The sequence below is a fragment of the Pantoea ananatis LMG 2665 genome, from assembly GCF_000710035.2.
GTDB lineage: Bacteria > Pseudomonadota > Gammaproteobacteria > Enterobacterales > Enterobacteriaceae > Pantoea > Pantoea ananatis.
On record NZ_JMJJ01000009.1, the window covers coordinates 173,015 to 230,685 of the forward strand.

Sequence of the window (57,671 nt, forward strand, 5' to 3'; positions counted from 1 at the left end):
TTTCGATCGAAGAAAAACCCTCGCAGCCTAAGTCACGATGGGCGGTAACTGGCCTGTATTTTTATGACAGTCAGGTGGTGGAGTTTGCCAAACAGGTTAAACCTTCCTCACGGGGTGAACTCGAAATCACCGCCATCAACCAGATGTATCTGGAACGGGGAGCGCTAGCCGTCGAACTTCTCGGTAGGGGATTTGCATGGCTAGATACGGGAACACATGACAGTTTGGTTGAGGCCAGTATGTTTGTGCAAACGGTCGAGAAAAGACAAGGGTTTAAAATTGCATGCCTTGAAGAGATCGCCTGGCGAAATGGCTGGTTAAGTGATGAGCAATTACGTGTTGCGGGCGAAGCGTTAGTTAAGACAGGTTACGGTCAATATTTGTTGGATCTTCTGCATGTCCGTCCTCGTCAGTATTAATCCACTCACCTGGGAGAGCCAGTTCTTCGGCTTTGACGCCGTGAGGCTGGAAACCGGGGGGGATCTGTCGCTCGAAAACGCGCTTCGGCACGCCTGCGCGCTGTTTCAAATCAAAGTGTCAGCGGAACAAACCGACATCATCGATGCGTTAAATCAGCATCAGTTTCACCTGGTGGAAGGTGAAGTGGATTTGTCGTTGACGATCAAACGCACCGAACGCCAGACTGGCATTCGTATTGCGCGGGAAGCACAAATCCCAGCATTACGCGAAGCCGCATCTCTGGCCTTCCGTCAAAGTCGTTTTCGCACGCCGTGGTTTGCGCCTGATGACAGTGCCCGCTTCTATGCGCAGTGGATCGAAAATGCGGTCCGCGGCACCTTCGATCATCAGTGCCTTGTCGCCAGTGATGAACGCGGCGCGCTTCAGGGCTTTGTCTCTTTACGTGAGGTCGAAGGCGATGCGCGTATTGGCCTGCTGGCGGTGGTGCCTGAGGCGCAGGGACAAAGTATCGGTCAGCGCCTGATGCTGGCTGCAGCGGACTGGGGCCGTGCGCGTCAGCTCGAACGTCTGCGGGTTGCCACGCAAATCAGTAATCTTACGGCGATGCGTCTTTATCTACGCAGTGGCGCGCGTCTTGAAAGCACGGCGTACTGGTTTTACAGGAGAGGTCATGATTCCCTTTAATGCGCCCCCGGTTGTGGGAAGCGAAATCGAGTATATGCAGTCTGCCATGAGCAGCGGCAAGCTGTGTGGCGACGGCGGTTATACTCGCCGCTGTCAGCAGTGGATGGAGCAACGCTTCGGTAGTGCGAAAGTGTTACTGACGCCTTCCTGTACCGCCTCGCTGGAGATGGCCGCGCTGCTGATCGATATCCAGCCGGGTGATGAAGTGATCATGCCGAGCTACACCTTTGTTTCAACCGCCAACGCCTTTGTATTACGTGGCGCGAAAATTGTGTTCGTGGATGTGCGCCCCGACACCATGAACATGGATGAAACGCTGATTGAAGCGGCGATAACCGATAAAACCCGCGCTATCGTGCCGGTCCACTATGCGGGCGTTGCCTGTGAGATGGATACGATTATGGCGCTGGCGGCACAGTATAAGCTGTTTGTTATTGAGGATGCTGCGCAGGGCGTGATGTCAGCGTACAAAGGCCGGGCATTAGGCACCATTGGTCATATCGGCTGTTTCAGCTTCCACGAAACCAAGAATTACACCGCAGGTGGAGAAGGCGGCGCGACGTTAATTAACGATGCCAGCCTGGTAGAACGCGCAGAAATTATTCGCGAAAAGGGCACCAATCGCAGTCAGTTTTTCCGGGGACAGGTAGATAAATATACCTGGCGCGATATGGGGTCCAGCTATCTGATGGCTGACCTGCAGGCGGCTTATCTCTGGGCGCAGCTGGAGTCCTCTGATCGAATTAATCAACAGCGCTTGCGCTTGTGGCAACGTTACTACGATGCCCTGAAGCCGCTGGCGGAAAACGGCAAGATTACATTGCCTTCCATCCCGGCTGATTGTCAGCACAACGCCCATATGTTTTATATAAAGCTGCGTGATGAGAAGCATCGTCAGGCCCTGATCAACTGGCTTAAAGAGGCCGAAATCCTGGCCGTTTTCCATTATATCCCTTTGCACAGTTCGCCCGCGGGCCAGCGTTTTTCACGTTTTGCCGGTGAGGACCGTTTTACTACAGCAGAGAGTGAGCGCTTATTACGTTTACCGCTGTTTTATAATCTGTCGGATAACAATCAGAGCACCGTGATCGGCTCGCTACTGAGCTTTTTTTCCTGATGTCATTAGCCAAAGCATCGTTGTGGACCGCCTCATCGACGATAGTAAAAATTGCGGTTGGGCTGCTGGTCGTCAAGTTACTGGCCATCAGCTTTGGTCCGGAAGGCGTGGGCCAGGCCGGTAACTTTCGCCAGCTCATCACCGTGCTGGGCGTGCTGGCCGGAGCGGGTATCTTTAACGGCGTCACCACGTATGTTGCACAATATCAACAGCAGCCCCGGCAACTCCGTGCGCTAATCGGCACCGCCTCGGCAATGGTGACGGGCTTCTCAGCGCTACTGGCGCTGGTCTTTTTATTGGCTGCGGCTCCCATCAGCACTGCGCTGTTTGGTCACGATCGCTATCAAAACGTGATACGTATCGTTGCCTTTCTTCAGTTTGGTATCGCGTGGGCAAACCTGCTTTTGGCGTTCATAAAAGGCTACCGTGATGCGCGCGGTAATGCGCTGGCCCTGATTTGCGGTAGCATAACGGGCGTGCTCGGTTACGTGCTGTGTTGGTGGCTGGGGGGCTATGCGGGCGCATTGACCGGGCTGGCTTTGGTACCCGCGTTACTCGTTTTTCCAGCGCTGGTGATACTGAAACGTCGTGTCCCGCTCCCCTTGAGCTGGCTGCGGCCCACCTGGCAGCCGGAAATGGCGCGTCATCTGGCAAAATACACGATTATGGCGCTGATCACCGCCGTCACCCTGCCGGTTGCCTGGGTGATGATGCGAAATCAACTGGCGGCCAGTAACGGCTGGGCGCAGGTAGGATTATGGCAGGGCGTAACCAGTATATCTGATGCTTATCTGCAGTTTATCACCGCGACCTTTAGCGTCTGGCTACTGCCGACACTGGCCCGGTTAGATAACAAAAAGGATATTGCGCGTGAGATCGGCCGGGCGTTACGCTTTGTGTTACCGGCGGTCGCGGCGGCCAGCCTGAGCGTGTGGATGATGCGTGATATCGCCATCAGCCTGTTGTTCTCCGCGGCATTTCACGACATGCGGGATTTGTTTGTCTGGCAACTCTGTGGCGATGTTTTCAAAGTCGGTGCCTACGTTTTCGGCTATCTGGTCATCGCGAAAGCCTCATTACGCTTTTATGTGCTGACCGAAATCAGTCAGTTTATTTTGCTGACGCTGTTCTCGCGCTGGCTTATCCCGTTACAGGGGGCCAGTGGGGCAGCGCAAGCCTATATGTTCACCTACGTTACCTATTTCGCGCTCTGCTGTGGCGCATTTATTCTTTACTGCCGAAAAAAATGACTTTAATTCACGTTTTGGGATCCAATATTCCCCATCACAATCTGACGGTGTTGCGTTTTTTTAACGACGTGATGAGCATCGACCAGCCTGTTACTGCACCGCGTCACTTTATGGTGGTGACATCGCAGCCTGAAAACCTCACCGGTTTTGGCGCTTTGCACATTGAAACCTTTAGCAGTAAGAAAGCGCTGGCTGAGGCGCTGTTGCAGCGGGCGAAAAATCGCGACCAACGCTTCTTTTGCCACGGGCAGTTTAACCCCTGGCTTTGGTTGGCGTTGCTGAGCGGCAGGTTACGCCGTTCTCAACTGTTCTGGCACGTCTGGGGAGCGGATTTGTATGAAGATTCACGCAGCCTGAAGTTTCGGCTGTTTTATTTCCTGCGCCGTGCTGCGCAGGGGCGCGTTGCACACCTGTTCGCCACCCAGGGCGATCTGTATCACTACCAGCAACGCCACAAGTCTGTACCGCAGTCTTTACTGTATTTCCCCACAAAGTTACCTGCAGTCGCCATTACGCCTCATCCAGACAAGACGTTTACCGTGCTGCTGGGTAATTCTGGTGACGCCAGTAACCGCCATATTGAGGGGCTTGCAGCGATCAAGGCTCAGTTTGGTGAAGATGTGCGCATTGACGTGCCGCTGGGTTATCCGCCTGACAATGATGAGTATATCGGACAGATTCAGAACGCCGCCGACAGACTCTTTCCGCAGGGGCAGGTAAGGTTACTGCGGGATAATCTTGCTTTTGACGACTATCTGGCGCTGTTGGCACGCTGCCATTTGGGCTATTTTATGTTCGAACGGCAGCAGGGCGTGGGAACGCTATGTTTGCTGATTCAGGCTAATGTGCCTTTCGTCCTGACGCGTAAAAATCCGTTCTGGCGGGATGTTACCGCGCAGCAGCTCCCTGTCTTGTTCAACGACGATGCGCTGACGCCTGATATCGTCGCAGAGGCGCGTCGGCAACTTGTGGGATGCGATAAACAGCGCATTGCTTTCCTGGCCCCTGGCTATCTGGAAGGCTGGCGAACAGCGTTGCGCCTTTGCGAAGGAGAGCCCTCATGAGTCTTATGGCATTTAGTGGTCTGCTGATCGTGTATGTGCTGTCACTGGTGACCATTGTGACCCTAAACATGCGCGAACTTAAACAGGAACGATTTAACTTCCACCTTTTTTTTACCTTATTGTTTTTACTGACCTTCTACTTCGGTTTTCCGCTAACCAGTATTCTGGTCTTTCGGTTTGATACGCAGGTGGTTTCGGCGGATTTTCTGCTGCAGGCGATGCTGTCGGCCACGGCGTTTTATGCTATTTACTTTGTCAGTTACAAGGTGCGCCTCAGGCCGGCATCCGCAGCGCCTGCCCGGCCCTGGCTACAAATGAACCGGGTCGAAACGCATCTGACCGGTGGGCTACTGGCGCTGGTGGCGGTTGCAACCGTAACGGTGTTCTTTATCCATAACGGATTTTTGTTATTCCGACTGACGGCCTATAACCAGATCTTTTCCAGTGAAGTGTCTGGCGTTGCACTGAAGCGGTTCTTTTATTTCTTCATCCCGGCGATGCTGATTCCCTATTTCTTGCATCCCACGCGCCGTAACTGGCTGCTGTTTCTCATCATCACGGTCAGCTTTGGCTTACTGACCTACGCGCTGGTGGGTGGCACGCGTGCCAATATCATTATCGCTTTTGCGTTATTTCTGTTTATCGGTATTACACGTGGCTGGATCACATTGTGGATGCTGGCCGCTGCGGGCGTGATGGCGATTGGGGGAATGTTCTGGCTGGCGCTGCGTCGCTACAATCTGGCTGTCATGGGCGACGAGGCTTTTTACACCTTTCTGTACCTGACGCGCGATACGTTTTCGCCATGGGAAAACCTGGCTTTGCTGCTGGAGAATTACCATAAGATAGACTTTCAGGGCTTAGCGCCCATGTGGCGCGATTTCTATGTGTTTATCCCAACCTGGCTGTGGCCCGATCGTCCTCTGTCAGTACTGAACAGCGCTAATTACTTTACCTGGGATGTACTGAACAACCATTCCGGACTGGCGATTTCGCCTACCTTAATCGGTTCGCTACTGGTGATGGGCGGCGTCTGGGCCATTCCGCCAGGCGCTGTGGCCGTTGGGCTGATCATCAAATCTTTCGACACGCTCTATAAGCGCGGACGCAATGAATCGAATCGTTATACCGGGGCGATTCTGCAAAGCTTTTGTTTCGGTGCCGTATTCAACATGATTGTGCTGGCGCGCGAGGGGCTGGATGCGTTTGGCTCACGTGTTGTGTTTTTCTGTATTATTTTTGCCGCCTGTCTGGGGATGGCGAAATTGCTTTTCTGGTTACTGGATCATGTCGGCCTGATTCGCAGCCGACGTGAGCGGGCGCTTCATAGCCCATCCTGATTAACCTCTGGGATCTAAGGGAAGAATTAAAAAGAGATGAGTACAGTTTCCGAAACGCCACGCTATGTGATTCGCGGCATCACGCTGTACGGCTTTGACAGCATGGCTTCATTTGTGGATTTCCTGATGCCGCATTCCGCTGTCCGGAGCGGCACGCTGGTGGCCATCAATGCGGAAAAAGTGCTGAATGCCGAGCAGGATGCAGCGCTGCGTGCTCAAATTCAGCAGGCTGAATTCAAATATCCGGATGGCATCAGCATTGTACGCTCTGTTCGCAAGAAATATCCGCAGGCCTCAGTACAGCGGATTGCAGGGGCCGATCTCTGGGAAGCCTTAATGGAACGTGCCGGACGCAACGGAACGCCGGTGTTTTTGATCGGCGGTCGGCAGGCAGTGTTGGACGAAACCTGCGATAAACTGCGTCGTCAGTGGAACGTGAATATTGTGGGTGCACAGGATGGCTATTTTGTCCCGGCGGAACGCGATGCACTGTTTGCCAGGGTTGCGGCCAGCGGAGCCAGGCTGGTAACGGTAGCGATGGGCTCTCCGCGTCAGGAACTTTTAATGGCCGAGTGTCAGAAGCACTGGCCTGAGGCGTTGTATATGGGCGTAGGCGGTACCTATGACGTGTTTACCGGTCATGTAAAGCGCGCGCCTGTAATCTGGCAGAAGCTTGGACTGGAATGGTTTTATCGCTTAATCAAACAGCCCAGTCGCCTACGCAGGCAGTTGAAGCTGGTGAAATATTTGCGTTATCACTGGCGTGGCGATCTGTAAGATCGCTGATTAACGCCAGGTTTTTCGCACGAGTAACGGCATAAATGCGTTAATTGTCGACGAAATGCACAAAGCGTAATCAAACGCGCTATTTTCTTTAAAAAGCACTAGACAGCGTGGGCGCTTATCTCTAGTATGCACATCCGCAACGGCGCTACGCGCCCGTAGCTCAGCTGGATAGAGCGCTGCCCTCCGGAGGCAGAGGTCTCAGGTTCGAATCCTGTCGGGCGCGCCATTTAGTTTGTGCGTAAGAGCTTCGGTGGTTTGAGTACCGCGTTAGTAACAAAGATTTAAATGCTGTGGGTTTGACTTGCAACATTCAGTACAGTGGTGGCTATAGCTCAGTTGGTAGAGCCCTGGATTGTGATTCCAGTTGTCGTGGGTTCGAGTCCCATTAGCCACCCCAGATTTTGCTGGGATACGCGAAGGTGGCGGAATTGGTAGACGCGCTAGCTTCAGGTGTTAGTGTCTTAACGGACGTGAGGGTTCAAGTCCCTCTCTTCGCACCAGGCAAAACAAAATAAAAAAATCGGCGAGTAGCGCAGCTTGGTAGCGCAACTGGTTTGGGACCAGTGGGTCGGAGGTTCGAATCCTCTCTCGCCGACCATATTTAAGAAACCTGTCTGCAAAGACAGTTTTTTTTCGCCTGAATAAAAGTGGATGAGAACCTCCGAAGGAGGGTTGCGCCGAGCGCAGCGAGACAACGTTGCGAACGCAACGGCCCGAAGGGCGCGTCCCGCAGGGGCGCGTAATCCTCTCTCGCCGACCATATTTAAGAAACCTGTCTGCAAAGACAGTTTTTTTTCGCCTGAATAAAAGTGGATGAGCACCGCCGAAGGCGGTTTGCGCCGAGCGTCAGTGAGACAACGTTGCGCAGGCAGTGTCGTCTTTCAGGGGCGAAAATCCGCTCAGACGGGCACGTCATTTCTCCCGGAAGTGAGTCAGAGCGGAGTCATAGTAATGGCTGTCGCAAAAATGAGACGCTTAAATTACTGTTTTAACACGGATTGACAAGTCTTTACCTTGTTTGTCGCCTGTATGCGACATCCATTGTCTGGTTTGTCGTAATAACACGACGCTCATCGCAAAGAGAAAGAACCCCAAAAAAAGCATTAAGATATAAGTGACTGATTTATAAAAATAATTAAAATAATAATAACAACTGGCATGGATTATGCAATAATTAACGCGTAGATGCTCATTCCACCTCTTATGTTTGCTTCGGCTACATAAACCTGGGAATGACGCAGAGCCAATTTTGGGTACCTGTTGTCTGCCTGCCTGTATCGCGAAAGTCTTACAGGGTTATCAGACACCACGTTGAGTCGGGTACCTCTCGGTTGTCTAACCGACCTGATCTTACACCTGCTTTTAGCAGGTGTTTTTTTTTGCCTGAAAGCGCAGACACAAAAAAACCGGGCGAGCCCGGTTTTTTACTTAACGCGATGCTGTGCTATCAGGCATCAGGGTTATTTTTCAGCGTCAGCAACAGGCCTTCACGACGCATTTTTGCCGCCTCTTCCGGACGGCGAAGGCGATCGTAAACGTCCGCCAGCCACGCGTAGTCAAAGGCGTCAGGGCGCTGAGCCAGTGCCTGCTGAAGTGCTTCCGCTGCCTGCTGCCATTCACCGTGGCGCATTAACAACTGCCCCAGGGTACTGTGCAACAGGGGCGTCGCGCCATGCTGTTTGATTTGCTGACGTAAGGCTTTTTCCAGTGCCTCTGGGTTGCCGCTCTTAATACGTGGCATCAGCAGCACCAGACGATCATCGTAATGACGTTTAAGCCCATCCAGCAAGATGTCCTGCGCGGTATCGTGGTCGTCACACTCAATCAAATGGTCAATCATCGCTACCTGCAATGATGTCTCATGGCGAGTTTTACGGCTCAGATTGCCCCACCAGCGCTTCAGTCCCTCGCTGCCCTGATCGGCCATCGCCTGGTTCATCAGGCCCAGCCAGGCCTGTTGCTGCAGCAGGGTGCGTTGCTCTTCTGTCCCGACCTCGGATTTTTCCATGGCGGGAAGAATATCCAGCAGTGCGCTCCAGGCGCTGGTGCGGACATATGCCTGCTCAGCCAGACGAAGTACTTCCGGATGACGAGGCGCGACTTCGAGCAGGCGATCGATGCTGTGGCGCGCTGCATGATCTTCATGACGCGCCAATTGAATGCGGGTACGGGTAATTTCGACCGGAATCACATCATTGCCAGCCAGCTCAGCCGCCCGTTCTAGGTGCTGGTTGGCCCGCATTTCATCTCCACGCTGTTGTGCGGCTTCTGCAGCTAGCAGGTAGTTAGCGACAGGCACATCAGCATGCTCTGCGTCTTTAGACAGCAGTTTTTCTACCTGTCTGAAATCCCCTTCCGCCAGTTTCATCAGGGCATTTTGCGTATGGCGCTGGGCACGACGACGCTTACGGCCAGTGAACCAGCCGCGGGTACGCGCGCCGGTGCGAAATAAACGGCGCAGTATCCATTCCACAGCCAGGATCACAAGCAGGCTAATAATCAGGATGATGGACAGGCCCGTCACGCTGGTTTCAACGTTCCAGTTGTCGGTCTGAATCAGCACGTAGCCCTGATGACCCGCAATCATCGGCCCCAGTACAATGCCGGCAATCAGCAGAACAAAGAGGATAAATACCTTAAGCATGATTAGCCTCCCTGCTGATTAGCGGCGGCAGAAGGCTGTGCCATCAGATTACGAACGCGGGTTTGCATCAGCTTTTCAAGCAGCGGCTGGCTCTCCAGGCTGTCGGGCAGATCCATATTGATGTTCTGCTGGCTTAATTCATCCAGCTGGGCCAGAAACGCTTTGGTTGAGGCATCATTGGTGTCATACCACGCGCGTACCCATGTTGAGACGGTTTCAAGCGACTGCTTGTAAATCTCTTCCTGGTGACGTGGTACGGCCTGAGCAGCGATGAGCAGGCGCGAGCGGATGTTCTCACGCAGATAAACATCCTGATTCGGTGCCAGCAGCGGCTGTGCGGTATTATCGCGACGGCGGATGGTAATAAAGTCATCCATAAAGTTATGCCAGCTCTTCACCAGATTCTGACGCCATTCACGAATGGAACTGGAAAGTTCACCGCTGTCGCTGTCCATAGGCGCATCATCGCTGTCGTTATCTGCCAGCCGCAGATTATCCACACCGTTTGATAACTGATTAAGTTTCAAAATGATGCCGTCATAATCCACCTGGGAGATGGCGGAGAGCGTACTGATATCCTGAGTTAACGCACGACGCACGTTCATGACGCTGGGATCGTTCATGTCTGCCAGGCTGGCATCTGCACTTTTCAGCAGCGCTGCAGCGGTGGTCACGTCCTGATCGCTCCACAATTTACGTCCGGCCAGCTTCACCAGGTAGTCAGCCTGGGCCACTAACCAACTGCGCACGTCATTACCTGAAATTGAAGCCATTTTTTCACGCAGCGTTTCCAGCTCTTTGGCCGATGCCGCCTGCTGTGACTGAGCGGTCTCTAATGCTTTTTCTGTCGCGCTCAACTGTTGGGCCAGCTGCTGTTTGTCGCTGTTTGCCTGTTTCTGCAGCGTGGACAGCTGATCACTCAGTTCCTGGTTGGTTTGTGCCTGCAGTTCGGCCTGGTGTTTATCGTTCAGGTATAACCCTGCGCCAATCGCCAGTGCGATGACAATCGCGACTGCTCCCAGCACCATGCCACCATTATTGCGATTGCGCGGTGATTTTTCCTGGGTAGAAGAGGGGCGATCAACCGCTGGTGTGGTTTCGTCAACCACGGCGGAGGTGTCTTTTTGTTCCGTCATATCTGGCACATCCCATTGTTAAGTTCAACATAACGCGCGCAACAGCGCATCGTTATCGGCACCATCGGCTACCTGAATAGTCTGCCAACCAAGATCGGCGGCCAGGGAAGCCAAACGTTCGCTGACGACGAGTAGTCGACAGCGGAGCAGCCATTCCTCACGATCGACCTCGGGGAACAGCGAATACAGCTGATGCAGCATCTCACCGCTGGTCACGACCAGCGTGTGAATATTACGATCGCGCCAGCGACGGCCTTCGATGGCGCCGTCATAGTGTTTTTGGCAACGTTGATAGCACTCTGCATAGGTGACCTGCGCGCCACGTGCCACCAGCGTTTCTGACAGCAGCTCGCGGCCCTGATTCCCTCGAAGGATAAGCGCATGCTTACCCGCTATTTGCTGCAATGTCGCCAGTTTTATCAACTCTTCGCTGGTTTCATGCGCGTGAGGGTAGGTCACCTGCAGGCCGCTGATCGTATGAAAAGCCAAAGCGGTACTGCGACCAATTGCATAATAGTCTACGTCAGCGGGCCATGCTTTGATGGCGTGCTGTGCAAAGTGAATAACCTGCTGCGAAAGGAGGAAAACGAGATCGCCGCGTTTCAACGTGGCAAGGGTGGCCGGTAACTGCAGGAGATCGTTACCCGGCGCGAATTCTATCAGCGGCAGGCTCCACGCCTGTTTACCCTGGGCGTGCAGGCGCGAGACCAGCTCCGCCGCTGCGGGTTCCGGGCGCGTCACCAGAATCGTCATACGGGAGGTTGCCCCTGATAAACGTCGCGCAGAATTTCACGTGCGCCACCGTTGAGCAACTCGTCTGCCAGCGAAATGCCCATTTGCTCTGCCTGATCGCGAGGCCCACGGCGTTCACCGCTCACCATGACGCTCCCATCGGGTGCACCCACCAGACCGCGAAGCCAGAGTTCGTCGCCTTCAAGTACGGCAAAGCTGCCAATCGGAACCTGGCAGCCACCTTCAAGTCGGGTATTCATGGCGCGTTCCGCTCTCACACAGACCGCCGTATCATCGTGATTCAATGCCTGTAACAGCGCAATTAACGTGCTGTCGTCTAACCGACATTCGATGCCAACTGCGCCCTGACCCACGGCGGGTAAGGAAATATCCGCAGGTAGCGGTTGGCGAATACGATCGGCCAGGCCAAGTCGATTCAACCCGGCGGCGGCAAGAATAATGGCGTCATATTCGCCAGCATCAAGCTTACTTAATCGTGTGCCCACGTTCCCGCGCAGCGAGCGAATCACCAGATCGGGACGTCGCGCGCTAATCTGGCACTGACGCCGCAGGCTTGACGTTCCAATGACAGCGCCCTGTGGAAGTTCATCAATTGACGCGTAGTGATTGGAGACAAACGCATCGCGCGGATCGTCCCGCTGGCAAATGGTGACCAGGCCCAGGCCTTCCGGAAATGCCACGGGCACATCTTTCATCGAATGTACGGCCAGATCGGCACGGTTTTCTAACATTGCCTGCTCGAGCTCTTTAACGAACAGCCCTTTCCCCCCCACTTTCGCGAGCGGTGTATCAAGAATGATATCGCCCTTTGTCACCATAGGTACCAGCTCCACGCGCAGGCCAGGATGGGCACTGATCAATCGTTGCTGTACATATTGTGCTTGCCACAGGGCAAGTGGGCTTTGTCGTGTAGCAATTCTGAAAATTTTGTTTAACATGCCGTTAACCATTTAGATCGTTCATCGAATATCCTATCATCGTTGAGGGAATGCTGTCAGTTTCAACGGATTGAAAAGAACCGCCTGCGGATTAAACCTGATATATCAGACAGTAATCTCAGGCCAGGCGCAGAGTGAGCGAAAAGTAGACGAAACCGTGCTAAAATGCAGGTAGCGTAACTTTCTTTACGGTCAATCCAGCGAGTGATAGATTGATCACGTTTCCAGCAATTATCTGCACGACATCTCTCTTATTAAGCGGCAGAGACTGGAAACAGGGTGCTTAAACTCCAGGACAACCAGGCGAAACGTCTTGTACCTCTATATTGAGACACTAAAACAGAGACTGGATGCAATTAACCAGCTGCGCGTTGATCGCGCACTCGCTGCCATGGGGCCCGCTTTTCAGCGAGTCTACAGTCTGCTTCCGATCTTACTACATTATCAACATCCGCTGATGCCGGGTTACCTCGAAGGTAGCGTTCCCCACGGCATCAACGTCTTCACGCCTGATGAAAACCAACTGCAGCTGCTTGCAGAGTTAACGGGCAAACAGGAACTCTCCCTGGTCGAAGCCCCTAAAGGTGAACTGCCTATCACTGGCATCTACTCAATGGGCAGCACCTCTTCCGTTGGGCAAAACAGCGTGTCCGATTTGGATATCTGGGTTTGCCATCAATCCTGGCTGGATAATGAAGAGCGCCTGAATCTGCAGCGTAAATGTGCGCTGCTGCAAAAATGGTGTGCCTCGCAGGCCATCGAAGTCAGCTTTTTCCTCATTGATGAAAACCGCTTCCGCCACAACGAAAGCGGCAATCTTGGTGGTGAAGACTGCGGTTCTACCCAACATATTTTGCTGCTGGATGAGTTCTACCGCACGGCGGTAAGAATGGCCGGTAAACGTATTCTGTGGAATATGGTGCCAGGCGAAGAAGAGCATCACTATGATGACTACGTGATGTCGCTGTATGCGAAAGGCGTGCTCACGCCAAACGAGTGGCTGGATTTGGGCGGCCTCAGCACGTTATCAGCAGAAGAGTATTTCGGTGCCAGCCTGTGGCAGCTGTATAAAAGTATCGATTCGCCCTATAAAGCGGTGTTGAAAACGCTGCTGCTGGAAGCTTATAGCTGGGAATACCCGGATACCAAACTGCTCGCGATGGATATCAAGCAGCGTCTGCACGACGGAGAAATCGTCTGCTTTGGCCTTGATCCTTACTGTATGATGCTGGAACGCGTTACACGCTATCTCACCAGTATTGACGATCAGCCCCGCCTTGATTTGGTTCGCCGCTGCTTCTATTTAAAAGTTTGCGAAAAACTCAGCAGTGACGATCACCCGCAGCGTAGCGGCTGGCGCCGTGAGATCCTGTCGCAGCTGGTTAAAGCCTGGGGCTGGGACGACGAAAAGATTGCTATTCTGGACAACCGTGCCGAATGGAAAATCGAGCGCGTGCGCGAAGCGCACAATGAGTTGCTGGATGCGATGATGCAAAGCTATCGCAACCTTATCCGCTTTGCTCGTCGCAACAATTTAAGCGTCAGCGCCAGCCCGCAGGATATCGGCGTGCTGACCCGTAAATTGTACGCCGCCTTTGAGGCCTTGCCGGGCAAGGTGACGCTGGTTAATCCGCAGATTTCTCCCGATCTGTCCGAATCCAATCTGACCTTCATTCACGTGCCGCCGGGCCGTGCCAACCGGCCAGGCTGGTATCTGTATAACCAGTCGCCGGACATGAGCTCAATCATCAGCCATCAGCCGCTGGAATATAACCGCTATCTTAACAAGCTGGTCGCCTGGGCCTGGTTCAACGGACTGCTGACCAGCAAAACGCGGCTGCACATTAAGGGCAATGAGCTATGCGATCTGGCGCGCCTGCAGGAACTGGTCGACGATGTCTCCAGCCATTTCCCGCTGCGTCTGCCTGCGCCCACGCCCAAGGCGCTCTACAGCCCGTGTGAAATCCGCCATCTGGCCATCATTGTTAACCTTGAGCACGATCCCACCTCGGCGTTTCGTAACCAGGTGGTGCATTTCGATTTCCGCAAACTCGATGTGTTCAGCTTTGGTCAGCAGCAGCAGTGTTTAATCGGCAGTATCGACCTGCTGTACCGTAACTCGTGGAATGAGGTGCGTACGCTGCACTTCAGTGGCGAACAGGCGATGATCGAAGGCCTGAAAACCATCCTGGGTAAAATGCATCAGGACGCTTCCCCGCCTGATACCGTTGAGGTGTTCTGCTACAGCCAGCATTTACGTGGATTGATTCGTACCCGCGTACAGCAGCTGGTGTCAGAGTGCATCGAACTGCGCCTTTCCAGTACGCGTCAGGAGCCAGGGCGGTTCAAAGCACTGCGTATGGCGGGCCAGACCTGGGGGTTGTTCTTTGAACGCATGGGCGTATCGGTTCAGAAGCTGGAAAACGCCGTTGAGTTTTATGGCGCCATTTCCAACAACAAGCTTCACGGCCTGTCGATTAAAGTCGAGTCTAATCAGACGCCACTGCCGCCTGTGGTTAACGGCTATGCCAGCGAAGGGATCATTCAGTTCTTTTTTGAAGATACTACCGACGATCGCGGTTTCAACATTTATATTCTGGATGAAAGTAACCGCGTCGAGGTCTATCACCATTGTGAAGGCAGCAAGGAAGAGCTGGTGCGGGACGTCAGCCGTTTTTACTCCTCGTCGCACGACCGTTTTACCTATGGCTCAAGTTTTATCAATTTTAACCTGCCGCAGTTCTATCAAATCGTGAACACAGGTGAACGTTATCAGGTCATTCCATTCAGAAATCAGGTCCTCACCGATCTCTGTGCCTCGCAGCCTGATAACGACAATAACGATTATCAGCCACGCTATCAGGTACATTGAGTTCGGTAAGCCCGCAATGATGCTATCTTCAGGGCTTGCCACAGCGCTCACGTGATTAGCTGGCATTTCCTGTTGCTTTTCCAACTTCAACTGCGATGATAAGCATCCAGGTCACAGGACATGAAGAGCATAAAGAATGAAGAAAGCGATAAGCCTGTTAGCAATGACAATGGCATTAACAAGCCTTGCAGGCTGTGGATTAAAAGGACCGCTCTACTTCCCGCCGCAGGACACGCCAAAACAAGCTGCGCCAACGTCAGCACCCACGCAAAAACAGAAAGCCGACGCGTCTAAAGCGGATGTAGGTGGTCTGGTGACGGGTGGTTCAAGCTCAAGCTCACAAATGAAATAACACTTATGGCGCATCCGGCGGAGCAAAAAATGCAGTTCTCCAAAATGCACGGTCTCGGCAATGATTTCATGGTTGTGGATGCCGTAACGCAAAATGTCTTTTTTTCGCCGGAATTGATCCGCCGGCTGTCCGATCGCCATCTCGGGATTGGCTTCGATCAGCTGCTGGTCGTTGAGCCGCCTTACGATCCCGATCTCGACTTTCACTACCGCATTTTTAATGCAGACGGGAGTGAAGTCGCGCAGTGTGGGAATGGCGCCCGCTGCTTCGCCCGTTTTGTTCAGTTAAAAGGGCTGACGAATAAAAGCGATATTCGCGTGAGCACCCAGGCTGGTCGCATGGTTCTGAGCGTGACACCAGACGATCTGGTACGTGTGAATATGGGCGAGCCAAATTTCGAACCCCAGCAGGTGCCTTTCCGCGCCAATAAAGCCGAAAACCTTTACCTGTTACGCGTGGCGGAACAAACGGTGATGTTTGGTGCCGTCTCCATGGGCAACCCTCACTGCGTAATCCAGGTGGAAAGCACGAAAACGGCCCAGGTTGAGCTTCTGGGACCGGTCCTGGAAAGCCATGAGCGTTTTCCGGAGCGCGTCAATGTGGGCTTTATGGAAATTATCAGCCCTGAACACATCCGGCTGCGTGTTTATGAACGCGGTGCAGGGGAAACCCAGGCGTGCGGTAGCGGTGCCTGTGCGGCGGTTGCCTGCGGTATCCAGCAGGGTATTTTAAGTCAGAAAGTACGCGTTGATTTACCAGGCGGCACGTTACATATCGCCTGGAAAGGCGTCGGACAGCCGCTCTACATGACCGGTCCGGCCACACATGTCTACGATGGGTTTATTCACTTATGAAAAATATCGAAGAGCAGGTGGAAAATACTGTCCTGCTGGACGATCAGGCCGTCAGTGATTATCTGCGTCAGAATCCTGATTTCTTTATGCGCAACGCCCGTCAGGTGGAACAGATGGCGGTACCGCACCCGGTTCGCGGCAGCGTATCGCTGGTGGAATGGCACATGGCGCGCCAGCGCAATCACATCCAGCGTCTGGAAGAAGAAATTACGCTGCTGATGGAGCAGGCGACCGCAAATCAACAGTTATTCTCACGTCTGCTTTCACTGCAAAGTCACCTGGCCGCCGCCAGCTCACTCCAGGATATGCTTAATCGCCTGCATCGCTGGGCGCGCGATCTCGGACTGGCGGGAGCCAATATCCGCTTGTTTAACGACAAGTGGCGACTGGGTGCGCCGTCTGACTTTGTGCAGCTTGGCCTGGCCCGTCAGGCTTTCGAACCGTTACGCATTCAGCGCTTCGGTAATGAGCAGCACTATCTGGGGAATATCAATGGCCCGGAGCTGCTGCTGCTGCTGCCTCAGGCAAAGGCCATTGGTTCAGTCGCCATGTCCCTGATGGGTGATGAGGGCGAGCTTGGCATCATTATCTTCAGTAGCCGTGACAGCCTGCACTATCAGTCGGGCATGGGCACCTTACTGCTTCAGCACCTTTCGCAGATGATACCTGCGCTGCTGGAACGCTGGGTGGAGCGCGCATGAGCAGCGTGTTGCAGGAGACCGTTGACGGCTTTCTGCGCCACCTGAAGGTTGAACGCCAGCTCAGCCCGCTTACCCTGAGCAGCTACGCGCGTCAGCTTGCCGCACTGGTGACAATTGCCGATGAGATGAAAATCAGCGCGTGGTCACAGCTCGATCCCGCCATGGTGCGGAGCATGGCGGCCCGCAGCCGTCGTGCAGGTCTGGCTGCAAGTAGTCTGGCATTACGTCTTTCCGCATTACGCAGTTTCCTTGACTGGCAGGTGAGCCGCGACATGCTGGCGGCTAATCCGGCGAAAGGGATCGCCACGCCGCGCAACGGTCGTCATCTACCGAAAAATATCGATGTTGATGACGTTAACCAGTTGCTGGAGATTGATCTCACCGATCCGCTGGCGATCCGCGATCGTACGATGCTGGAAGTGATGTACGGCGGAGGGTTACGTCTTTCCGAGCTGGTCAATATGGACTGCCGCCATGTCGATCTTGAGGCGGGAGAGGTTTGGGTTTTAGGTAAAGGCAGCAAGGAGCGGCGCGTGCCGATCGGTCGCACCGCCGTCAGCTGGATCCAGCAGTGGTTGCCGCTACGCACCGCGTTTAACCCTGGGGATGATGCGCTGTTTCTCTCCAGCCGTGGCTCTCGTATCTCTGCGCGCAACGTCCAGAAACGCTTTGCCGAGTGGGGAATTAAGCAGGGTATTTCCAGTCATATACATCCCCATAAGCTGCGCCACTCTTTTGCCACCCATTTGTTGGAGTCGAGTGGCGATCTGCGCGCGGTGCAGGAATTACTGGGCCATGCGAATCTGTCGACCACCCAAATTTACACCCATCTTGATTTCCAGCATCTGGCATCGGTGTACGATGCTGCGCATCCCCGCGCCAAACGAGGAAAGAGTGAATGAAGTTTTATCGCCCTCTGCGTGACATCAAAGCGATCACTTTCGATCTAGACGACACGCTCTACGACAACTATCCGGTGATCCGTAAAACCACGGAAGCCTCTCATGCTGCGCTGCAGGCTTTCCACCCGGCGCTGCGAGCCATAACGCCGGAAGACGTAGCCGCCTCGCGCAGTCAGTTACGTGCAAGCGAACCTGAGATCTACCATGATGTCTCTGAGTGGCGTCGGCGTTCAGTTGAACATGTCATGTGCCAGGCCGGTTTAACGCCATCCGAAGCCGCGGCGGGCGCGACGCAAGTTATGGATGTGTTCCATCAGTGGCGCAGCCAGGTCGATATGCCCGCTGAAACCCATGACACGCTGAACGCCCTGGCGAAGAAAGTGCCGCTGGTGGCGATCACCAATGGCAACGCGCAGCCTGAAAAACTCGGGCTGGCACACTACTTCCAGTTTTCACTCCGGGCGGGGCCAGACGGGCGCGCTAAGCCGTGGCTGGATATGTACCAGTTGGCCGCGCAACGTCTTAATATCGCCCCGGAACACATTCTGCACGTTGGCGACGATCTCACCACCGATGTGGCAGGCGCGATTCGTTTTGGCATGCAGGCCTGCTGGATTAACCTTCGTGAGGGTAATCTCATGCAGATCGAGGATGCCCGTCTGCTGCCACACGTTGAAATTTCCCAGTTGGCATCACTCACCTCGCTGTTATAATGGCTGTAAATTTATCCAGTCTTATGCTTCGCATTTTCTGACTTATTGGTGCTTATGGACGTTTCTGAACTGCTCGACGGTTTGAATGACAAACAGCGCGAGGCCGTTGCGGCGCCGCGCAGTAACCTGCTGGTGCTGGCGGGCGCGGGCAGCGGAAAAACACGCGTTCTGGTGCACCGCATCGCCTGGCTGCTGTCGGTAGAAAACTGCTCGCCGTACTCCATTATGGCCGTGACCTTTACCAACAAGGCGGCCGCAGAGATGCGCCACCGTATTGAGCAGCTCATTGGTACCAGCCAGGGGGGAATGTGGATAGGCACGTTCCACGGTCTGGCACACCGCCTGCTGCGCGCGCATCATCTTGACGCAGGTCTGCCGCAGGATTTCCAGATCCTCGACAGTGAAGACCAGCTGCGCCTGCTCAAGCGCCTGATTAAGGCGATGAACCTGGATGAGAAGCAGTGGCCGGCGCGCCAGGGCATGTGGTACATCAACGGCAAGAAAGATGAAGGTTTGCGGCCCAAGCATATTGAAAGCTACGGCAATCCGGTCGAACAAACCTGGCTGCGCATATACCAGGCCTACCAGGAAGCCTGCGATCGCGCCGGGCTGGTCGACTTTGCTGAACTGTTGCTGCGTGCTCACGAGCTGTGGTTAAACAAACCCCATATCCTGAATCATTACCGTGAGCGCTTCAGTAACATTCTGGTGGATGAGTTTCAGGATACCAACAATATTCAGTACGCCTGGATTCGCATGCTGGCGGGCGACAGCGGCAAAGTGATTATCGTGGGTGACGACGATCAGTCAATTTACGGCTGGCGCGGTGCGCAGGTCGAAAACATTCAGCGCTTTTTAAAGGATTTTCCCGGCGCGGATACCATTCGCCTGGAGCAAAACTACCGCTCGACCAACAACATTTTGAAGTCAGCGAATGCCCTGATCGCCAATAACAACGGCCGACTGGGGAAAGAACTGTGGACTGACGGCAGCGATGGTGAGCCCATTTCGGTTTACTGCGCCTTTAACGAGCTGGATGAATCCCGCTTTGTGGTCAACCGTATCAAGGCCTGGATGGAAAACGGCAATGCGCTGGCGGATTGCGCCATCCTGTATCGCAGCAATGCCCAATCGCGTGTGCTGGAAGAAGCCCTGCTACAGGCCAGCATGCCGTACCGTATCTATGGCGGTATGCGCTTTTTCGAACGTCAGGAAATCAAGGACGCGCTGGCTTATCTGCGACTGATGGCCAACCGCAACGATGACGCCGCCTTTGAGCGCGTGGTGAATACGCCAACGCGCGGTGTGGGCGACCGTACGCTGGATGTGGTGCGTCAGACGGCTCGGGAAAAGCAGATAACCTTATGGCAGGCAACGCGCGAGCTGCTTCAGTCGCGCGCCCTGGCCGGTCGTGCGGCCTCTGCGCTGCAACGCTTCTGTGAGTTAGTGGATTCGCTGGCAAGCGAAACCGTGGATATGCCGCTGCACGTGCAGACCGACAGAGTCATCAAGGATTCTGGCCTGTGGATCATGTACGAGCAGGAAAAGGGTGAAAAGGGCCAGGCCCGTATCGAAAACCTGGAAGAACTGGTGACGGCAACGCGCCAGTTCAGCTACCAGGATGAAGACGAAGATTTGATGCCGCTGCAGGCATTCCTTTCTCATGCGGCTCTCGAAGCCGGGGAAGGCCAGGCGGACAAATGGCAGGATGCGGTGCAGCTGATGACGTTGCACTCCGCGAAAGGCCTGGAGTTTAGCCAGGTGTTTATTGTCGGGATGGAAGAGGGCATGTTCCCGAGCCAGATGGCGCTGGATGAAGGCGGGCGACTGGAAGAAGAGCGTCGCCTGGCTTACGTCGGCGTCACGCGTGCCATGATGAAGCTGACCCTGACCTATGCGGAAACCCGCCGTCTTTACGGTAAAGAAGTCTACCATCGACCTTCACGTTTTATTGGCGAACTGCCTGAAGCCTGTATTGAAGAAGTCCGTTTACGCGCCAGTGTGACGCGACCGGTCAGTCATCAGCGCATGGGCACGCCGATCAGCAAAAACGACACGGGATTCGCCCTGGGGCAACGCGTTCGCCACGCCAAATTTGGTGAAGGCACTATTGTGAATCTCGAAGGCAGCGGAGAACACAGCCGCTTGCAGGTGGCGTTTCAGGGCCAGGGGATCAAGTGGCTGGTGGCCGCCTACGCTAAACTGGAAACCGTCTAGGCGCTGGTTGACGACTTTTTCGTCTCAGCGTAACATGCGCGCACTATTATCATGAGAGGACAATGCCTTGGACACGCCCAGTCGATGCTGGCTCATTAACCTGGTTTTCAGGAATAACATCTAAGGCTATCTCATTACGCTGGTAGCCTTAGCGGTTATCAGCGACCTCCCTTTTTAATCCGTCGCACGAGTCAGCACTGATTTATCCTTTATCCGTGTTCAGGTTCGCGGGTCTGCATTCAGACCGGCCGACAGCGTTGTCCCATAAAGTCTGCAATGGGGAGTCTTGCTATGCTGAGCGCATTTAAACTTGATAACAGTCGCCTGACGCGTCTGGAACTGGAAGATGAAAGCGATAAACTGACCACGTCAGTGTGGGTTGACCTGGTCGAGCCTGAAGAAGGCGAGCGCGACCGCGTGCAATCTGAACTGGGCCAGAGCCTGGCAACGCGCCCTGAACTGGAAGATATCGAAGCCTCGGCGCGTTTCTTCGAAGATGAAGACGGCCTGCACATTCACTCCTTCTTCTTTTTTGAAGATGCCGAAGATCACGCCGGTAACTCCACCGTTGCGTTTACCATCCGCGAAGGGCGTTTATATACGCTGCGCGAGCGCGAGCTTCCCGCTTTTCGTCTTTATCGAATGCGTGCCCGTAACCAGACATTGATCGATGGCAATGCCTATGAGCTGCTGCTTGATCTGTTCGAGACGAAAATCGAACAACTGGCAGATGAAATTGAGAACATTTACAGCGCACTGGAAAAGCTCAGCCGCGTCATCATGGAAGGCCAGCAGGGTGAGGAATACGACCAGGCACTCTCGCGTTTAGCCGAGCTGGAAGATATCGGCTGGAAGGTGCGCTTGTGTCTGATGGATACGCAGCGTGCGCTTAATTTTCTGGTCCGAAAAGCCCGTTTGCCGGGTAATCAGCTGGAGCAGGCGCGCGAGATCCTGCGCGATATCGAATCCCTGCTGCCCCACAATGAGTCGCTGTTTCAAAAGGTCAACTTCCTGATGCAGGCGGCGATGGGCTTTATCAACATAGAGCAGAACCGCATCATCAAGATCTTCTCGGTGGTATCCGTGGTTTTCCTGCCACCGACGCTGGTGGCATCCAGCTACGGCATGAACTTTGAGTTTATGCCTGAACTGAAGTGGAGCTTTGGCTATCCTGGCGCCATTTGCCTGATGATGCTTGCAGGCCTGGCACCTTATCTCTATTTCAAGCGTAAAAACTGGCTTTAATCATCAGCACGGGCTGTTAATACGGCCCATTTTGCTGGCCTGCCGCCTTAATTCTGCTACTCTAGCCGCTCAATTTTCATAATTGATTAATCATTCTATGGACGCTCTTTCGTTGCGCTGGCAATGGCTGCTGCTGTTAGTGTCATCTGTATTACTTGGCGCAATCTTCCAGTATTTTCACGTGCCGGCCGCCCTGTTGCTGGGACCCATGATCGTTGGCGTGGTCATGGGCCTGTCCGGTGCCACACTGCGTATTAACAAGCGGTTATTTCTGCTGTCGCAGGCGGTGCTGGGCTGCATGATTGCGCAAAGCCTGTCACCTTCTATCCTGACGCCGCTGCTGCAGGACTGGCCAGTCGTGTTAGCGGTCCTGCTGCTGACGCTGGCCGCCAGCGGGCTGTCGGGTTTTCTGCTGGTGCGTTTCAGCCAGCTTCCGGGCCCGACGGGCGCATGGGGATCTTCCCCTGGTGGTGCCTCTGCGATGGTCGCGATGGCGGGCGAATTTGGCGCGGACGTCCGGCTGGTTGCGTTCATGCAGTATCTGCGGGTGCTGTTTGTGGCGGGCGCGGCGGCCATGGTGGCGCGGATCGGGCTGGGCGACGGCGGTCATGCCGGCTCGCTGGTGTGGTTTCCGACGCTTAACAGCGGTTTCCTGGTGACAATGTGCCTGGTGGTTTGCAGCGCATGGCTTGGCCCATGGCTGCGTATCCCATCTGGCGCGTTACTGATACCTGCGCTGATCGGTGCAACCCTGCATTCAACCGGTACGGCGGTGCTTCAGATGCCAGAATGGCTGCTTGCCCTGGCGTACGCCATGATTGGCTGGAGCGTGGGGTTACGTTTCACCCGGCCGATCTTCAGACTGGCGTTAAGCACGCTGCCGCAGATGCTGCTGTCCATTTTTGGCCTGATGCTGCTGTGCGGTGGGCTGGCATGGATGTTAACCCGCGTGTTGCATATTGACCTGATGACGGCGTATCTCGCCACCAGCCCAGGCGGGCTGGACACGGTGGCGATTATCGCTGCCGGAAGCCGGGTAGATATGGCTTTTGTGATGGCGATGCAGACCCTGCGATTATTCACCATCTTACTGACCGGGCCGGCAATGGCGCGCTTTCTTTCACGCTTTGCGCATTCGGCTCCGCGCTGAAAACGCCACGGCATCCAGAATAAAGACCAGCAGAGCCAGCCAGATAAAACCAAAGGTTACCATTTTATCTGGCGTAACGGTTTCACCATAAAACAGCACCGCCAGCAAGAACATCAGCGTAGGGCCCAGATACTGAAAGAAGCCCACCGTTGACAGGCGCAGTCGGGTACAAGCCGCGGCGAAGAACATCAGCGGAATCGTGGTAACAATGCCTGCGGCGATCAGTAACAGGTTCAGGCTCATGGGGTTCGCGCTAAGGTGGCTGGTGCTGCTGTCAGCAAAGCCAAACAGATAGAGCGCGGCCAGCGGAAACAGCCACAGCGTCTCTATCAGCATGCCGCTCTGGGCATCGACCTGAATTTTCTTCCTCATCAGGCCATAAAACGCGAAGCTGAACGCCAGCCCTAAGGCAATCACCGGCACTGAGCCAAATTTCCACAGTTGCAGAAGCACGCCGCCAGCCGCCAGGGCGACCGCCAGCCACTGCAGGCGACGGAAACGTTCACGCAGGAAAATCATGCCAAACACAACGTTAATCAACGGGTTGATAAAATAGCCCAGGCTGGCTTCAAGCATATGCTGATTGTTCACCGCCCAGATAAACAGCAACCAGTTTCCCCCTACCGTTACCGCCGTAAGGGCCAGTAGCAGCACTTTTTTTGGCTGGCGCAGCACGCTTCTGACCTGTCCCCAACTGCGACTCAGGGTAATCAGTAACAACATGAACAGTGCTGACCAGATCACCCTGTGGGTCATGATTTCAGTCGCCGGTACGGCCTTCACTAATTTGAAGTAGGCGGGCGCAATGCCCCAAATAAAGTAAGCGCCAAGCGCAAAGCCGATGCCCTGACGGGTTTGCTGGGTATCCATAATTCATCCTGAAAATTTGTACTGTACCGGAGGTCACTGAAATACAGCGGCGTGACAGAGGGCCGCAATGGTAACGCAGTCCTCGTTATCTCTGTAGCCCGATCTGGCGATAATGCTGGGTCAGTCTTTCTCCTGCTCCAGCGCGCGCTGGCGAGAAAGGCAGATGGCCTGATGATTGTTATCTGCCCATGCAATTAATTGCTGCATGGGTTCGAGAAATGAACGGCCTAAATCCGTCAGGCTGTACTCAACGCGCGGCGGCACTTCCGGATAAAGTGTGCGCAGGATATAGCCATCCATTTCCAGCCGTTTCAGACTGCGTGACAGCACCTGACGGGCAACATCGCCAATATGACGGTGAAGTTCATTGAAACGTAAGGTCTGTTCGGCCAGCGCTTCGAGAATCAATAAACTCCATTTGTCGCCTATCCGGTCAAGCACATCCCGGATGGGGCAAGGTTGTTGATACGTAAAGGTTGCGGGTGAAGATTTGGGCATCGGGTCGGTTCCTGTGCATCGCTAAGCGTCACTTTCAGGTGATTAAGTCACTCTGGTGTGACTTCTTGTTATCCATTTTGCGCGAATGTAACATCCGTCACGACGTCAGTCTATTTTTGTGACCAGGTGTCTGAGCGAAACCCTGTATCGCATTCGACAGACGTCAGGCAATCCCTGTGTACTCAAAATCTGGTGCCTCGCGACCAGCGCTATGACGAACGATCAAGGAGAATAATGATGGTAGCTTTTCTGAAAACCCTGTTGCTGGCGGCAGGTATCCTGACCGCGGGTGCAGTTTACGCGGCACAACCTGGCGAAGGCCGGGATATCAAGGTGGAAGAGGCCAATCGTGCACTGGTGATCCATTTCTATGATCAATTTTTTAATCACCACAAGGTCGCTGAAGCGGCCCGGGTTATCGCGGATAATTACCGTCAGCACAATCCCGGCGTGCCAAACGGCAAGGCACCGCTTGTTAACTTTTTTACCGACTATTTCAGGAAAAACCCGCAGTCAAAAGCACGCATCGTCCGAAGTGCGACCGATGGCGATTTGGTCTGGCTGCATGTTCACTCCACCAACGGTGAACACGATCGTGGCCAGGCCGTTACGGATATTTTTCGCGTGAAAAACGGCAAAATTGTCGAGCACTGGGATGTGATTCAGGCTGTACCGGCGACGTCGGCGAACACCAATACTATGTTTTGATTCAGGCAGGATAACGCGTGGCAGTACTCAAACGCTGCCACGCGTTCAGTTCTGTGATCAACCTGTCAGATAGGTGGCTGTGGCGGTCGCGATGTAAACGCCCTGATCATTGTGTAACTCCACCCGCGCCACAGAGACTTTATTGCCGGCACGCAGTAAACGACTGGTGGCGATAAAACGCTCGCCGCGACCGGGACGCAGATAGTCTACCCGCATATCAATCGTTCCCATGCGAGACAGTCGCTGGCGGAGCATTTCCTCACTGATTGTTTCCTCACGCGTCAAGGCATGACTGACGCACACCATGCCTGCCGCCACGTCCAGTACGGCGGCGGTGACCCCACCGTGGAGAATCTGTTGAGCGGCATTGCCGACCAGCATGGTTTTGTTCACAAAACTGATTTCAGCGTAGTCGGCGTCAAGGTGATCCAGTTCCAGACCAAGTGCCTGGTTAAACGGCATATGATAAATAAAAATTTCACCGACCAGGCGGCGAGCGTCCTGCTGAGTCAATAGCACGGATGACATTGTGTTTAGTCCTGAACAGCTGACAAATGAACTGTAGATGTTAATGAGTTGTTTATTCTATGCTTCGCTCGACAGGGTTTCCAGTTTAGGAAATCAGCGCTGATGTTCGCTCACATTTGTGTGTAGAATGTCCTGCTTTTTACAACACCCATTCGCTTTTATGAATACGCAGTTTCCATTGGAGAATCCTATGCGTAAGCATCGCGCCTTGCTGGCGGCAATGTTACTTCCTGCTTTGGCGCAGGCGGACGAAGCCACGATCAAACACGTTCACGATGCACCCCAGGTTCGTGGCAGCATTATTGCCAACCTGCTGGAGCAGCATGACAACCCGTTTGTGCTTTATCCTTACGAAAATAACTATCTGCTTTACACGTACACTAGCGACATTAATAAAGAGGCGATTTCCTCTTATAACTGGGCGCAGAATGCCCGTAAGGACGAAGTGAAATTCCAGCTTAGTCTGGCATTTCCACTGTGGCGCGGCATCCTGGGTGACAACTCCGTGTTAGCCGCGTCCTATACTCAGCGCTCATGGTGGCAGCTATCCAATAAAAAAGAGTCGTCGCCCTTCCGCGAGACAAACTATGAGCCGCAGATTTTCCTGGGCTGGGCGACCGATTATTCGTTTGCCGGCTGGACGCTACGTGATGTTGAAGTGGGCGTGAATCATCAGTCCAATGGCCGTAGCGATCCCACGTCACGCAGCTGGAACCGTGTGTATACCCGCCTGATGGCGCAAAACGGTAATTTCCTCGCAGAGATCAAACCCTGGTTCCGTATTTCTGAGAGCGCCAGCACGGACGATAACCCGGATATTACAAAATACATGGGCTACTACCGGGCGAAAGTGGGCTATGCGATGGGTGACAGCATTTTCAGCGTGGAAGGCAACTATAACTGGAATAGCGGTTACGGCGGCGCTACGCTGGGCTGGAGTTATCCCATCACCCAGCACGTGCGTTTTTACACCCAGCTTTTTAGCGGCTATGGTGAATCTCTCATTGACTATAACCACCGTCAGACTCGTTTAGGCGTAGGTGTGACCCTTAACGATTTGTTCTAACCAACCATTAAGTCAGGAATACAGTGGCAACCTCGGCAGTTCTTAATCAGGAAGCGTTGGCGCAGCAGGTATTGCAGGATACCTTCGGCTACCAGCAGTTTCGTCCCGGTCAGCAGACAATCATAAATGAAGCGCTGAGCGGGCGGGATTGCCTGGTGGTGATGCCGACCGGCGGCGGTAAATCACTCTGCTATCAGATTCCGGCGCTGGTGCGCGAGGGGCTGACACTGGTGGTGTCGCCACTCATCTCTCTGATGAAAGATCAGGTGGATCAGCTCCTGGCAAACGGCGTGGCCGCGGCCTGCCTGAACTCGACCATGACGCGCGAGCAGCAGCAGGTTGTCATGGCCGATTGCCGCAACGGGCGCGTGAAGCTGCTCTATATCGCGCCAGAACGTCTGATGATGGACAACTTTCTTGACAGTCTGGCGCACTGGCAGCCCTGTATGCTGGCCGTTGATGAGGCGCACTGTATTTCCCAATGGGGACATGATTTCCGACCGGAATATGGCGCGCTGGGACAGATGCGCCAGCGCTTTCCCGATCTGCCCGTCATGGCGCTGACAGCGACCGCTGACGAAACGACCCGTCTTGATATCATTAACCTGCTGCATATGCAGGATCCGCTGATTCAAATCAGCAGTTTTGACCGCCCCAATATTCGTTACACGCTGGTGGAAAAATTTAAACCCACTGAGCAGTTGCTGCGTTACGTACAGGATCAGCGCGGTAAATGCGGCATTATTTACTGTAACAGCCGGGCAAAAGTTGAGGATACCGCCGCACGTCTGCAAAGCCGGGGGTTAAGCGTTGGGGCATATCATGCCGGAATTGACAGCGCCCAGCGCGCCCGCGTACAGGAAGCGTTTCAGCGCGACGATTTGCAAATCGTGGTGGCGACCGTGGCATTTGGGATGGGCATCAACAAGCCTAACGTGCGTTTTGTGGTGCACTTTGATATTCCACGCAACATTGAATCCTATTATCAGGAAACAGGACGTGCCGGACGTGACGGCCTGCCGGCAGAAGCCATGATGCTCTACGATCCTGCTGATATGGCCTGGCTGCGCAAATGCCTGGAAGAGAAGCAGCCTGGCCCGTTACAGGATATTGAACGTCACAAGCTGAATGCGATGAATGCTTTTGCCGAAGCGCAGACCTGCCGTCGTTTGGTGCTGCTGAACTACTTTGGTGAAGGACGTCAGCAGCCCTGCGGGAACTGCGATATTTGCCTCGATCCGCCAAAGCGTTATGACGGCCTGGTGGAGGCCCAAAAGGCACTCTCCAGTATTTATCGCGTCGGCCAGCGCTTTGGTATGGGCTACATTGTCGAAGTATTGCGCGGTGCCAATAATCATCGCATCCGCGAACAGGGACACGACAAGCTGCCCGTTTATGGGCTGGGTAAAGAAAACAGCCACGAGCATTGGGTCAGCGTCCTGCGTCAGCTGATTCATCTGGGGCTGGTGACGCAAAACATCGCCATGCATTCTGCGCTGCAGCTAACTGAAGCGGCCCGACCGGTATTGCGTGGTGAAGTTCCGCTGATGCTGGCGGTGCCAAGACTGATTACCGCCAGACCGAAAAGCAGCGGGTCGGCCAAAGTGTATGGCGGCAACTACGACCGCAAGCTGTTTGCCAAGCTGCGTAAACTGCGTAAAGCGATAGCCGACGAAGAGAATATTCCGCCCTACGTTGTGTTTAACGATGCAACCTTGCTGGAGATGGCAGAGCAGATGCCGGTGAGCGCCTCAGAAATGCTCAGCGTGAACGGCGTGGGGCACCGCAAACTGGAACGTTTCGGTAAGCCGTTTTTGCTGATGATTAAAGAACATCTCGATGAAGAGTAAAGAGGAGTTACCATGTTGATTTTGTTCGGCACGATTGCCCTGGTCCATCTTGTTGCCCTGATGAGTCCCGGCCCGGATTTCTTTTTTGTCTCGCAAACCGCCGCCAGCCGTTCGCGCAAAGAAGCGATGTTGGGCGTTCTGGGCATTACCCTGGCGGTCATGATCTGGGCCGCGGTAGCGTTGATGGGCCTGCATCTGATTTTGCAAAAGATGGCCTGGCTACACCAAATCATCATGGTCGGTGGCGGACTCTATCTACTATGGATGGGTTGGCAGTTAATTGGCTCAGCCCGTCAGCGCCACAAACAGCCCGTACAGCAGGAACCTGTCGTCGAACTGCCCAGGAAAGGCATGAGCTTTATTAAAGGCCTGCTGACCAACCTGTCGAATCCCAAAGCGGTTATCTACTTTGGTAGCGTCTTTTCCTTGTTTATCGGTAACGATGTGGGGGGGCTGGAACGCTGGGGGCTGTTCGTCCTGATAAGCGTTGAAACCTTCGCCTGGTTTTCTCTGGTCGCGGCTGTTTTTGCCCTGCCGTGGATGCGGGATAAGTATCAACGTGCTGCGAAGTGGGTAGACGGTGTTGCGGGCGTGCTGTTTGCCGGTTTTGGCATTCATCTGATCCTGTCGCGCTGATAGCCGGTTACCGGACACGTCAGTCGTTACGGCAAGCTGCCGACAGCGTCACTGTCGTGCGGCAGCCTCCGCCGGTTCAGGCGATACGTCTGGCGCTGGCCAGCAGTCCCCCAATCGCGATGAATAAGCCGCCGAAAATGCGGTTCATTAGCTTCATCTGCCTGGGCCCTTTGATCCATCCTGCAATGCGCGTGGCTAATGTGGCATAGCCAATCATGACGATGATATCCACCAGAACGGTTGTGACGCCCAGCACCAGATACTGCAGCATCAGCGGCTGGTGAGGCAGGATAAACTGGGGAAACAGCGCCGCCAGAAACACAATGCTTTTGGGATTCGTCAGGTTCACCATTACTGCCCGCTTGAACAGGCGACGACGCGGCATGGCTTTCGACATAGCGTTGAGGTCAATCGCGCCCGCAGTGCGCCACTGTTGGATGCCCAACCAGACCAGATAGCCTGCACCGGCCCACTTTAAAATCTCAAACGCCAGCAGCGACTGGGAAAAAAGCGCCCCAAGACCGATCCCCACCAGGGCGATATGCAGGGCAAGACCAACCTGCAGGCCTGAAATAGACGCGACCGCACCACGATAACCGTGGCTGATGCCCGTGCTCATGGTGTTAATGGCACCAGAGCCGGGTGAAAGGCTAAGAATTGTGGTGGTAAGAAGATAAGTCAGCCACCATTCGATGGTCATGGGTTGTACTCCCTGTCACGTCTGAAGTGTGACACAATACGCCAGAATGCTGCGCAGGGCTATGGACATCATGCGGCCGTTCAGACTCTTTTTTTCCGGCAATCAGGAGGGCGGATGAAGCAACACAGAGCAAGCTGGCTGCAACGCGAAAAGGCCTTCGCTGCCTTCGCGACCGGCCCACTGCTTGATTTCTGGCACAGCCGTGAAGAGTGTGAATTTACCGGTGTTGAAAATCTGACCTTACGTTACGTTCGGTTCATTTCACCGCAACACAAGCGCGTGATTGTAATCGTTCCCGGGCGCATTGAGAGCTACGTTAAATATCCCGAGCTGGCCTACGATCTGTTTCACTGTGGGTTCGATGTGATCGTGCTCGATCACCGTGGTCAGGGGCGATCCGATCGGCTGCTGGATGATTCGCATCTTGGACATGTGGTGGAGTTTTCCCACTATGTCGATGACCTTGAAACGCTCTATCTGAAAGAGATTGTGAGCCGTCATTATCAACAACGTTATGCGTTGGCGCATTCAATGGGGGGCGCAATTCTGGCCCTGTTCCTGGCGCGTCAGCCTGGCGCGTTTCACGCTGCGGCTCTGGTTGCGCCGATGTTTGGCATCGCGCTGCCGTTACCCTCTTTTCTGGCGCATAAGATCCTCGACTGGGCAGAGAAACGACCTGCCGTTCGCGATGGCTATGCATTAGGCACGGGGCGCTGGCGGGCTCATCCCTTTGGCATTAACCGTCTGACGCACAGTCATGAACGTTATCGTCGCAGCCTGCGTTTTTATGCGGACGACCCGGCGATTCGTGTTGGCGGTCCCACCTATCACTGGGTACGGGAAGGCATTCATGCCGGACGCAACATATTCAGTCAGGTTGATAAGATAACGACGCCGCTATTGCTGCTTCAGGCAAGCGAAGACAGCGTGGTGGATAACCGCTCACAAGATCTGTTTTGCGCCGCCATGGCGGCAGCCGGTCATCCCTGTGAGGGCGATAAGCCCCAGGTTATTAAAGGTGCACGCCACGAGATTCTGTTTGAAAAAGACAGCATGCGCGCCGAAGCATTGAATGGGATCGTCGATTTCTTTTTATCGCATCACTAGTTATCCGTTTACATTACCGGCTACGGCCAACCGACACAGATACCCGAGGTTTTCATGTACCACATTGTTGTGTCCGACCTGGACGGCACACTGCTCTCACCCGAACACCGCCTCACGCCTGATGCCCGAGAAACGTTGCAGCAGCTGGTGGCAAAAGGCATTCACTTTATTTTCGCCACGGGCCGCCATCACATTGATGTTGGACAAATGCGCGACAAGCTGGGGATTCCGGCGTATATGATTACGTCAAACGGTGCCCGTGTGCATAATCCAGCCGGCGAACTGATTTTTAGCCATAACCTGGATTGGGATATCGCCCAGGACCTGTTCGGCCTGCAGTACCATCATCCGGAAGTGCTGACCCATGTTTATCGTGACGATGAGTGGTTTGTCAGCCGTTGCAGTCCGGCAGAGAAAGATTACTTTCGCGAATCTGATTTTCATTATCAGGTTTATGAACCGGGCATATTGCCCACTGACGGCATCAGCAAAGTCTTTTTCACCTGCGAAGAGCCTGAACACCTTATTCCAATGGAGCTGGCGATTGAAGCGCGTTGGGGAGACAGGGTCAACGTCAGTTTTTCACTGCCCACCTGTCTGGAAGTGATGGCGGGCGGCGTCTCAAAAGGCCACGCGCTCGAATCTGTGGCAAAACAGTTAGGCTTTACGCTGAAAGACTGTATTGCCTTTGGTGATGGTATGAACGACGTCGAAATGCTGAGTATGGCGGGCAAGGGCTGCATTATGGCTAATGCGCATCAGCGCCTGAAAGATACCTTGCCAGAGCTGGAAGTGATTGGCAGCAATGTTGAGGATGCCGTGCCGGCGACGCTCAGAAAGTTGTATTTATCGTAGTGCGCCGGAGCAGAAGGCCGGTTAACCGGCCTTCTGACGGCTAGGCCAGTTTTTGCTTGTGTTTATGCTCGCTGACCATAGTGAGCAGCAACAAAATCACTGCCAGCACACAGCCCACAATCATGACTAAAAATCCGCCATCCCAGCCAAAATAGTCCACCGTGTAACCCACAATGGCGCTGGCTGCAACCGATCCTCCCAGATAACCGAACAGCCCGGTAAAGCCCGCGGCCGTCCCGGCGGCTTTTTTCGGCGCCAGCTCCAGCGCGTGGAGTCCTATCAGCATCACCGGCCCGTAGATCAGGAAGCCAATAATAATCATACAGGCCATGTCCACACCGGGATGACCCGGCGGATTTAACCAGTAAACCACCGTTGCGATGGTCACCAGCGTCATAAAGAACACGCCCGTCGCGCCACGGTTTCCGCGAAACACCTTATCGGACATCCAGCCGCACAGTAGCGTGCCAGGGATCCCCGCATACTCATAGAAGAAGTAAGCCCAGGACGACTTATCCAGCGTGAAGTGTTTCACCTCTTTGAGGTAAGTCGGTGACCAGTCCAGAATGCCGTAACGCAGCAGATAAACAAACACGTTTGCCAGGGCGATATACCAAAGTAATTTATTCGGCAGAACATACTTCATGAAGATTTGTTTCGCCGTGAACTCTTCTTCATGGCTTTCGTTGTAGTCAGCCGGATAATCGTTTTTGTAGGCTTCGATGGGCGGCAGACCGCAGGACTGCGGCGTATCCCGCATCAGGGCAAAGGCCAGGATGGCAATGACAATGGCGCCAAAGGCCGGCATATAAAGGGCCGCCTTCCAGTCGTTAAACCAGGCCATTCCCAGCAGAAACAGCAGGGGAGGAATGCCGCCGCCGACGTTATGGGCACAGTTCCACACCGAGACAATGCCGCCGCGTTCCTTTTGCGACCACCAGTGCACCATAGTGCGTCCGCAGGGTGGCCAGCCCATTCCCTGAAACCAGCCACAAATAAACAACAGCACAAACATCACCATGATGCTGGAGGTTGCCCAGGGAACAAACCCCATGAACAGCATCACGAAAGCGGCCAGGATCAATCCTGCGGGTAAAAAGACCCGTGGATTAGAGCGGTCGGACACCGAGCCCATAATAAACTTGGAAAAGCCGTAAGCGATGGAGATACCGGAAAGCGCAAACCCCAGATCGCCTCGTGAGAAACCCTGTTCAACCAGATAAGGCATGGCCAGGGCAAAATTCTTTCTGACGAGGTAGTAAGCCGCATAGCCAAAGAAAATACCGATAAAGATTTGCCAACGCAGGCGGCGGTAGAGTGGATCGATACGATCCTCTGCCACCTGAGGCTGGTGTGGTGCAGGTTTAAAAATACTTAACATTAGGGTGGCCCTCCGGGCGCATTATGGTTTTGATTCCCAGCAGGTTGGGTCGAAAGAAAAAAGGGTGCTCGCAATGCACCATTTCGCGCAGAGAATAGACAGAGGCGGACTGGGTTACTGTGATGAATGACAAATTTGTTACAGTTTTATTACAGTAAGGCGCGAAAATGCCAGGCAGATGCGCTTTTTCGCCCATTTTTAACCTCAGGCATGCTCTCCTGAGCGGATAAAAGTCGGGGTGAGGGATCGTTGCCTGATCGCCTGGTAAATAACCAGATGTCAACCAGATAATGCAGCTCTGATTCAGGACATTGTTTACACTGACGCTCTGTTTATTTCGGGGTTGTTACCGTGCTTTTATTGATTGTTACTACCATTCTGTGGGCATTCTCCTTTAGCCTGATCGGTGAATACCTTGCCGGGCAAGTGGACAGCTGGTTTTCAGTGCTGATGCGCCTGGCGCTGGCCGCCATTGTGTTTCTGCCGTTCCTGCGCTGGCGCGGCTATCGGCCTTCGACGCTCTTGCTCTATATGCTGGTAGGGATGTTGCAGCTGGGCATTATGTATTTGCTGAGTTTTGAAGCCTATCTGTATCTGAGCGTGTCAGAATTCCTGCTGTTCACCGTAATGACGCCGCTGTATGTCACCTTAATCTACGACCTGATAAGCCGAAGGCCCCTGCGCGTGGGCTACATTTTCAGTGCGCTGCTGGCCGTTGCTGGCGCGGCAATCATTCGTTATGACAAAGTCAGCGATAACTTCTGGTTTGGTCTGCTGCTGGTCCAGTTGGCGAATATCTGCTTCGCGGCGGGGATGGTGGGCTACAAACGTTTGCAGGAAACCCGTCCAATGCCGCAACATACGGCGTTTTCATGGTTTTATCTGGGCGCGGTTCTGATTGCGATCGTTGCCTGGGCAGCCTGGGGCAATCCCCATAAATTGCCTACCACGACGCTGCAATGGGGCATTCTGGTCTGGCTGGGCGTCGCGGCTTCGGGGCTGGGCTACTTTATGTGGAACTACGGCGCGACGCAGGTCGATGCTGGCACGTTGGGCATTATGAATAACATGCACGTTCCGGCCGGCTTATTGGTGAACCTGGCGATATGGCAGCAGAAGCCGCACTGGCCAAGCTTTATCGCAGGAGCCATCGTGATTATGGCGTCGCTGTGGGTCCATAAGCGATGGGTGGTAGGCAACAGCGCAAGATAGTCCGTGGCGGGCCTTGCCAGCGAGTAAACCGTTGCGGGAGAGGAATGCAGGGCATCTGGGCTGGAAACAGGCTGTGAACGCCCCTGAGCCTGACCGGAAGCAGACCGCATGACAGGCGGGCTGCTTCCGGTCAGAGCGTTTCTGATTAAGCGGGTTTACCTGTGGCGGGCCGATGAATCATCGTCAGCCCTTTAAGAAAATTACGCAGGATCTGGTCACCGCACTCGCGGTAGTTTTTATGGTCCGGTTTGCGGAAGATCGCGCCAATCTCAGCCTGAGAGACCGTAAAGTTGGCTTTTTTCAGCACGTCAGGAATGTCGGTAGTTTTTAAATCAAACGCGATGCGCAGCTTTTTCATAAAGATATTGTTGTTCATCTTGCGCTCGATGGAGGGCGCAGGCGCGTCTTCACTTTTTCCGCGGCGATGAAAAATTAAACCGTTAAGAAAATATCCCATCACCACATCGGGGCAGGGGCGAAACGCCGCATCCTCATCTTTCTTCAGCCAACTGGTGATGTCCGCCTGAGCCACTTCACATTCAGCCAGCGCAAAAATCGCCACCATTTTGGCATCGTTCAGATCGAGCATATAGCGCACGCTGCGCAGAATATCGTTGTTAGTCATGGTGAGATCTTCTCATGGTAAATCGACAGGCTGCGCATTATAGGGGATTTTGCCTGCTATCGCGCAGCTTTGTCACTCACGCAATAAAACCTTCGCAGGATGCGCGGCGTCCCTGACAAAGGGCAGATGCTCGCAGGCATGCTGACGGGCAAACCGCATAAATGCTTCCAGTACCGGCTGGCGCTGTTCGCCGTCGCGCACAGCGGCGTAAAGACGACTCCATAACCCTTCGCCCAGCGTTTTGGTGATCACCAGGCCCTGTTTTTCAAAACTTTCGACGACCCAGTGCGGCAGCGCAGCAATCCCCATGCGCGCCGAGACCATTTGAATCATCAGCAGCGTGTTATCGACATTCTTGAGCGCCGGACTGATCCCCGCAGGTTGCAGAAAGTGGCGCCAGATATCCAGGCGCTGGCGCTGTACCGGATAAATCATTAGCACTTCATCCGCCAGGTCTTCAGGTGAAATGTGTTCAACCTGCGCCAGAGGGTGATCTGGCGCCAGCACCAGGCGGACTTCGAAATCAAACATGGGTGAATAGAACAAGCCTGAGCGCGGCAGGATATCCGACGTCAATACAATATCCAGTTCGCCCTGCTGCAGCGCGGGCTGCGGATCAAAGGTTACGCCCGATTTAAAATCCATCATCACCTGGGGCCAGCTCTGACGAAACTTATCTAAAGCCGGTGTCAGCCACTGAATGCAACTGTGGCATTCGATCGCGACGCGCAGCGTGGTCTGATGCGGTTCGTGGCAGGCCTGAAGCGCCTGCTGAATTTGCGGCAGTATCTGCTCTGCCAGCTGCAATAAAATTTCGCCCTGCGGGGTAAAACGCAGTGGCTGACTTTTACGAACAAACAAACGAAATCCCAGCCGCTGTTCCAGATCGCTGAACTGATGTGATAACGCCGACTGTGTCTGATGAAGCTGAGCCGCAGCAGCAGCCAGCGAGCCCGTATTCTGCAGAGCCTGAAGCGTCCGGAGGTGTTTGAATTCGATCATGAGAGTCCTTCACATCGAAGCTGAATAATTTGCGCTTGAGCGACATACAGTACCCGCAGAATATAGCGGTGTAAACATCTGGACGGCTAAACATCATTGGCGACCCGCCAAAGCCGAAGACTTTCTGGAGAATAGTGAATGACTATCTTAAATCATACTCTCGGTTTTCCACGTATTGGTCTGCGTCGCGAGCTGAAAAAAGCACTTGAAAGCTACTGGGCTGGCAACAGCACGCAGGAAGAATTACAGGCGGTGGGTCGCGAACTGCGTGCGCGCCACTGGCAACAACAAAAAGCGGCCGGCGTCGATAAAGTGCCGGTGGGCGATTTTGCCTGGTACGATCATATTCTGACGACCAGCCTGATGCTGGGCAACGTGCCTGCTCGCCATCGAAATCAGGACGGATCGATTGATCTGGATACGCTGTTCCGCCTGGGCCGGGGGCGTGCACCGACGGGTGAGCCGGCCGCGGCGGCAGAAATGACAAAATGGTTCAACACGAACTATCACTACATCGTGCCGGAATTCACGCAAGGCCAGTCGTTTTCTTTAACCTGGACCCAACTGCTGGATGAAGTGGACGAGGCGCTGGCGCTGGGTCATAACGTTAAGCCTGTGTTGTCAGGACCGTTAACCTACCTCTGGCTGGGTAAGGTAAAAGGAGAACCCTTTAATCGTCTGTCACTACTGAACGATATTCTGCCCGTTTACCAGCGGGTCCTGACCGAACTGAACGCGCGCGGCGTTGAGTGGGTACAGATTGATGAACCCGTCCTGGCGCTGGAACTGCCACAGGAATGGCGCGAGGCCTTCAAAGCGGCTTACGCTGCGTTAAACGGGCAGGTCAACCTGCTGCTGACCACCTACTTCGACAGTATCGGCCAGAATCTGGATATTATCCGCACGTTGCCAGTGCAGGGCCTGCATGTGGATCTGGTGCAGGGGCAAGATGATATCCGGCAGGTGAACCAACAACTGCCTGCAGACTGGGTGTTATCTGTCGGCGTGATCAATGGCCGCAACGTCTGGCGTGCCGATCTCAGCCGTTGGTTTGAGCGCCTGCAGCCGCTGATCGCCTCACGTGAACACCTGTGGATTGGCACGTCATGCTCGTTGCTGCACAGCCCCATTGATCTGAGTGTGGAAACCCGTCTGGACGAGGAGGTGAAAAGCTGGTTTGCCTTTGCCTTGCAAAAATGTGATGAGCTGTCGCTACTGAGTACGGCGCTTCGCCGCAACGATCCCGCATCGCTGGAGGAATGGAGCGCACCGGTTCAGGCACGTGCGCACTCCCGCCGCGTTCACAACGCGGCTGTCGCACTGCGTCTGACAAATGTTCAGGCCAAAGACACTGAACGTGCCAGCCCTTATGCCGGGCGTGCCAGCACACAACGTCAGCGTTTCAACCTGCCCGCCTGGCCAACCACCACCATCGGTTCCTTCCCGCAGACCACTGAAATTCGTGGATTACGACTCGACTTCAAAAAAGGCGCGATTGATCGCGCGCATTACCGTACCGGTATCGCGGAACACATTAAGCAGGCGATAGCTGAGCAGGAGCGTTTGGGGCTGGACGTGCTGGTTCACGGCGAGGCGGAACGCAACGATATGGTGGAATACTTTGGCGAGAACCTGGACGGCTTCGTCTTCACACAAAATGGTTGGGTACAAAGCTACGGTTCACGTTGTGTTAAACCGCCGGTCATTATTGGTGATGTCAGCCGTCCTGAAGCCATTACCGTGGCGTGGGCAACCTATGCGCAGTCCCTGACTGACAAGCCGGTAAAAGGTATGTTGACCGGCCCGGTCACCATTCTCTGTTGGTCATTCCCGCGGGAGGATGTATCACGTGAAACGATCGCCAAACAGATTGCACTGGCGCTGCGGGATGAAGTTGCGGATCTGGAACACGCCGGCATTGGCATTATTCAGATTGATGAGCCCGCACTGCGTGAAGGATTGCCGCTGCATCAGTCCGACTGGGCAGATTATCTGCGCTGGGCCGTGGAGGCGTTTCGGTTAACCGCCGCTGTCGCGAAAGACGAGACGCAAATTCACACGCATATGTGTTACTGCGAGTTTAACGACATTATGGCATCCATTGCGGCACTGGATGCGGATGTGATTACCATCGAAACCTCACGTTCCGATATGGATTTGCTGGATGCATTCAACGCATTTGAGTATCCGAATGAAATCGGGCCCGGCGTGTACGATATTCACTCCCCCAATGTACCCGACGTCGAGTGGATAGAAAATCTGTTACGCAAGGCCGCACAGCGTATCCCTGAGGAACGTCTGTGGGTGAATCCGGACTGCGGCCTGAAAACCCGCGGCTGGCGCGAAACCCGACAGGCGCTGGCTAACATGGTCAAAGCGGCAAGAAACCTGCGGGGCGAAACCGCCTGATTTCCTGGTGTTGTGTCAATACGTTGTCAGTATGTTGGGGCGCCTGAGCGCCCCTTTTTTCAGTCACTTCGCGGGGGCAACACCGTATTGCTCAAACCAGGCTAACATGCGCGCCCAGCCATCGGTGGCCGATTCGGCGTGATAGCTTGGACGATAGTCGGCGTTAAAAGCATGTCCGGCCTCGGGATAAACAATGATCTCAGCTTTGGCATTGGCCGCGTGCAGTGCCTGGCGCATCTGCTCGACGCTCTCCAGCGGAATGCCGTCATCCTGACCTCCATACAACCCCAGCACGGGCGCGTTCAGGTCAACGGCGATATCGATAGGATGTTTTTGCTGCTTCATGGTTTTTTCACCCACCAGGCGACCATACCAGGCTACGGCGGCGCGCAGTTGCGGGTTGTGCGCGGCATAAAGCCAGCTGATGCGTCCGCCCCAGCAGAAACCGGTAATCCCCATGCGGCGAATATCTCCCCCGTTACGGGCAGCCCAGTTCGCCGCGTGATCGAGATCTGCCAGCACCTGGCTGTCGGGCACTTTACTGACCAGCTCTTTGAACAGGGTAGGGATGTCGTTGTAATCGTTGGGATCGCCTTCACGGAAGTACAGTTCTGGCGCGACGGCCAGATAGCCCTCCAGCGCCAGCCGACGGCAAATGTCGCGAATATGTTCGTGAACGCCAAAAATTTCCTGTACCACCAGCACGACCGGCAACGGACCTTCTGCTGACTGCGGCTTCGCATAAAAAGCCGGCAGGTTTTCACCCTGGCTCGGAATGGAGGTTTCCCCCGCATGGATGTTGGCGCTGTCGGTAATAATGGTGGTCGCTGCTGTGGGCTGAACTGCCGGAGCAAACGCGCCTGCAGCTGATTTTTGTGTCATATTATCTTCGGTTTTCATCGTTCTCTCCGTGCAAGCATAGGCGCAATCACGTAACTATAGCCTGGCCACCCATGACAGGCACCGGGCATTGAGTAACAGAGCTGTTAACCAATAAAATTACACTTCTCTTTAACATTCCCGCGATAGCTTCCACATCACCATATGTAGCAATACGCAAGGCGAGAGATGGATGTGTGATCTAAATCACCTTATTTTTCTTTGGGAATGTAACTTTCATTTTCTTAAGTGAATTTAGTCACATATTTACCTCGCCCGGTGACGTAAAGTGGCGTAAAAATTTTCCTTAACCCGGAGTCTGATATGACACAGTCTGACGTATTCCATCTTGGCCTGACTAAAGCTGACCTGCAGGGGGCAACGCTGGCCATTGTTCCTGGCGATCCAGAGCGCGTGAAAAAGATTGCCGGACTGATGGAAGATGCACAGCATCTTGCTTCCCATCGCGAGTTCACCACCTGGCTGGCGAAGCTGGATGGCAAACCGGTTGTTGTGTGTTCGACAGGTATTGGCGGACCTTCTACATCGATTGCCGTTGAGGAACTGGCACAGCTTGGCGTGCGTACGTTCCTGCGCGTGGGAACCACTGGGGCGATTCAGCCCCATATCAACGTCGGCGATGTTTTGGTCACCACAGCATCAGTGCGCCTGGACGGTGCCAGCCTGCATTTTGCCCCCATGGCGTTTCCGGCAGTAGCAGACTTTACTTGTACGACGGCATTAGTCGCGGCGGCGGAAGCCTGTGGCGCTAAAACCCATATCGGTATTACGGCCTCTTCTGACACCTTTTACCCGGGTCAGGAACGATACGATACCTTTTCAGGCCGTGTCGTAAAAAGCTTCCAGGGCTCTATGCAGGAGTGGCAGCAGATGGGCGTGTTGAACTACGAGATGGAGTCGGCGACCCTGTTAACCATGTGTGCCAGCCAGGGGCTGAGAGCCGGGATGGTAGCGGGCGTGATCGTCAACCGCACTCAAAAAGAGATTCCGGATGCCGTCACGATGAAGCAGACGGAAAGCGACGCGGTGAAAATCGTGGTGGAAGCCGCGCGCCGTTTAATGTAATTCCCCTGTTTTAACAGACAGGCCCGTGATCGGGCCTGTCTGTCCTGCCACTCACAAGCCTTTGCGTGGCCTCTTCCAACGCCAGCAAATATATCTGGACATTCATACAGTGCGAATTTACCTTTTCCTTCATTAGCCTGACCAGCGGGGAAAATATGGATCAGCACATCATTATCTACATCTGCCTGGCGCTTGCTGGCCTTGGTGTGGGCTGGATACTGGCGCAAATGCGGGTCGGCCATCAACTGGCCAGCTTTTCTACAGAACGTCGCCTGCTAAACGAGGGGCAACAGCGTCAGCAGCTGCATATCGACCAGCTCCAGCAACAGGTGCAGCAGCGTGAACAGGAGCTGAGACAGCTTCATGGCGCGTTAAGCGGGGCCAATGAGCGCCTGCAACAGCTCGACTACTGGCGCAACGAGAGCGAACAACTCACCCGTGAACTTCGTAATCAGCTCGAAGTGAACAGCGCGCAGGAAGCAGAGCTGCGCGAGGTCACGATTCGTCTGGAAGAAACCCGCTTTGCAGCAGAAGAAAAACAGCGACTGCTGACAAACAGCGAGCAGCGACTCAGCGCGCAGTTTGAAAATCTGGCCAACCGTATTTTTGAAAACAGTGGACGTCGGGTTGATGAGCAGAATCGTCAAAGTCTTAACAGCCTGATAGGGCCGCTCCGGGAGCAGCTTGACGGGTTTCGCCGCCAGGTGAATGAAAGCTTCGGTGCCGAAGCCCGTGAGCGCCACACGCTCACTCACGAGATTCGTCAGTTGCAGCAGTTGAATGCCCAGATGGCTCAGGAGGCGCTTAATCTCACGAAGGCGCTCAAAGGCGACAATAAAATTCAGGGCAACTGGGGCGAAGTGGTACTGAGCCGGGTGCTGGAAGCTTCTGGGCTGCGTGAGGGCTATGAGTACGACATTCAGGTCAGCATGCAGAATGAACAGCAAAGCCGGATGCAGCCGGATGTGATTGTTCGCCTGCCACAGGGAAAAGATGTGGTTATCGACGCTAAAATGACGCTGGTGGCCTACGAGCGTTATTTTAATGCCGATGACGATGTGGAACGCGAGCAGGCTATTCAGGAACATGTCAGCGCCATGCGCGGGCACATTCGCCTGCTGGGCCGCAAAGATTATCAACAATTGCCCGGTTTACGCTCGCTGGATTATGTGTTGATGTTTATTCCTGTTGAGCCGGCCTTCCTGTTGGCTATCGATCGTCAGCCCGAACTCATCAGTGAAGCCCTGCAGCAGAACATCATGCTGGTCAGCCCAACTACGCTGCTGGTGGCGCTGCGGACGATTAATAATCTCTGGCGCTATGAGCACCAGAGTCGTAATGCACAGCGCATTGCAGAGCGGGCCTCCAGACTGTATGACAAAATGCGGCTGTTTGTAGACGATATGAGCGGGATTGGTCACAGCCTTGATAAGGCGCAGAACAGCTATCGTGAGGCGATGAAGAAACTGGCAGAGGGGCGGGGCAACCTTATCGCCCAGGCTGAAGGTTTTCGCGATCTGGGTGTAGAAGTAAAACGCGCCATTAACCCGCACCTGGTTGAACAAGCCATGCCTGAGAATGAGCACGACAGTGAGCAAAATGACAAGGACAACGCAGACGAAAGTCATGAGCGGGTTCGGCACCTCCGCGAATAAGCAGGTCACCAGCGTGCCTGACCTCTATGACTCTGATACACTTCAGTGAGTATTGTTTGTGGAGCAGGTAAAACCGATGGCAGATGAATCACAGCAGGAAACTACCCATTTTGGCTTTCAGACGGTCGCCAAAAGCGAGAAAGCCGATAAAGTCGCGGACGTGTTTCACTCCGTAGCGGCAAAATATGACCTGATGAACGATTTAATGTCGTTTGGCGTCCATCGAGTCTGGAAGCGTTTTACCATTGACAGCAGCGGCGTGCGCCGTGGTCAGCGCGTGCTGGATCTGGCGGGTGGAACCGGCGATCTGACCGCGAAATTTTCGCGCCTGGTGGGTGAAACCGGTCAGGTTGTGCTGGCTGACATTAACAGCTCAATGCTGAAAATGGGCCGGGAAAAACTGCGTAATCTGGGCGTGGTAGGCAACGTCAGCTATGTGCAGGCCAACGCCGAAGCATTGCCGTTTCCTGATAACTATTTTGACTGCATCACTATTTCGTTCGGTCTGCGTAACGTGACTGAAAAAGAGAAGGCACTGGCCTCGATGTTCCGCGTGCTGAAGCCAGGTGGACGTTTACTGGTGCTGGAGTTCTCTAAACCTGTTATCGAACCCCTTAGCAAAGCTTACGATGCTTACTCGTTCCATATTTTGCCCCGTATTGGGCAACTGGTCGCCCAGGACGCAGAAAGCTATCGCTACCTTGCTGAGTCAATTCGCATGCATCCCGATCAGGAAACCCTGAAAGCGATGATGAATGACGTGGGATTCGAAAACACGACCTATTCCAACATGACGGGTGGGATTGTGGCGCTGCATCGTGGGTTTAAATTTTAACCATTATGGCGATGACCTTAACACCTGTAATGACCGCCGGTATTGAAACGGCGTTAAACCGCATACTGTATCGCGATCGTAGCCTGAAAAGCGCACGTCAGCGCCTGGTCGGCAAGGTACTGATGCTGCGTTTAAGTGAGCTATCCTGGCCGCTGGTGCTGGTGTTCAGTGAACAGCAGCTTGACGTGCTCAGTGACTGGCAGGACAGCAGTGACTGCACGGTCATTACCCAGCTTAAGTCTCTGCCAAAGTTACGCGATCGCCAGCAGCTGACGACCTTGATTCGTAGCGGTGAGCTGCAGGTTGAAGGTGACTTGCAGGTGGTTCAGCAGTTTTCTGCGCTGATGGATTTGGCCGAGCTGGATCCCGCTGAATACCTTGCTCCCTGGATCGGTGATATCGCCGCTCAGGGGATGAGCCAGGGCGCGCAGCGTGCATGGCGTTTTTTCAAAGCAGAAACGCAACGGCGTCAGGACTATCTTGGTCAGGCATTAACCGAAGAGTGGCGGGTTGCGCCGGGCGCCCTGGAATTTGCCTGGTTCTCTGAGGAGGTTAGCGCGATGGAACGTTCGCTTGAGGCGCTTGATGCGCGTCTGGCACAGCTGGAGGCGAAATGAGTTTTGGAGAGATCCGCCGGTTATATTTTATTATTAAGGTGTTTTTGACTTACGGCCTTGATGAACTGATTCCGCAGATGCGCCTGACTCTTCCGCTCAGGCTATGGCGGCGCTGCATTTTCTGGATCCCCAACCAGCACAAGCAAGAACTCCTTGGCGTGCGTTTGCGTATGGCGATGGAGCAGTTGGGCCCGGTCTGGATCAAGTTTGGTCAGATGCTGTCGACGCGCCGTGACCTGTTTCCCCCGGTGATTGCCGATGAGCTGGCTGTCCTGCAGGACCGCGTTGCCCCCTTTGATGGCGTTAAAGCGAAAGCGCAGATCGAAGCCTCAATGGGCGCCCCGATTGAATCCTGGTTTGATGACTTCAATATCATTCCACTGGCCTCAGCCTCTATCGCTCAGGTACATACCGCAACCCTGAAATCCAATGGCAAGAACGTCGTTATTAAGGTAATCCGCCCGGATATCCTGCCGGTCATCAAAGCGGACATGAAACTCATCTACCGCATTGCCCGCTGGGTGCCACGATTGCTGCCGGATGGCCGCCGTCTGCGCCCGGTTGAAGTGGTACGGGATTATGAGAAGACCCTGCTTGATGAATTAAACCTGTTGCGTGAAGCCGCCAATGCCATTCAGCTTCGCCGCAACTTTGAAAACAGCCGCATGCTGTATGTGCCAGAGGTCTATTCGGACTATTGCAGTGAATCCATGATGGTAATGGAGCGCATTTACGGCATTCCCATATCTGATGTGGTGACGCTGGAGCAGCACGGCGTCAACATGAAGCTGTTAGCAGAACGCGGTGTGCAGGTATTCTTTACCCAGGTTTTCCGCGACAGCTTCTTTCATGCCGACATGCATCCGGGCAATATCTTTGTCAGTTACGATCATCCTGAAGATCCTCAGTATATCGGCATTGACTGCGGCATTGTCGGTTCGCTGAATAAAGAAGATAAGCGCTATCTGGCCGAGAACTTTATTGCCTTCTTCAATCGCGATTACCGCAAAGTGGCGGAACTGCATGTCGATTCGGGCTGGGTGCCTGCCGATACCAACGTTGAAGACTTCGAGTTCGCTATCCGTACCGTATGCGAGCCCATTTTTGAGAAACCGCTGGCAGAAATCTCGTTTGGGCATGTGCTGCTGAACCTGTTTAACACGGCGCGTCGCTTCAATATGGAAGTCCAGCCGCAGCTGGTGCTGTTGCAAAAAACCTTGCTTTACGTTGAAGGCATCGGTCGTCAGCTCTATCCACAACTGGATCTTTGGAAAACGGCAAAACCCTTCCTTGAGGACTGGATTAAGGATCAAATCGGGATTCCGGCGATTATCCGTGCGGTAAAGGAAAAAGCCCCTTACTGGGCAGAAAAACTGCCAGAACTGCCAGAATTGTTTTACGACAGTATGCGGCAGCATAAGCAATTACGCCTCAGCGTGGATAAACTCGCGAACGATTTAAGTGTCCAACGTTCACGTCAGCAGCAGGCGCGTTACCTGTTTGGCGTAGGCGCGACGCTGTTGATTAGCGGAACGGCGGTGCTCCTCAGCAGGCCTGAGTGGGACCTGTTTCCAGCGGCATTAATGGCGGCGGGCTTTGTCAGTTGGTTAATCGGCTGGCGTAAGACAAACTGATTGTCACCTGCGCCAGAAACGCGGTAATGTCGCTGATTCGGACCCGAATAAACACGGGTTTCGTGGTGCATGACCCCGCAGTTTTTAACAATAAAATCGAGGCTATCTCATGGGCGGTATTAGTATTTGGCAGTTGTTAATTATTGCCGTGATTGTGGTTCTTCTGTTCGGTACCAACAAATTACGTAATCTGGGTTCGGATTTGGGTTCTTCTATCCGTGGGTTTAAGAAAGCCATGAGCGACGAAGACGATAAAAAGGATCAACCGAAAGAGCAGGATGCTGATTTCCATGCCAAAACGCTGGCGGATAAACAGCCAACGTCGGCTCAGAAAGATGACGTCAAGAACGACAAGCAGGTGTAAGCCGTGTTCGATATTGGTTTTGGTGAATTGGTATTGGTGTTCGTGATCGGGCTGATCGTTCTTGGCCCGCAACGTCTGCCCCTTGCGGTAAAAACGGTCATGGGTTGGATCAGAGCGATCCGCTCGCTGGCCGCCAATGTCCAGAGTGAGCTGGCGCAAGAACTCAAGCTTCAGGAGCTGCAAGACAGCCTGAAAAAGGTGGAAGAAGCCGGCCGGGGCACGCTGTCCCCCGAGCTGAAGGAATCCATGGAAGAGCTGCGGAAAACGGCTGATTCAATGAAACGCTCGGTCAAGCAGAGCATTGATATTGAAAGAGACGAAGACGAAGCCAATACCATCCATTCTCCTCACCCTACATCGACCACCGAAACGCTGCACCCCGTTACACCTGCCGCCAGCGAACATCAGGCGCAGGCACCTGTGCAGGCTCCGCTGGCGACGTCTGAACCTGCGGCTTCTCAACCGGCCGACAGCCGCGTTGAGCCCTCCCCGGTTCAGCCGCGACCTGCCTCAGGGCATGCCAGTGCACCGGCACAGTCGCCTGCTCATGCCGATGCACAAACTGCGGCTAAGCCCGTTAGCGCTGTGCCGTCGGCAGGTTCAGTTTCTACTCCTTCTGCAAGTGATGAGCGATAATGGCCGTTGAAGATACCCAACCCCTGATCAGCCATTTGATTGAGCTGCGTAAGCGTCTGCTGAACTGTATTGTTGCCGTGTTAGTCATCTTTCTGGCGCTGATTTACTTTGCCAATGATATCTACCATGCGGTGGCGTCGCCGCTCATTAATCAGATGCCCGCGGGCGCCAGCATGATCGCCACGGATGTCGCGTCACCGTTTTTTACCCCGATCAAGCTGACCATGATCGTATCGGTATTCCTTGCCGTTCCGGTTATCCTCTACCAGGTCTGGGCCTTTGTCGCGCCAGCCCTCTATCGCCACGAACGCAAGTTGGTCATGCCGTTGCTGTTCTCCAGTACGTTGCTGTTTTACGTGGGCGTCGCTTTTGCTTACTTCATCGTCTTTCCGCTGGCCTTTGGTTTTTTCGCCAAGACCGCGCCCCAGGGCGTCACTATTGCAACGGACATTACCAACTATCTTGATTTCGTGATGACGCTGTTCATGGCCTTTGGCGTGGCATTTGAAGTGCCGGTCGCGATTGTGCTGCTCTGCTGGACGGGCATTACCAACCCCGATGATTTGAAAAAGAAACGCCCCTATATTCTGGTTGGCGCGTTCGTTGTTGGGATGCTGCTCACACCACCAGACGTTTTTTCCCAAACTTTGCTCGCTATTCCGATGTACTGCCTGTTTGAAGTCGGCGTATTCTTCTCACGTTACTATGTGGGAAAAGGCCGCCAGGCAGAGGATGAGGAACATAACGCCGATTCCTGATGTCTGATTGGGCACAACCCGCAAGGCGGGAGAGGAAAGTCAAAAACCGCCGCCAGGCGGTTTTTGTTTAGGGTGTTATTGATAAAGAGTGGAAAAAATATGTTTGATATCGGTGTAAACCTGACCAGCACGCAGTTCGCCTCCGATCGGGAAAAGGTGATCTCACGCGCGCGCGAAGCGGGCGTCACCGGCATGTTGATTACCGGCACCAACGCACTTGAAAGTCAGCAGGCGCAGAAACTGGCTGAGGCCCATCAGGATTATTGTTGGTCAACCGCTGGCGTGCATCCCCATCATGCCAGCGAATGGTCAGCGGACGTTGCTAACACGCTGCGCCGTCTGGCAGAGAAAAAAGACGTAGTGGCAATAGGTGAATGCGGTCTGGATTTTAATCGTAACCTGTCCGCTCACCAGCAGCAGGAGTATGCTTTTGACGCTCAGTTGGCACTGGCGGCAGAGCTTAATATGCCGGTGTTTCTTCACTGCCGGGAAGCCCACGAGCGCTTTGCGGCAGTTCTTGAACCCTGGCTGCCCAAATTGCCTGCTGCAGTGATTCACTGCTTTACCGGCACGCGCGAGGAGCTAACCGCTTGCCTGGACATGGGGCTGTCGGTAGGGATTACGGGCTGGGTATGCGATGAGCGTCGAGGTATCGCGTTGCGTGGGATGCTGCCACTGATTCCGGCAGAGCGGTTATTACTGGAAACGGATGCACCTTACCTTCTGCCGCGTGATATGCGTCCCCGTCCCACGTCGAGACGAAATGAACCCTGCTTCTTGCCGCATATCCTGCAGCAGGTCGCAAACTGGCGCGGGGAGAATGTCGAGATGCTGGCACGTCAGGTGGATCATAATGCGCGTAAACTGTTCGGGCTGATTTAGGCTTTACGGAACTGCCGGTTATCCACGCTGCGTACGACCTGCTTGTTGAGCAGATTCAGCAACAGAATTGAGCGTGCTTCGCCATCCGGTTCAGAGAATATCGCACGCAAGCCCTCGAACGTGCCTTCGGTGATGATCACTTCATCACCGTTTTGCGGCGTTTCGGGATCGAGCAACGTCTGGGGGACGTCGGTTTGCAAGGCATCAATCACCAGGGCGGGCACGGTTGCCGGTGTTGTACCAAAGCGCACAAAATGGCTGACGCCACGCGTACTGCTTATGGTCGTGGTATGAATGGCTTCCGGATCAAATTCGATAAACAGATAGTTTGGAAACAGCGGCTCACTCACGGTCGTCCGCTTACCGCGCACGATCTTCTCCATCGCGATCATTGGACTCAGGCATTTTACCTCTTGCCGCTCAAGATGCTCTTTCGCACGCAATAGCTGCCCACGTTTGCAATAGAGTAAATACCAGGATTCCATAACTGCTCCCAATGAATGGACGCTAAGAATAGCAAACCTCCAGCCAGAGTTATAGCGCATTGGGGCCTGTAACGCGGCGTTGCCTGGAAAATAAACTAAGATTGTTCTGAATGATCAGTGCCACCGCATAAAGTGAGTAAACGTGAGTCATTCGCAACCCACGGGGCAATAACGATCGCCGTACCCAGCCTGACCGTTGTAAGTTACAGGCCAGGTAAAAGATGGGGCGCATAAAGCTCAACACATCCCTACAATCAGCCCTATAATGGCCCATTCACTCTGGCCGGAAAGTTGAAGCCGCATGAAATATCAGGATTTAAGAGACTTTATTGCGCTGCTTGAACAGCGTGGTGAACTGAAGCGTATATCGCACGAGATCGACCCCGAACTGGAAATGACGGAAATTGCTGACCGCACCTTACGTGCAGGCGGCCCGGCATTATTGTTTGAGAACCCTAAGGGTTACGACATGCCCGTTCTGTGCAACCTGTTTGGCACGCCAAAGCGCGTGGCGATGGGTATGGGGCAGGAAGAGGTCAGCGCACTGCGAGAAGTGGGCGAACTGCTGGCCTTTCTCAAAGAACCCGAGCCGCCAAAAGGCTTCCGTGACCTGTTCAGCAAAATGCCGCAGTTTAAGCAGGTGCTGAATATGCCCACCAAAAGGTTGCGCAATGCACCCTGTCAGGAAGAGGTCTTCAGCGGCGATGAGGTCGATCTAACGCGGATTCCGGTCATGAAATGCTGGCCAGGCGATGCAGCACCCTTAATTACCTGGGGGCTCACGGTAACCCGCGGTCCGCATAAAGAGCGACAAAACCTGGGCATTTATCGCCAGCAGGTGATTGGTAAAAACCGTCTTATCATGCGCTGGCTTTCTCATCGCGGCGGGGCACTTGATTATCTGGAGTGGACGAAAGCCCATCCTGGCGAGCGTTTCCCGGTATCTGTTGCGCTGGGTGCCGATCCGGCGACAATTCTTGGCGCGGTGACCCCGGTACCGGACACGCTGTCAGAATATGCGTTTGCGGGCCTGCTGCGGGGGAATAAAACCGAAGTGGTCAAATGTATTTCCAACGATCTGGAAGTGCCTGCCAGCGCGGAAATCGTGCTGGAAGGCTACATTGAACCCGGCGATATGGCCCCGGAAGGCCCCTATGGCGACCATACGGGCTACTATAATGAAGTCGATAGCTTCCCGGTTTTTACCGTAACGCATATTACTCAGCGGCATCAGCCTATTTATCACTCGACCTACACCGGACGTCCGCCAGATGAGCCAGCTGTCCTTGGCGTGGCGTTAAATGAAGTGCTGGTGCCGATTCTGATTAAGCAGTTCCCGGAAATCGTCGACTTTTATTTACCACCCGAAGGATGCTCCTACCGGCTGGCGGTCGTCACGATTAAAAAACAGTATGCCGGTCATGCCAAGCGCGTAATGTTTGGCGTTTGGTCGTTTCTTAGACAGTTCATGTACACCAAATTTGTTATTGTGTGTGACGACGATGTTAATGCCCGTGACTGGAACGACGTCATCTGGGCAATTACTACGCGTATGGACCCGGCGCGCGATACCGTATTGGTAGAAAACACGCCAATCGATTATCTTGATTTTGCGTCACCGGTGTCAGGACTGGGTTCTAAAATGGGCCTGGATGCGACGAATAAATGGCCGGGCGAGACACAACGAGAGTGGGGCACGCCGATTGTTAAAGATCCGGCAGTCACTGCGCGTATCGACGCTATCTGGGATGACCTCGGTATTTTTAAACAGCCATCACAGCGTTGATGGCGCGCAATAACCATAAAGACGACCCGACAGAGGGAACGCATGACAACGTTAAGCTGTAAAGTAACTTCAGTTGAAGCGATTACCGACACGGTGTATCGCGTTCGCCTGATTCCGGAAGCTGAATTTAGCTTTCGTGCAGGACAGTATCTTATGGTAGTGATGGATGAGCGCGATAAGCGTCCGTTTTCTGTAGCCTCTACGCCAATGGAAACTGAAATCATTGAGCTGCATATCGGCGCGTCGGAGCTTAACCTGTATGCGATGGCCGTGATGGATCGCATCCAGCAAGACGGGCAAATCGTTGTTGATATTCCCCACGGCGACGCATGGTTGCGCGAAGAGAGTGACAAACCGTTAATCCTGATTGCGGGCGGCACGGGCTTTTCCTATGCGCGCTCCATCTTACTGACGGCGCTTGCCCAACAGCCTGATCGAGACATTGCGATTTACTGGGGCGGCCGTGAGCTGAAACACCTGTACGATATGGATGAACTGGACGCGCTGGCCATTAAGCATCCTAATCTCAAAGTAATTCCGGTAGTAGAACAGCCTGAAGCAGGCTGGCAGGGTCGTTCTGGCACCGTATTAACGGCCGTCATGCAGGACTTTACTACGCTGAGTGAGCATGAGATTTATATCGCCGGGCGCTTTGAAATGGCAAAAATTGCGCGCGATCGCTTCTGTTCTGAGCGTGGCGCAGTGGAATCACAGATGTATGGCGATGCCTTTGCCTTTATCTGATTTCGCGCAGCAAGAAAAAACCCGCCCCTGACAGGCGGGTAAATCCCACAATAACGTCCCAACGTATCAAACGCGTTCGATAACGGTGGCGATGCCCTGACCCAGGCCAATACACATTGATGCCAGACCAAACTGCGCATCGCGGCGTTCCATAATATTCAGCAACGTCGTACTGATGCGTGCGCCTGAACAGCCCAGTGGATGACCCAGTGCGATAGCACCGCCATTTAAGTTGACCTTGTCATCCAGTTTGTCTGACAGGCCCAAATCCTTAATGCAGGGCAGAACCTGCGCTGCAAAAGCTTCGTTGAGCTCGAAGATGTCAATGTCGTTCACGCTCAGCCCAGCGCGTTTCAACGCCAGCTTGCTGGCGGGCACCGGACCGTAGCCCATGATTGAGGGATCGCAGCCCACCACCGCCATACTTTTAATACGGGCGCGGGGTTTCAGCCCCAGCTCCCGTGCGCGGCTTTCACTCATAATCAGCATGGCGGCGGCCCCATCTGACAGGGCTGAGGATGTGCCTGCGGTCACCGTCCCGGTCACGGGATCAAATGCAGGTCGCAGTGCCGCAAGGCCTTCCAGGCTGGTATCTTCACGGATCACTTCATCAAAGTCATAGCGTTTCAGCACGCCGTCGGCGTCGTGGCCGTGTATCGCAACAATTTCATTTGCGAAATCGCCGCGCTGTGTCGCCTGCCAGGCGCGCTGATGGGAGCGCAAAGCGAATGCATCCTGCTGCTCGCGGCTAATGTGGTGCATGCGCGCCAGCATCTCTGCGGTTAATCCCATCATCCCTGCCGCTTTCGCAACGGTACGCCCTAAGCCGGGATGAAAATCAACGCCATGGTTCATGGGTACATGTCCCATGTGCTCCACACCGCCGATCAAACAGGCATGTGCATCTCCCACCATAATGGCGCGTGCGGCATCGTGTAGGGCCTGCATTGAGGATCCACACAGACGGTTGACCGTTGTGGCGGGTACGACATGCGGGATTTCGGCCAGCAGCGCGGCGTTGCGGGCAATATTAAAGCCTTGCTCCAGCGTTTGCTGTACGCAGCCCCAGACGATGTCATCCAGGGTGGCAGCATTGACTGCCGGATGCCGACTTAGCAGTTCACGCATAACGTGCGCTGACAGGTCTTCTGCACGTACGTGACGAAAGGCACCGCCTTTCGAGCGGCTCATTGGCGTGCGCACTGCGTCAATAATGACTACATTTTCCATTTTTTATCACCTCAGGCGCTTCTGAACGCGGCTTCATCAATCGGTTTGACGGCGGGGTACCAGCTTTCATGTTGGCGCGCTTTTTCTGACAGCAGGGCAGGCAGCTCATACAGGCCGCCCAGAGCCGTATAGCGTTTCGCCTGATCCACGACATTACTGTTCCCCAGCGTGTCGAGATAACGGAAAGCCCCACCACGGAATGGCGGGAATCCCAGGCCGTACACCAGCGCCATGTCTGCCTCGGCAGGTGAAGCAATAATCTTCTCTTCCAGACAGCGGACAACTTCATTCAGCATTGGCAACATCATGCGGTTCAGGATTTCTTCATCACTGAAGATCCGCTTAGGCTGGCAGGCAGGTTCAAGCAGCGCATCGACCTCGGGATCAGAGACTTTTTTAGGTTTCCCTTTTTTGTCTTCTTCCCAACGCCAGAAGCCTTTACCGTTTTTCTGACCAAAGCGTTTTGCTTCAAACAGAATATCGATAGCATCGCGATAGTCCTTTTTCATACGCTGTGGGAAACCATCCGCCATCACGCTTTGCGCATGATGTGCGGTATCAATCCCTACGACATCCAGCAGCCAGGAAGGGCCCATCGGCCAGCCAAACTGTTTTTCCATCACTTTATCGATTTGGCGGAAATCCGCACCATCGCGCAACAACATGCTGAACGCGGCAAAGTAAGGGAACAGAACACGGTTTACGAAGAAGCCTGGGCAGTCATTCACCACGACAGGGGTTTTGCCCATCTTGCTGGCCCATGCCACGACTTTACCCAACGTCGCTTCACTGGTTTTCTCTCCGCGAACCACTTCTACCAGCGGCATACGGGGAACCGGATTAAAGAAGTGCATACCGCAAAAGTTTTCGGGACGCTGCAGTGCCTGCGCCAGCTGGCTGATGGGGATCGTAGAGGTATTCGAGGCCAGGATGGCATCACTGCGCATATGCTTTTCTGTTTCAGCCAGCACACTGGCTTTGATCTGTGGATTTTCGACCACGGCTTCGACCACGACATCGGCCTGATCAAATCCGGCATAATCCAGCGTGGGTTGAATGGTGGCAATGACGGCAGCCAGCCTATTCCCGTCTATCTTACCTCGCTCCAGCTGCTTGTTCAGAAGCTTACTGGCTTCGTTCATGCCCAGGGTCAGCGCCTGCGGATGAATATCCTTCATCTTGACCGGCACACCTTTCCACGCCGACTGATAGCTGATGCCGCCACCCATAATCCCGGCGCCCAGCACGGCAGCCTGCTTCGGCGCACCATTTTCGCTGCTGCGTTTTTTTGCCAGCCCTTTAATGTACTGATCGTTGAGGAAAATTCCGACGAGCGCGCGGGCCACATCCGATTGCGCCAACGGAACAAACGCCGCCGTTTCCAGTTTTAACGCATCGTCACGTCCTAATGCGGCTGCGGCCTCGATCGTCTTCACGGCGGTGAGCGGCGCAGGATAATGTTTTCCGGCCGTTTGCATGACCATGCCTTTAGCGATTGTAAAGCTCATTGCGGCCTCGACAGGGCTCAGCTTTAACGGGGCTAATTTAGGGGCGCGACGTGCCCGCCAACTGCCATCACTGGCTGCCGCTTTAAGCATCGTCAGCGCTGCATCGCGCAGTTTATCAGGGCTGACAACTGCATCGACCAGACCCAGCCTGAGCGCAGCCATACCATCAATATCTTTACCTGCCGCAATGATTTCCAGCGCGCTGTCAGCACCCAACAGGCGAGGCAGGCGAACGCTGCCGCCAAAACCCGGCATGATGCCCAGCTTGGTTTCAGGTAAGCCCAGGCGGGCGGTTGGCGTGGCAACCCGTAAGTCCGTCGCCAGAACACATTCACAGCCACCGCCCAGCGCGTAGCCATCGATCGCGGCGATGGTGGGAACGGGTAAATCTTCCAGACGATTAAAAATACTGTTTGCGAAGGTCAGCCACTGGCTCAGCTTTTCCGTTGGCGCGTCAAAAAGCGCAAGGAATTCGGTGATGTCAGCCCCAACGATAAAGGCGGGTTTAGCTGAGCTCAGAAGCACGCCGCGCAGATCGGCGTGTTGCTCCAGCACAGCAATCGCTTCGCCGAGGCTGGCAACGGTTTGTGTATCCAGCTTATTAACGGAGCCGGGGGCATCAAACACCAGCTCGACAATGCCGTCGTCCAACTGATTAAGAGTGAGGTTAGCGCCTTGGTAGAGCATGTACGTCTCCTGAAACCGCGAAAGGTGATCTGGTCATACCAGATGATCGTGAGTTTGGGAGCGATGTTAATTTTTTGCAAACAGCTCTTTGTTTATTTGCTAACAAGATCACAGCCGCCCTGAACCCGGCATCCGTATTTCGGCTGTGATAAACTGCGGCTTTTCCGGACACTGGAGAGGCGGCAATGGATTCATTAAAAAGCTTGTATCACGCGCATATTACGACCTTGCAACAACGTGCTCAGCAGGTATTGGCACGTCATAAACTGGATGCCATGCTGATCCATTCCGGCGAGTTGCTCACCGTGTTTCTGGACGATCATACTTATCCGTTTAAGGTTAACCCGCAATTTAAGGCATGGGTGCCCGTAACCCAGGTGCCAAACTGTTGGTTGTGGATTGACGGTGTGAACAAACCGAAGTTGTGGTTTTACTCTCCGGTGGACTACTGGCATAACGTTGAACCACTTCCGCACAGTTTCTGGACCGATGACGTTGAGATTATCGGCCTGGCAAACGCGAATGCCATCGGCGATCTTCTGCCAGCCCAACGTGAAAACGTCGCCTACATTGGCCCGGTGATCGAACGTGCGGCGCAATTAGGGATTAAGGCGGGAAATATTAATCCAAAAGGCGTGATCGATTTCCTGCATTACCATCGCAGCATAAAAACCGATTACGAGCTCAGCTGTATGCGTCAGGCGCAAAAAATTGCCGTGGCCGGGCATCGTGCGGCGAAAGAGGCCTTTTCTGCCGGCCTGAGTGAATTTGATATCAATCAGGCTTACCTGACGGCAACCGGACATCGCGATACCGATGTGCCCTATGGCAATATTATCGCCCTGAATGAGCATGCCGCCGTGTTGCACTACACCAAACTGGACCATCAGCCACCGGCTAAGCGTTACAGTTTTTTGATTGATGCCGGAGCGGAATATCAAGGCTATGCCGCCGATCTGACGCGCAGTTATGCCGCACAAAGCGGCACGCTGTATGCCAAAATGGTTGAAGCGATGAATACGGAAGAGCTGGCGTTGATTGCTACGCTGAAAGCGGGCGTGCGCTACACCGATTATCATCTGCAAATGCATCAACGTATTGCGAAATTGCTGACGAAGTTTGATTTGGTCCACGGGATAAGCGAAGAGGCGCTGGTAGCCGAGGATTTGACCGGCCCCTTTATGCCACACGGTTTAGGCCACCCGCTGGGCTTGCAGGTCCACGATGTCGCGGGCTTTATGCAGGATGAAACCGGTACGCACCTGGCCGCGCCAGAGCAATATCCTTATCTGCGCTGCACCCGGGTTATCCAGCCTGGGATGGTGTTAACCATTGAGCCAGGCTTCTATATTATTGATTCACTGCTGGCCCCGCTGCGAGAAGGCAAATTCAGCGCGCATTTTAACTGGCAGGCACTGGATGCGCTTAAGCCTTATGGCGGTATCCGCATTGAGGACAACGTGATTATCCATGCGAACCGCGTCGAAAACATGACGCGCGACCTGCATCTTGCCTGATGGAGGCGTTTGATATTCCTGCGCAGGCGCTCAGCGTCAGCGAGGAGACGATCAAAAAAAGCCGGTTTATTACGCTGCTGGCTCACACCTGTGGCGTGGACGCGGCGCGGGCTTTTGTCCAGCAGGTAAAGCAGGATCATCCCACTGCCCGGCATCATTGCTGGGCCTGGGTAGCGGGTGCGCCCAACGACTCACAGCAGTTGGGCTTTTCCGATGACGGTGAGCCTTCCGGGACGGCAGGTAAACCCATGCTCGCGCAGTTAATGGGTGCCGATATCGGAGAAATTACGGCAGTGGTCGTGCGCTACTACGGCGGCATTATGTTGGGGACGGGGGGCCTGGTTAAGGCTTATGGCGGCGGTGTCCAACAAGGGTTGAAACAGCTTGAGCGCCAGCGAAAAGTTCCGGTAAAACTGTTCACGTTACAGTGCGATTACGCCCAGTTGAGCGATATTGAGCGCCTGGTGCAGCGCTTTGAAGGGAGCATTTCTGAAAGTCAGTATCTTGACCGTATCACTATGACGCTGGCATTGCCTTATGGACATATTGATGGATTTAAGCAAAACCTGTCAGACTTCAGCCGGGGTGCGTTAACGCTTCTTCCGCTTACACCATGATGTTCTTCTCTTTAATTAAAGGAACGGCTTAATGCACTTTCGCGCCATTACCCGCATTGTCGGTCTGCTGGTGATCCTCTTCTCGGTAACGATGATTTTACCCGGCCTCGTTGCGCTGATTTATCGGGATGGCGCGGGCCGCGCCTTCAGCCAGACGTTTATGATGGCCTTGGTGATTGGTTCGTTATTGTGGTGGCCAAACCGCAAGAAGAAAACGGAACTCAAGCCGCGCGAAGGGTTTCTGATAGTCGTATTGTTCTGGACCGTGCTGGGCAGCGTCGGTGCCATGCCCTTTATCTTTGCTGAACAGCCGCACCTGTCCGTTACGGACGCGTTTTTTGAATCCTTTTCCGGATTAACTACCACGGGCGCGACCACGCTGGTGGGGCTGGACTCCTTGCCTAAAGCCATTTTGTTCTATCGTCAGATGCTGCAGTGGCTTGGCGGCATGGGGATCATTGTGCTGGCCGTGGCTATCCTGCCGATTCTGGGCGTCGGTGGCATGCAGTTGTATCGTGCTGAAATGCCTGGCCCATTGAAAGACAACAAAATGCGCCCGCGCATTGCGGAAACGGCCAAGACGCTCTGGCTCATCTATGTGTTGCTGACGATTGCCTGCGCGCTGGCCCTGTGGTTTGCCGGGATGCCTGCCTTTGATGCAATCGGCCACAGTTTTTCCACTATCGCCATTGGCGGTTTTTCAACGCATGATGCCAGTATCGGCTATTTCCAGAGTGGAACGATCAACACCATCGTGGCGGTGTTCCTGCTGATCTCCGGTTGTAACTACGGCCTACACTTCTCATTACTCAGCAACCGCAATCTGCGAGCCTACTGGCGCGATCCCGAGTTCCGGATGTTTATCGGGGTGCAGCTGACGCTGGTGCTGATTTGCACCATCGTCTTGTGGCTCCACAATGTGTATGACAGTGGCTGGCAAACGCTGAACCAGGCCTTTTTCCAGGTGGTATCCATGGCAACCACTGCGGGATTCACCACGGACAGTATTGCGCGCTGGCCGCTGTTTCTACCGGTGTTGCTGTTGTGTTCTGCATTTATTGGCGGCTGTGCGGGTTCTACGGGCGGCGGTTTAAAAGTGATTCGTATTCTGCTGCTGTGCAAACAGGGTAACCGTGAGCTTAAGCGGCTTGTCCATCCCAATGCGG

The 57,671-nt window shown here is 54.2% G+C and carries 54 protein-coding genes, 4 tRNA genes and 1 other RNA gene (2 of these 59 running past the window's edge); 44 read left to right on the top strand and 15 right to left on the bottom strand.

Translation table 11 applies throughout. From position 1 onward, the window contains the following. The 12 genes from rfbA to EL29_RS18800 form a co-directional block, all read left to right on the top strand. Positions 1-419 carry the end of a glucose-1-phosphate thymidylyltransferase RfbA gene (rfbA, locus tag EL29_RS18745; protein WP_013024057.1) on the top strand. The gene continues 463 nt to the left of window position 1, outside the view, so the window shows 419 of its 882 coding nt (coding positions 464-882); its start codon lies beyond the left edge, outside the window; the stop codon is at positions 417-419. Continuing rightward, a complete protein-coding gene (gene rffC, locus EL29_RS18750) occupies positions 397-1,104 on the top strand; it encodes a dTDP-4-amino-4,6-dideoxy-D-galactose acyltransferase (protein WP_014595003.1) in 708 nt (235 codons plus the stop codon). The genes rfbA and rffC overlap by 23 nt, the downstream gene beginning before the upstream one ends. Beyond that, positions 1,091-2,221 (top strand): dTDP-4-amino-4,6-dideoxygalactose transaminase, encoded by a 1,131-nt coding sequence (rffA, locus tag EL29_RS18755; RefSeq protein WP_014595004.1) that lies wholly within the window; start codon positions 1,091-1,093, stop codon positions 2,219-2,221. The genes rffC and rffA overlap by 14 nt, the downstream gene beginning before the upstream one ends. Further along, complete coding sequence (gene wzxE / locus EL29_RS18760; RefSeq protein ID WP_013024060.1) at positions 2,221-3,471, top strand: lipid III flippase WzxE; 1,251 nt, start codon at positions 2,221-2,223, stop codon at positions 3,469-3,471. The genes rffA and wzxE overlap by 1 nt, the downstream gene beginning before the upstream one ends. Further along, the gene (locus EL29_RS18765) at positions 3,468-4,535 is read left to right on the top strand and encodes a TDP-N-acetylfucosamine:lipid II N-acetylfucosaminyltransferase (protein ID WP_014595005.1); all 1,068 of its coding nucleotides are present in this window, start codon (positions 3,468-3,470) and stop codon (positions 4,533-4,535) included. Before wzxE ends, EL29_RS18765 begins: the two co-directional genes overlap by 4 nt. Next, the gene (wzyE, locus tag EL29_RS18770) at positions 4,532-5,875 is read left to right on the top strand and encodes an ECA oligosaccharide polymerase (protein WP_014595006.1); all 1,344 of its coding nucleotides are present in this window, start codon (positions 4,532-4,534) and stop codon (positions 5,873-5,875) included. Before EL29_RS18765 ends, wzyE begins: the two co-directional genes overlap by 4 nt. Positions 5,876-5,911: 36 nt before the next feature. Next, the gene (gene wecG / locus EL29_RS18775) at positions 5,912-6,652 is read left to right on the top strand and encodes a lipopolysaccharide N-acetylmannosaminouronosyltransferase (protein ID WP_013024063.1); all 741 of its coding nucleotides are present in this window, start codon (positions 5,912-5,914) and stop codon (positions 6,650-6,652) included. Between the two features lie 158 nt (positions 6,653-6,810). After that, positions 6,811-6,887 (top strand) — tRNA-Arg (locus tag EL29_RS18780). Between the two features lie 95 nt (positions 6,888-6,982). Then, positions 6,983-7,058 (top strand) — tRNA-His (locus EL29_RS18785). Between the two features lie 16 nt (positions 7,059-7,074). Further along, a tRNA-Leu gene (locus tag EL29_RS18790) sits at positions 7,075-7,161 on the top strand. 21 nt (positions 7,162-7,182) lie between these two features. Beyond that, a tRNA-Pro gene (locus tag EL29_RS18795) sits at positions 7,183-7,259 on the top strand. Positions 7,260-7,291: 32 nt separating this feature from the next. Then, positions 7,292-7,421: non-coding RNA, RtT sRNA (locus EL29_RS18800), on the top strand. A 687-nt stretch (positions 7,422-8,108) separates the two neighbouring features. Here EL29_RS18800 and hemY read toward each other — a convergent pair. Genes hemY through hemC form a run of 4 tightly spaced genes read right to left on the bottom strand, consistent with a single transcriptional unit; the run spans position 8,109 to position 12,132 of the window. Continuing rightward, positions 8,109-9,305 (bottom strand): protoheme IX biogenesis protein HemY, encoded by a 1,197-nt coding sequence (hemY, locus tag EL29_RS18805; RefSeq protein WP_014606992.1) that lies wholly within the window; start codon positions 9,303-9,305, stop codon positions 8,109-8,111. A gap of 2 nt (positions 9,306-9,307) precedes the next feature. Then, entirely contained in the window at positions 9,308-10,441 is a 1,134-nt protein-coding gene (hemX, locus tag EL29_RS18810; RefSeq protein WP_014595008.1) for a uroporphyrinogen-III C-methyltransferase, read from the bottom strand. Positions 10,442-10,465: 24 nt separating this feature from the next. Then, the gene (gene hemD / locus EL29_RS18815) at positions 10,466-11,194 is read right to left on the bottom strand and encodes a uroporphyrinogen-III synthase (protein WP_028716130.1); all 729 of its coding nucleotides are present in this window, start codon (positions 11,192-11,194) and stop codon (positions 10,466-10,468) included. After that, a complete protein-coding gene (hemC, locus tag EL29_RS18820; protein ID WP_024471032.1) occupies positions 11,191-12,132 on the bottom strand; it encodes a hydroxymethylbilane synthase in 942 nt (313 codons plus the stop codon). Before hemC ends, hemD begins: the two co-directional genes overlap by 4 nt. 313 nt (positions 12,133-12,445) lie before the next feature. Here hemC and EL29_RS18825 point away from each other — a divergent pair, with 313 nt between their 5' ends. The 10 genes from EL29_RS18825 (at position 12,446) to EL29_RS18865 (ending at position 23,138) form a co-directional block, all read left to right on the top strand. Next, positions 12,446-15,004, top strand: a complete 2,559-nt coding sequence (locus EL29_RS18825; protein ID WP_019106245.1) for a class I adenylate cyclase — start codon at positions 12,446-12,448, stop codon at positions 15,002-15,004. Positions 15,005-15,140: 136 nt separating this feature from the next. Beyond that, positions 15,141-15,356, top strand: a complete 216-nt coding sequence (gene lptM, locus EL29_RS18830; protein WP_013024069.1) for an LPS translocon maturation chaperone LptM — start codon at positions 15,141-15,143, stop codon at positions 15,354-15,356. A gap of 29 nt (positions 15,357-15,385) precedes the next feature. After that, a complete protein-coding gene (gene dapF, locus EL29_RS18835; protein ID WP_015701292.1) occupies positions 15,386-16,210 on the top strand; it encodes a diaminopimelate epimerase in 825 nt (274 codons plus the stop codon). After that, positions 16,207-16,911: a DUF484 domain-containing protein gene (locus EL29_RS18840; protein WP_013024071.1), complete on the top strand. Its 705-nt coding sequence runs from the start codon at positions 16,207-16,209 to the stop codon at positions 16,909-16,911. Before dapF ends, EL29_RS18840 begins: the two co-directional genes overlap by 4 nt. Beyond that, the gene (gene xerC / locus EL29_RS18845) at positions 16,908-17,813 is read left to right on the top strand and encodes a tyrosine recombinase XerC (RefSeq protein ID WP_014595012.1); all 906 of its coding nucleotides are present in this window, start codon (positions 16,908-16,910) and stop codon (positions 17,811-17,813) included. Before EL29_RS18840 ends, xerC begins: the two co-directional genes overlap by 4 nt. Continuing rightward, positions 17,810-18,526, top strand: a complete 717-nt coding sequence (gene yigB / locus EL29_RS18850) for a 5-amino-6-(5-phospho-D-ribitylamino)uracil phosphatase YigB (protein WP_014595013.1) — start codon at positions 17,810-17,812, stop codon at positions 18,524-18,526. The genes xerC and yigB overlap by 4 nt, the downstream gene beginning before the upstream one ends. A gap of 54 nt (positions 18,527-18,580) precedes the next feature. Beyond that, the gene (gene uvrD, locus EL29_RS18855) at positions 18,581-20,743 is read left to right on the top strand and encodes a DNA helicase II (RefSeq protein WP_019106246.1); all 2,163 of its coding nucleotides are present in this window, start codon (positions 18,581-18,583) and stop codon (positions 20,741-20,743) included. Positions 20,744-20,810: 67 nt separating this feature from the next. Continuing rightward, positions 20,811-20,867 (top strand): YsgD/CorL family protein, encoded by a 57-nt coding sequence (gene ysgD, locus EL29_RS23465; RefSeq protein WP_349887138.1) that lies wholly within the window; start codon positions 20,811-20,813, stop codon positions 20,865-20,867. A 167-nt stretch (positions 20,868-21,034) separates the two neighbouring features. Next, positions 21,035-21,988 carry a magnesium/cobalt transporter CorA gene (gene corA / locus EL29_RS18860; RefSeq protein WP_014606985.1) on the top strand — a complete coding sequence of 318 codons (954 nt, stop codon included), beginning with the start codon at positions 21,035-21,037 and terminating at the stop codon, positions 21,986-21,988. A gap of 97 nt (positions 21,989-22,085) precedes the next feature. Beyond that, complete coding sequence (locus EL29_RS18865; protein ID WP_014595015.1) at positions 22,086-23,138, top strand: AbrB family protein; 1,053 nt, start codon at positions 22,086-22,088, stop codon at positions 23,136-23,138. Here the strand turns inward: EL29_RS18865 and rarD are convergent. After that, a complete protein-coding gene (gene rarD / locus EL29_RS18870; RefSeq protein WP_014595016.1) occupies positions 23,109-24,008 on the bottom strand; it encodes an EamA family transporter RarD in 900 nt (299 codons plus the stop codon). The genes EL29_RS18865 and rarD overlap by 30 nt on opposite strands. A 120-nt stretch (positions 24,009-24,128) precedes the next feature. After that, on the bottom strand, positions 24,129-24,506 hold the full coding sequence (locus tag EL29_RS18875) for a winged helix-turn-helix transcriptional regulator (protein WP_013024078.1): 378 nt from the start codon (positions 24,504-24,506) through the stop codon (positions 24,129-24,131). A 234-nt stretch (positions 24,507-24,740) separates the two neighbouring features. Here EL29_RS18875 and EL29_RS18880 point away from each other — a divergent pair, with 234 nt between their 5' ends. Beyond that, positions 24,741-25,214 carry a nuclear transport factor 2 family protein gene (locus tag EL29_RS18880; RefSeq protein WP_014595017.1) on the top strand — a complete coding sequence of 158 codons (474 nt, stop codon included), beginning with the start codon at positions 24,741-24,743 and terminating at the stop codon, positions 25,212-25,214. A 57-nt stretch (positions 25,215-25,271) separates the two neighbouring features. Here the strand turns inward: EL29_RS18880 and EL29_RS18885 are convergent, their stop codons facing one another. Continuing rightward, a complete protein-coding gene (locus EL29_RS18885) occupies positions 25,272-25,742 on the bottom strand; it encodes a thioesterase family protein (protein ID WP_014595018.1) in 471 nt (156 codons plus the stop codon). A 190-nt stretch (positions 25,743-25,932) separates the two neighbouring features. Between EL29_RS18885 and pldA the strand changes: the two genes are divergently transcribed. From pldA to rhtC, 3 genes are read left to right on the top strand one after another with little or no spacing between them, the layout of a single operon-like run. Next, entirely contained in the window at positions 25,933-26,808 is an 876-nt protein-coding gene (gene pldA, locus EL29_RS18890) for a phospholipase A (protein ID WP_014606982.1), read from the top strand. A 23-nt stretch (positions 26,809-26,831) separates the two neighbouring features. Further along, positions 26,832-28,658, top strand: coding sequence for an ATP-dependent DNA helicase RecQ (gene recQ, locus EL29_RS18895; RefSeq protein ID WP_013024082.1), 1,827 nt, complete (start codon positions 26,832-26,834; stop codon positions 28,656-28,658). A gap of 12 nt (positions 28,659-28,670) precedes the next feature. Beyond that, positions 28,671-29,294 carry a threonine export protein RhtC gene (gene rhtC, locus EL29_RS18900; RefSeq protein ID WP_013024083.1) on the top strand — a complete coding sequence of 208 codons (624 nt, stop codon included), beginning with the start codon at positions 28,671-28,673 and terminating at the stop codon, positions 29,292-29,294. A 76-nt stretch (positions 29,295-29,370) separates the two neighbouring features. On the opposite strand, the gene rhtB is transcribed toward rhtC, so the two are convergent. Further along, positions 29,371-29,994 (bottom strand): homoserine/homoserine lactone efflux protein, encoded by a 624-nt coding sequence (gene rhtB / locus EL29_RS18905; RefSeq protein WP_013024084.1) that lies wholly within the window; start codon positions 29,992-29,994, stop codon positions 29,371-29,373. Positions 29,995-30,108: 114 nt separating this feature from the next. Between rhtB and pldB the strand changes: the two genes are divergently transcribed. Together pldB and yigL are read left to right on the top strand one after the other, a co-directional pair. Then, positions 30,109-31,101 (top strand): lysophospholipase L2, encoded by a 993-nt coding sequence (gene pldB, locus EL29_RS18910; protein ID WP_014595021.1) that lies wholly within the window; start codon positions 30,109-30,111, stop codon positions 31,099-31,101. Positions 31,102-31,155: 54 nt separating this feature from the next. Beyond that, positions 31,156-31,956: a sugar/pyridoxal phosphate phosphatase YigL gene (yigL, locus tag EL29_RS18915; RefSeq protein ID WP_013024086.1), complete on the top strand. Its 801-nt coding sequence runs from the start codon at positions 31,156-31,158 to the stop codon at positions 31,954-31,956. 40 nt (positions 31,957-31,996) lie between these two features. On the opposite strand, the gene glpT is transcribed toward yigL, so the two are convergent. Next, positions 31,997-33,337: a glycerol-3-phosphate transporter gene (gene glpT / locus EL29_RS18920; protein WP_013024087.1), complete on the bottom strand. Its 1,341-nt coding sequence runs from the start codon at positions 33,335-33,337 to the stop codon at positions 31,997-31,999. A 351-nt stretch (positions 33,338-33,688) separates the two neighbouring features. On the opposite strand from glpT, the gene EL29_RS18925 reads away from it, so the two are divergent. Then, on the top strand, positions 33,689-34,549 hold the full coding sequence (locus EL29_RS18925) for a carboxylate/amino acid/amine transporter (protein WP_013024088.1): 861 nt from the start codon (positions 33,689-33,691) through the stop codon (positions 34,547-34,549). Between the two features lie 145 nt (positions 34,550-34,694). On the opposite strand, the gene EL29_RS18930 is transcribed toward EL29_RS18925, so the two are convergent. Both EL29_RS18930 and metR read right to left on the bottom strand, forming a co-directional pair. Beyond that, positions 34,695-35,174, bottom strand: a complete 480-nt coding sequence (locus EL29_RS18930; protein ID WP_013024089.1) for a YehS family protein — start codon at positions 35,172-35,174, stop codon at positions 34,695-34,697. Positions 35,175-35,246: 72 nt separating this feature from the next. Then, complete coding sequence (gene metR, locus EL29_RS18935; protein ID WP_014595023.1) at positions 35,247-36,176, bottom strand: HTH-type transcriptional regulator MetR; 930 nt, start codon at positions 36,174-36,176, stop codon at positions 35,247-35,249. Between the two features lie 138 nt (positions 36,177-36,314). On the opposite strand from metR, the gene metE reads away from it, so the two are divergent. Then, entirely contained in the window at positions 36,315-38,585 is a 2,271-nt protein-coding gene (gene metE, locus EL29_RS18940) for a 5-methyltetrahydropteroyltriglutamate--homocysteine S-methyltransferase (protein WP_014606980.1), read from the top strand. 63 nt (positions 38,586-38,648) lie between these two features. On the opposite strand, the gene EL29_RS18945 is transcribed toward metE, so the two are convergent. Next, complete coding sequence (locus EL29_RS18945) at positions 38,649-39,485, bottom strand: dienelactone hydrolase family protein (RefSeq protein WP_014595024.1); 837 nt, start codon at positions 39,483-39,485, stop codon at positions 38,649-38,651. A gap of 303 nt (positions 39,486-39,788) precedes the next feature. Here EL29_RS18945 and udp point away from each other — a divergent pair, with 303 nt between their 5' ends. The 9 genes from udp (at position 39,789) to tatD (ending at position 47,931) form a co-directional block, all read left to right on the top strand. Beyond that, positions 39,789-40,550: a uridine phosphorylase gene (gene udp / locus EL29_RS18950; protein WP_013024093.1), complete on the top strand. Its 762-nt coding sequence runs from the start codon at positions 39,789-39,791 to the stop codon at positions 40,548-40,550. Positions 40,551-40,705: 155 nt separating this feature from the next. Beyond that, positions 40,706-42,205, top strand: a complete 1,500-nt coding sequence (locus EL29_RS18955; RefSeq protein WP_014595025.1) for a DNA recombination protein RmuC — start codon at positions 40,706-40,708, stop codon at positions 42,203-42,205. A gap of 76 nt (positions 42,206-42,281) precedes the next feature. After that, complete coding sequence (ubiE, locus tag EL29_RS18960) at positions 42,282-43,040, top strand: bifunctional demethylmenaquinone methyltransferase/2-methoxy-6-polyprenyl-1,4-benzoquinol methylase UbiE (protein WP_014595026.1); 759 nt, start codon at positions 42,282-42,284, stop codon at positions 43,038-43,040. 11 nt (positions 43,041-43,051) lie between these two features. Next, entirely contained in the window at positions 43,052-43,657 is a 606-nt protein-coding gene (gene ubiJ / locus EL29_RS18965; RefSeq protein ID WP_026021046.1) for a ubiquinone biosynthesis protein UbiJ, read from the top strand. Continuing rightward, entirely contained in the window at positions 43,654-45,291 is a 1,638-nt protein-coding gene (gene ubiB, locus EL29_RS18970) for a ubiquinone biosynthesis regulatory protein kinase UbiB (RefSeq protein ID WP_013024097.1), read from the top strand. The genes ubiJ and ubiB overlap by 4 nt, the downstream gene beginning before the upstream one ends. A gap of 109 nt (positions 45,292-45,400) precedes the next feature. Then, the gene (gene tatA, locus EL29_RS18975) at positions 45,401-45,655 is read left to right on the top strand and encodes a Sec-independent protein translocase subunit TatA (protein ID WP_013024098.1); all 255 of its coding nucleotides are present in this window, start codon (positions 45,401-45,403) and stop codon (positions 45,653-45,655) included. A 3-nt stretch (positions 45,656-45,658) separates the two neighbouring features. Beyond that, positions 45,659-46,291, top strand: a complete 633-nt coding sequence (gene tatB, locus EL29_RS18980) for a Sec-independent protein translocase protein TatB (RefSeq protein WP_015701291.1) — start codon at positions 45,659-45,661, stop codon at positions 46,289-46,291. Next, positions 46,291-47,049 carry a Sec-independent protein translocase subunit TatC gene (gene tatC, locus EL29_RS18985; RefSeq protein ID WP_013024100.1) on the top strand — a complete coding sequence of 253 codons (759 nt, stop codon included), beginning with the start codon at positions 46,291-46,293 and terminating at the stop codon, positions 47,047-47,049. The genes tatB and tatC overlap by 1 nt, the downstream gene beginning before the upstream one ends. Positions 47,050-47,148: 99 nt before the next feature. Next, the gene (gene tatD, locus EL29_RS18990; RefSeq protein ID WP_019106790.1) at positions 47,149-47,931 is read left to right on the top strand and encodes a 3'-5' ssDNA/RNA exonuclease TatD; all 783 of its coding nucleotides are present in this window, start codon (positions 47,149-47,151) and stop codon (positions 47,929-47,931) included. On the opposite strand, the gene rfaH is transcribed toward tatD, so the two are convergent. Continuing rightward, entirely contained in the window at positions 47,928-48,416 is a 489-nt protein-coding gene (gene rfaH, locus EL29_RS18995; protein ID WP_014606974.1) for a transcription/translation regulatory transformer protein RfaH, read from the bottom strand. The two genes, tatD and rfaH, sit on opposite strands and share 4 nt — an antisense overlap. 301 nt (positions 48,417-48,717) lie before the next feature. Between rfaH and ubiD the strand changes: the two genes are divergently transcribed. Both ubiD and fre read left to right on the top strand, forming a co-directional pair. Continuing rightward, entirely contained in the window at positions 48,718-50,202 is a 1,485-nt protein-coding gene (gene ubiD, locus EL29_RS19000) for a 4-hydroxy-3-polyprenylbenzoate decarboxylase (RefSeq protein WP_013024103.1), read from the top strand. A gap of 42 nt (positions 50,203-50,244) precedes the next feature. Then, positions 50,245-50,946, top strand: coding sequence for an NAD(P)H-flavin reductase (gene fre, locus EL29_RS19005; protein ID WP_014595029.1), 702 nt, complete (start codon positions 50,245-50,247; stop codon positions 50,944-50,946). A gap of 66 nt (positions 50,947-51,012) precedes the next feature. Here fre and fadA read toward each other — a convergent pair whose 3' ends face one another. Further along, complete coding sequence (gene fadA / locus EL29_RS19010; RefSeq protein WP_014595030.1) at positions 51,013-52,176, bottom strand: acetyl-CoA C-acyltransferase FadA; 1,164 nt, start codon at positions 52,174-52,176, stop codon at positions 51,013-51,015. Positions 52,177-52,187: 11 nt separating this feature from the next. After that, positions 52,188-54,371, bottom strand: coding sequence for a fatty acid oxidation complex subunit alpha FadB (fadB, locus tag EL29_RS19015; RefSeq protein ID WP_028716131.1), 2,184 nt, complete (start codon positions 54,369-54,371; stop codon positions 52,188-52,190). 185 nt (positions 54,372-54,556) lie between these two features. Here fadB and pepQ point away from each other — a divergent pair, with 185 nt between their 5' ends. The 3 genes in view from pepQ to trkH are tightly spaced (at most 31 nt apart) and all read left to right on the top strand, a layout consistent with a single transcriptional unit that may run on beyond the window. Next, positions 54,557-55,888, top strand: a complete 1,332-nt coding sequence (pepQ, locus tag EL29_RS19020) for a Xaa-Pro dipeptidase (protein WP_013024107.1) — start codon at positions 54,557-54,559, stop codon at positions 55,886-55,888. Further along, a complete protein-coding gene (locus EL29_RS19025) occupies positions 55,888-56,505 on the top strand; it encodes an IMPACT family protein (RefSeq protein ID WP_013024108.1) in 618 nt (205 codons plus the stop codon). Before pepQ ends, EL29_RS19025 begins: the two co-directional genes overlap by 1 nt. Positions 56,506-56,536: 31 nt before the next feature. Next, a protein-coding gene (trkH, locus tag EL29_RS19030) for a Trk system potassium transporter TrkH (RefSeq protein ID WP_013024109.1) crosses the window boundary here: on the top strand, positions 56,537-57,671 show its 5' portion. It continues 317 nt past the right edge of the window; only the first 1,135 of its 1,452 coding nucleotides appear in the window; its start codon is at positions 56,537-56,539; its stop codon lies off the right edge, out of view.

Coding starts and splice junctions, on each gene's coding strand:
- ubiD (WP_013024103.1), top strand. CDS start 48,718: ATGAAATATCAGGATTTAAGAGACTTTATTGCGCTGCTTGAACAGCGT.
- corA (WP_014606985.1), top strand. CDS start 21,035: ATGCTGAGCGCATTTAAACTTGATAACAGTCGCCTGACGCGTCTGGAA.
- wzxE (WP_013024060.1), top strand. CDS start 2,221: ATGTCATTAGCCAAAGCATCGTTGTGGACCGCCTCATCGACGATAGTA.
- xerC (WP_014595012.1), top strand. CDS start 16,908: ATGAGCAGCGTGTTGCAGGAGACCGTTGACGGCTTTCTGCGCCACCTG.
- EL29_RS18885 (WP_014595018.1), bottom strand. CDS start 25,742: ATGTCATCCGTGCTATTGACTCAGCAGGACGCTCGCCGCCTGGTCGGT.
- hemY (WP_014606992.1), bottom strand. CDS start 9,305: ATGCTTAAGGTATTTATCCTCTTTGTTCTGCTGATTGCCGGCATTGTA.
- EL29_RS18840 (WP_013024071.1), top strand. CDS start 16,207: ATGAAAAATATCGAAGAGCAGGTGGAAAATACTGTCCTGCTGGACGAT.
- rhtB (WP_013024084.1), bottom strand. CDS start 29,994: ATGACCATCGAATGGTGGCTGACTTATCTTCTTACCACCACAATTCTT.
- tatC (WP_013024100.1), top strand. CDS start 46,291: ATGGCCGTTGAAGATACCCAACCCCTGATCAGCCATTTGATTGAGCTG.
- hemD (WP_028716130.1), bottom strand. CDS start 11,194: ATGACGATTCTGGTGACGCGCCCGGAACCCGCAGCGGCGGAGCTGGTC.
- pldA (WP_014606982.1), top strand. CDS start 25,933: ATGCGTAAGCATCGCGCCTTGCTGGCGGCAATGTTACTTCCTGCTTTG.
- fadB (WP_028716131.1), bottom strand. CDS start 54,371: ATGCTCTACCAAGGCGCTAACCTCACTCTTAATCAGTTGGACGACGGC.
- ubiB (WP_013024097.1), top strand. CDS start 43,654: ATGAGTTTTGGAGAGATCCGCCGGTTATATTTTATTATTAAGGTGTTT.
- yigB (WP_014595013.1), top strand. CDS start 17,810: ATGAAGTTTTATCGCCCTCTGCGTGACATCAAAGCGATCACTTTCGAT.
- rffA (WP_014595004.1), top strand. CDS start 1,091: ATGATTCCCTTTAATGCGCCCCCGGTTGTGGGAAGCGAAATCGAGTAT.
- metR (WP_014595023.1), bottom strand. CDS start 36,176: ATGATCGAATTCAAACACCTCCGGACGCTTCAGGCTCTGCAGAATACG.
- tatA (WP_013024098.1), top strand. CDS start 45,401: ATGGGCGGTATTAGTATTTGGCAGTTGTTAATTATTGCCGTGATTGTG.
- EL29_RS18945 (WP_014595024.1), bottom strand. CDS start 39,485: ATGAAAACCGAAGATAATATGACACAAAAATCAGCTGCAGGCGCGTTT.
- rffC (WP_014595003.1), top strand. CDS start 397: ATGTCCGTCCTCGTCAGTATTAATCCACTCACCTGGGAGAGCCAGTTC.
- tatD (WP_019106790.1), top strand. CDS start 47,149: ATGTTTGATATCGGTGTAAACCTGACCAGCACGCAGTTCGCCTCCGAT.
- lptM (WP_013024069.1), top strand. CDS start 15,141: ATGAAGAAAGCGATAAGCCTGTTAGCAATGACAATGGCATTAACAAGC.
- rarD (WP_014595016.1), bottom strand. CDS start 24,008: ATGGATACCCAGCAAACCCGTCAGGGCATCGGCTTTGCGCTTGGCGCT.
- udp (WP_013024093.1), top strand. CDS start 39,789: ATGACACAGTCTGACGTATTCCATCTTGGCCTGACTAAAGCTGACCTG.
- yigL (WP_013024086.1), top strand. CDS start 31,156: ATGTACCACATTGTTGTGTCCGACCTGGACGGCACACTGCTCTCACCC.
- glpT (WP_013024087.1), bottom strand. CDS start 33,337: ATGTTAAGTATTTTTAAACCTGCACCACACCAGCCTCAGGTGGCAGAG.
- ubiE (WP_014595026.1), top strand. CDS start 42,282: ATGGCAGATGAATCACAGCAGGAAACTACCCATTTTGGCTTTCAGACG.
- EL29_RS18875 (WP_013024078.1), bottom strand. CDS start 24,506: ATGCCCAAATCTTCACCCGCAACCTTTACGTATCAACAACCTTGCCCC.
- uvrD (WP_019106246.1), top strand. CDS start 18,581: ATGGACGTTTCTGAACTGCTCGACGGTTTGAATGACAAACAGCGCGAG.
- rhtC (WP_013024083.1), top strand. CDS start 28,671: ATGTTGATTTTGTTCGGCACGATTGCCCTGGTCCATCTTGTTGCCCTG.
- EL29_RS19025 (WP_013024108.1), top strand. CDS start 55,888: ATGGAGGCGTTTGATATTCCTGCGCAGGCGCTCAGCGTCAGCGAGGAG.
- EL29_RS18865 (WP_014595015.1), top strand. CDS start 22,086: ATGGACGCTCTTTCGTTGCGCTGGCAATGGCTGCTGCTGTTAGTGTCA.
- rfaH (WP_014606974.1), bottom strand. CDS start 48,416: ATGGAATCCTGGTATTTACTCTATTGCAAACGTGGGCAGCTATTGCGT.
- wzyE (WP_014595006.1), top strand. CDS start 4,532: ATGAGTCTTATGGCATTTAGTGGTCTGCTGATCGTGTATGTGCTGTCA.
- EL29_RS18765 (WP_014595005.1), top strand. CDS start 3,468: ATGACTTTAATTCACGTTTTGGGATCCAATATTCCCCATCACAATCTG.
- fre (WP_014595029.1), top strand. CDS start 50,245: ATGACAACGTTAAGCTGTAAAGTAACTTCAGTTGAAGCGATTACCGAC.
- fadA (WP_014595030.1), bottom strand. CDS start 52,176: ATGGAAAATGTAGTCATTATTGACGCAGTGCGCACGCCAATGAGCCGC.
- EL29_RS18930 (WP_013024089.1), bottom strand. CDS start 35,174: ATGACTAACAACGATATTCTGCGCAGCGTGCGCTATATGCTCGATCTG.
- EL29_RS18955 (WP_014595025.1), top strand. CDS start 40,706: ATGGATCAGCACATCATTATCTACATCTGCCTGGCGCTTGCTGGCCTT.
- EL29_RS18880 (WP_014595017.1), top strand. CDS start 24,741: ATGATGGTAGCTTTTCTGAAAACCCTGTTGCTGGCGGCAGGTATCCTG.
- wecG (WP_013024063.1), top strand. CDS start 5,912: ATGAGTACAGTTTCCGAAACGCCACGCTATGTGATTCGCGGCATCACG.
- dapF (WP_015701292.1), top strand. CDS start 15,386: ATGCAGTTCTCCAAAATGCACGGTCTCGGCAATGATTTCATGGTTGTG.
- metE (WP_014606980.1), top strand. CDS start 36,315: ATGACTATCTTAAATCATACTCTCGGTTTTCCACGTATTGGTCTGCGT.
- pepQ (WP_013024107.1), top strand. CDS start 54,557: ATGGATTCATTAAAAAGCTTGTATCACGCGCATATTACGACCTTGCAA.
- pldB (WP_014595021.1), top strand. CDS start 30,109: ATGAAGCAACACAGAGCAAGCTGGCTGCAACGCGAAAAGGCCTTCGCT.
- hemX (WP_014595008.1), bottom strand. CDS start 10,441: ATGACGGAACAAAAAGACACCTCCGCCGTGGTTGACGAAACCACACCA.
- ubiJ (WP_026021046.1), top strand. CDS start 43,052: ATGACCTTAACACCTGTAATGACCGCCGGTATTGAAACGGCGTTAAAC.
- hemC (WP_024471032.1), bottom strand. CDS start 12,132: ATGTTAAACAAAATTTTCAGAATTGCTACACGACAAAGCCCACTTGCC.